The sequence below is a fragment of the Pseudomonas sp. BCRC 81390 genome (assembly GCF_030341915.1).
Lineage (GTDB): Bacteria > Pseudomonadota > Gammaproteobacteria > Pseudomonadales > Pseudomonadaceae > Aquipseudomonas.
In genome coordinates, this window is record NZ_JATAAG010000025.1 from 170689 (window position 1) to 228359 (window position 57671).

Genomic DNA, 57671 nt, shown 5'->3' on the forward strand with positions numbered 1-57671 from the left:
CGGCCTCCATAGGTTTGATCAAAAAACAGTCAGCCTCTGTCAGGGCGCTTGCTTGCCTGGCACATCAGCATCTACCTGTTTTTGCCCACAATCGCTGTGAGCCCCTCTGTGGATAATATGTTCGGTATCGGCTGCGAGCCGCGTATTCAGGGGCGTTGACAGATTTGTTCAAAAAATGATCAAACCTCACTTTCCATCCTTCCGGACTTGATAATCAGGGCCTTGCAGCGCTTATCCACAGTTCCGTTGCGAATGCCGTGCGTGGTTGCCCACAAACTCTGTTGGTGGCTCTGTGGATAAGGTGTACGAACACCGCTGCATCCGAATGTGCATGCGGGGTTGAGCGAGTTGGTCAAATACTGATCAGCCATTCGCTGTGGCGGGTGCTACGAGGGAGGGGGGTGAAACGCGTTTTCAGGTGCGGGAGGGGAGGTGGGAACAACCCCGCCACCAAACTTCGTTCAGTGGCGGGGGGTGGGCTTACTGTGCCTGCACTTCCTTCAGGTAAGGTGCCGGCTCAGCCCCCAGGTTGTTGAGCAGGCGCTGGCTGTACCAGTCGATGAAGTTGACCACGCCAAACTCGTAGGTCTTCGAGTAAGGGCCTGGCTGGTATGCGGTGGAGTTGATCCCGCGCTGGTTCTCTTCGGCCAGGCGGCGGTCCTGGTCGTTGGTGGCGTCCCACACCTTGCGCATGCGCTCCGGGTCGTAATCGACACCCTCCACGGCATCCTTGTGCACCAGCCACTTGGTGGTGACCATGGTTTCCTGGGCGCTGATCGGCCACACGGTGAACACGATCATGTGGTCGCCCATGCAGTGGTTCCACGAGTGTGGCAGGTGCAGGATGCGCATCGAGCCCAGGTCCGGGTTCTTGATGCGGCCCATCAGTTTCTGGCAGGCCTGCTTGCCGTCCATGGTCATCGACACGGTGCCCTTGAGCAGCGGCATGCGCACGATGCGGTTACGCAGGCCGTGGCTCTTGTGCAGGTACGGGATCTTCTCGGCTTCCCAGGCGGCGGCCGAGGCGGCCACGTGGTCCTTGAATTCCTGGCTGGCGCGCGGGTCGTTGGTGTCGTCCCATTCCAGCAGGGTTTGCAGCAGCTCCGGGTGCGAACCGTTGCAGTGGTAGCACTCGCGGTTGTTTTCCAGCACCAGCTTCCAGTTGGCCTTTTCCATCAAGGTGGTTTGCACCGCCACCTTGGTGTTTTCCATGTCGTACGGTTCCATGTAGTGGTCCAGGGTGGCCAGGAACTCGTCGATGGCAGGCGGGTTTTCCGCCAGGCTGATAAAGATGTAGCCGCCGGCGACTTTCACATTCACCGGCTTCAGGCCGTACTGGTTCATGTCGAAGTCGGCGCCCATTTCGGTACCGGCGAACAGCAGGCGGCCGTCCAGCTCGTAGGTCCACTGGTGGTACGGGCAGACCAGCTTGGCCACCTTGCCCTTGTCGCTGACGCACAGGCGCGAGCCGCGGTGACGGCAGACGTTGTGGAAGGCATGCACCTTGCCTTCGGCACCACGCACCACGATGATCGGGTTCTTGCCGATCTGCAGGGTGATGTAGTTGCCCTTGGCCGGGATCTCGCAGGTCATGCCGGCGATCAGCCACTCCTTGTGGAAGATCTCCTGCATGTCGATCTGGAACAGACGCTCGTCGTTGTAGAACGGCTGCGGCAGCGAGAAGGTGCGCTCGCGGGTCTGCAGCATTTCGGCGGTTGCCTTGCGTGCAGGTTCCAGTGGATCGCCCAGGCTCAGGGTTGCGGTGACGTCCATCGTGTATTCCTCGGGGCCGTGTGCGGCCGGCAAAAGGTGGCTAATCGTTGTTGTGGTGCCGCAAGGCTGCTTATCAAGAAACAGCGGTTGTTTTGCCGTGGAGTGTGCGTCCGAAGACGTCGTGAACCGTATCCATGGGCGACATGGCCGAATTGAATTACGACTCCGCAGCCCTTGTGGTGCGGGGCTGGTCGCGATAAGCACGCCGATGTCGCTGGCAGGAATGTACGTCGTGTTCAGCTTGCGCATTATCCAAGCCATAAAAAGCCAATAGTCGGCTGCTGGAGATGAACATGTCCGATACCTTCCTCAATCCGGTCACCACCCAGACCTGGGCCAACGGCCGCCACATCGTGCGCTGCGTCAAGGTCATCCAGGAGACCTGGGACGTGCGCACCTTCTGCTTCATGGCCGACCAGCCGATCATGTTCTTCTTCAAGCCCGGGCAGTTCGTCACCCTGGAGCTGGAGATCGAAGGCAAGCCGGTGATGCGCTCCTACACCATCTCCAGCTCGCCTTCGGTGCCCTACAGCTTCTCGATCACGGTCAAGCGCGTACCGGGCGGCCTGGTGTCCAACTTCCTTCACGACACCATGCACGAAGGCGCCGAACTGCCCGTGCATGGCCCGGTGGGCCTGTTCAACGCCATCGATTTCCCGGCGCCGAAGGTGCTGTACCTTTCGGGCGGTGTCGGTATCACGCCGGTGATGTCGATGGCCCGCTGGTTCTACGACACCAACGGCAATGTCGACATGGTGTTCGTGCACAGTGCCCGTTCGCCGAAGGACATCATCTACCATCGCGAGCTGGAGCAGATGGCCTCGCGCATCCCCAACTTCAGCCTGCACATCATTTGCGAAAAGCATGGCCTGGGTGAGCCGTGGGCGGGTTACCGCGGCTACCTGAACCAGCGCCTGATGGAGCTGATTGCGCCGGACTACATGGAGCGCGTGGTGTTCTGCTGCGGCCCGACACCGTACATGAGCGCGGTCAAGCGCATGCTCGAAGCGGTGGGCTTCGACATGAAGAACTACCACGAGGAGTCGTTCGGTGCCACGCCGCCGGAAGCCAAGGCGGACGCGGTGGAGCATGCCGAACAGGCTGCCGATGCGCCGGAACTGGATGCCGCCGACCTCAACCTGGTGGAGTTCATTGGCAGCGACAAGAGTATCCGCATCGCCCCGGGCGAGACCGTGCACGCAGCGGCAGCCAAAGTTGGCCTGATGATCCCGAAAGCCTGCGGCATGGGCATCTGCGGCACCTGCAAGGTGCTCAAGCTGGGTGGTGAAGTCGAGATGGAGCACAACGGCGGCATTACCGAAGAGGACGAAGCCGAGGGCTACATCCTGTCGTGCTGCAGTGTGCCGAAAGGGGATGTACGGATCGATTACTGATCTTAGGGCCTCTTCGCGGGGCAAGCCCGCTCCCACAGGTTCTGTGCTACTTCAGGCCAGCGGTGAAACCTGTAGGAGCGGGCTTGCCCCGCGAAAAGGCCATCAAATCCACACAGCATCCCAATGCGGATAATCGCCAACACGGCGAACCAACCCCGCTCTCATGGGGTTGGCAACGATATACCTGGCCACCTGCACAACACTCTCCTCACGGCGCAAGGCATGGTCGTGGAAGCCTGGCTGCCATAGCCGCCTGCGCGGCATGCCGACTTTATAAAGCGCATGAGTGCTGCGCGACTTGAACCTGCGCATCAAGCAGCACAACGTGCCACTTCGTAACTCGATCAACCAATGGACATGGTCTGGCATGACTACCCAGGCCAGGGAGCGGCAGAGTCCATCGAGCTCGGTTTGCCTCAGTTGGTGGATCACACTGCGAGCGAGCTGGAAGTCGGTGAAGATCCGTTTGCGTTCGTAAGTGACGGTGGTCAGCAGGTAGAGCCCGCCTGGCTGTGAGAAACGGCCACGGCGCAGCAGGTGGGAATGGGCACGGTCCATGTGTTGCTCCCTTTGAAGATTCAGGGAACACACTAGGTCAGCTGGGCTCAGTGCGGGGTGGGGAATGGTTGCGGGATGTTGGGTGGCAGTGCCGGCCTCTTCGCGGGGCAAGCCCGCTCCCACAAGTTGAACTGGCAACACTATTCAATTTGAACTGCCAGCCCTATTCAAGTTGAACTGCCAACACTATCCACTGTAGGAGCGGGCTTGCCCCGCGAATGGGCCGCAAAGCGGCCCCAGCAATCTCAAGTCCGGAAACGAGCCACCAGCCCATTCAAGTCCACAGCCAGTCGCGACAATTCAGCACTCGCCGCACTGGTCTGATTCGCGCCCGTAGCGCTCTGCACCGACAGGTCGTTGATATTCACCAGGTTGCGGTCCACTTCCCGCGCCACCTGCGCCTGCTCTTCCGCAGCGCTGGCAATCACCAGGTTACGCTCGTTGATCTGCGCCACCGCCCCGGCAATGGTATCCAGCGCCAAGCCTGCGCCACGGGCGATATTCAGGGTCGATTCGGCACGCTCGGTGCTGGTGCGCATCGAATTCACGGCCTCCTCGGTACCGCCCTGAATGCTGCCGATCATCCGCTCGATCTCGCTGGTCGACTGCTGGGTACGGTGGGCCAGCGCCCGTACTTCATCGGCGACCACGGCAAAACCACGGCCTGCCTCGCCGGCACGGGCCGCCTCGATCGCCGCGTTGAGCGCCAGCAGGTTGGTCTGGTCTGCCAGGCCGCGGATCACATCCAGCACCTTGCCGATATCACGCGACTGTTCGGCCAGGTGGGTGACCAGCTTGGCGGTGGCTTGCACGTCACCGCTCATGCGCTCGATGGCACCCACGGTTTCCATGACCAGGTCGCGGCCATCGCCCGCCGAACGGCTGGCTTCGCTGGAGGCTTCCGAGGTGCTGACTGCATTGCGCGCCACCTCTTCGACGGCACTGGTCATCTCGGTCACCGCCGTGGCGGCCTGTTCAATTTCGTTGTTCTGCTGCTGCAGGCCGCGGGCGCTTTCGTCGGTGACGGCGTTCAGCTCCTCGGCAGCCGAGGCCAGTTGAGTCGCCGAGCCGGCAATCAGCTGCAAGGTATCGCGCAGCTTGTCCTGCATGCGGGCCATGGCGCGCAGCAGGCGGGCAGCTTCATCGGTACCCTCGGCATGGATGACGTGGGTCAGGTCGCCGTCGGCGATCTGTTCGGCGCATCTGAGCGCCTCGTCGATCGGCTTGGTGATGCTGCGGGTCAGCAGCATGGCGCAGGCAAACGTCAGCACGGTGGCGGCGACCAGCAGGCCGATCACCAGCGAGAAAGCCGCGTCGTACTGGCTGGCGGCTTTCGCGTTGGTGTCACGGGTCTGCTCGGTATTGATGCGCACCAGGGTCTCCATGATCTTGTTGATCTGTTCGGAGGTGGCGATCACGTCACGGTTGAGAACCTCCCTCAGTTCATCGAGGCGGCCGGCCTGGCTCAGGCTACGCATGCGTGCCTCCAGCTGGCGGTACTGGTTGAGCAACTGCACGTACTGATCGTATGCGGCCTGCTCGTCGGCGGCCGTGATCAGCGGCAGGTACGTCTGGCGCGCGCGGTCGATCTCCTGGTTGCGCTGGTCCATCAGCTTGAGGATGTCCTGTTGGCCTTGCGGTTCGCGGTTCACCAGCAGGCGGTAGGCGAGGCTGCGCATCCGCAGGTTCAGGGCGTTGAGCTCATCCAGGGTCTTGATGGCGGGTACGCTGACCTGTTCGATGGCCAGGCCGGCCTGGCGGATGTTGCCCATCTGCATCAGGGAGAAAATACCGAGGCCGAGCATCAGCAGGCCGATAAGCGCAAAGCCCAGCAGTGCGCGTGGGGCAATATTGATGTTGCGTAATGACATGGAGGGCAGATCCAGGGAAGTGAAGGAGAGGCACCCAGTGCGACAGAATGTGTCTCTTTGAGTATCGGTCGTGACCGGTCAGTCTTGAGTGCGCCCCGGCAAAATTCCGAGCTGGCCCGGACGTTCCTGACCGGCGGTTGACCCAGGTCGGAACAAGGGGCTGGTTACCCTGTCAATCTGCGGGTTCGACACGTTGTGAATCCGATATTTAATGGCGACGGGCGGCACTTTTCTTTATCGTGTGCGCCCCCCGCAACAACCTGAGATAGACCCATGCTGGAAGCTTCCCTGAATCAAATCGAGCAACTGGTCAACGACCTGCTGCAGAAGAACGCCCAACTCACCGAGCAGAACAGCGCCCTCAACCAGGAACTGGCCCAGGCCAAGGAAGAAAACGAGACCTTGCAGCTGTCGCTGATGGAACAGGAAGAGAAGCACGGCAGCACCGCCGCGCGCCTGCAAGCGCTGGTCGAGCGCGCCAATGCTGGCGTTGTCGGCGCATGACACTACGGGCTCAGCCAATCAATGTCGTGTCGATCCTCGGCAACGATTATTCGATCAAGGCGCCTGAAGGCCAGGAAGCAACCCTGGCCCAGGCCGTGCAAATGCTCAACACCGCCCTGGCCCAGACCAAGCGTCAGTACCCGACCCTGATCGGTGACAAATTGCTGGTGCTGGCCGCGTTGAACCTGTGTTCGCGACAGATCGAACTGCAGGACGAGCACCGCAAGACGCTGGAGCGTACCCAGGCGCAGATAGACGCCACCGTGGACACCATCGTCCGGACTATTGCCGAGCAATGACGGGCTGATGCCGAAATCCCTGTGGGAGCTGTGCCGTTGTTCTAGATTACTGGATTAACTGAATACGCAAGTGTATACACTTTCCGCAAAACAATAATTATGCGGGGAGCAGGGGCATGCGTATCTGGCGTAAAAGCATCCAGTGGCAATTGATCACCAGCATGGGCGCTGCCCTGCTGGTGAGTATTCTGGTCGTTGTCATCATTTTCAGCGTGGCGCTCAATCGCCTTACTGAACGCTACCTGGTGGGCAGTGCCCTGCCGGCCAGCATCGAAGCCATCCGCAACGACATCGAGCGCATGCTCGGCCAGCCGCTGGTAGCGGCGGCAGACATCGCCGGCAACACGCTGCTACGCGACTGGCTTGCCGCCGGCGAAAACCCCGCGCAGGCTCCGCAATTCGTCGAATACCTCACCGCCGCCAAACAGCGCAACCAGGCGTTCACGGCTTTGTTCGTCTCCACCGAGACCGGCCATTACTACAACGAGAATGGCCTGGACCGCACGCTCAGCCGCAGCAACCCGAAGGACAAGTGGTTCTATGGCTACATCGACAGTGGTGCCGAGCGGTTCATCAATATCGACATCGATGGAGCAACGGGCGAGCTGGCCCTGTTCATCGACTACCGTGTGGAAAAGCATGGCCAGCTGGTTGGCGTGGCCGGCATGGGCCTACGCATGACCGAACTGTCGAAGTTGATCCACGACTTCAGCTTTGGCGAACACGGCAAGGTGTTTCTGGTGCGTAACGATGGCTTGATCCAGGTGCACCCGGACAACGCCTTCAGCGGCAAGCGCCAGCTGGCCGAGCAGCTAGGCGCGGACGCTGCCAAGGCGGTGATGAATGGGCCGCAGGCGCTGCGCAGCAGCCGCTTCAGCCGTGACGGCGAAAGCTACCTGGCGCTCGGCCTGCCCTTGCGCGACCTGAACTGGACCTTGGTAGCCGAAGTGCCAGAGCAGCAGATCTACGCGCAAATGCACCAGGCGGTGTGGCTGACCAGCCTGATCGGTGGCGCCGTGGCGCTGGCCTCGCTGCTGCTGGTGGTGCTGTTGGCCCGCGGCTTGGTGCGGCCGATCCGCCGCGTCACGGCTGCGCTGGTGCAGATCGGCAGTGGCGCGGGTGATCTCAGCCACCGCCTGGACGATTCACGCCTGGACGAACTGGGTGATCTGGCCCGCGGTTTCAACCGCTTCCTCGACAGCCAGCGGCGGCTGATCGGTGAAGTGCTGCAGACCTCCGAGCGTTTGCATCGGGCGGTGGAACAGGTGACCCTGGTAGTGGACAACACCGCCGAACGTTCCGGGCGCCAGCAGGAAATGACCGAAATGGTCGCTACCGCCGTACACGAGATGGGCCTGACCGTGCAGGACATCGCCCGTAATGCTGGCGATGCGGCCCAGGCCTCGCAGGCGGCGCGTGACGAAGCGGTGCAGGCGCGCGAAGTGGTACGGCGCTCGGTCCAGGGCATCGAGGGCATGTCGGGCGATATCGGCAAGGCGGCCGAGGCTGTGGGCCAGTTGGCCGGTGAAGTCGCCTCGATCGATGAGGTTTTGGCGGTAATCCGCAGCATTTCCGAGCAGACCAACCTGCTGGCGCTGAATGCTGCCATCGAGGCCGCACGGGCAGGGGAGATGGGGCGCGGGTTTGCCGTGGTGGCCGATGAAGTGCGCACCTTGGCGCGGCGTACGCAGCTGTCTACCGATGAAGTGCAGCAGATGATTCAGCGCCTGAAGCAGGGTGCGGGCGTGGCGGTGAGTTCGATGCAGGCGGGGCAGCAGGCCACCGGTAGCGGAGTCGAGTCGAGCCAGCGCACAGGCGCATCGCTGGGCGCCATTACCGACCGGGTCGAGCACATCAGCGACATGAACCATCAGGTCGCGACGGCGACCGAAGAGCAGTCGGCGGTGACCGAGGAAATCAACCGCACGGTGCAGGGGATTTCCGACCTGGCGCGGGAGACGGCGGCAGAGGTGCAGGGCTGTCGCGAGGAGTGCCGGGCATTGCGTGGGCTGGCCGATGACCTGGCGCGGCAGATGGGCGGGTTCAGGCTCTAGATCGGCGTTTGCTTCTTCACGGGCTTGCCCGCTCCCACAGGTTCGTCAGGCGCTCCCTGTGGGAGCGGGCGTGCCCGCGAATACGGCCTGTCAGGCGGTGATGATGCTACGGATATCCGCAGCCAACTCGCGCACCCGCTCTTCCTCGGTATCCCACGAGCACATGAAGCGCGCCCCACCACTGCCAATGAAGGTGTAGAACCGCCAGCCTCTGCTACGCAGCGCTTCGATCGCATGCTCCGGCATCTGCAGGAACACCCCGTTGGCCTCCACCGGGAACATCAGCTCCACCCCAGGCAGGTCGCTGACCAGCGAGGCCAGCAGCTGCGCGCAGCGGTTGGCATGTGCGCCGTGACGCAACCAGGCGCCGTCTTCCAGCAGGCCCACCCATGGCGCCGACAGGAAGCGCATCTTCGACGCCAGCTGGCCGGCCTGCTTGCAGCGGTAATCGAAGTCCTCGGCCAGCTGGCGGTTGAAGAACAGGATCGCTTCACCCACCGCCATGCCGTTCTTGGTGCCGCCAAAGCACAGCACATCGACGCCGGCCTTCCAGGTCAGCTCGGCCGGGCTGCAGCCCAGGAACGAGCAGGCGTTGGAAAAGCGCGCGCCGTCCATGTGCAGGTTCAGGCCCAGCTCCTTGCAGGTGGCACTGATCGCCCGCAGCTCGTCGGGGCGGTACACCGTGCCTACCTCGGTGGCCTGGGTAATGGTCACCACGCGTGGCTTGGGGTAGTGGATGTCCTGCCGCTTCAATGCCACGTCACGGATCGATTGCGGGGTCAGCTTGCCGTGGACGCTGGCTGCGGTCAGCAGCTTGGAGCCGTTGGAGAAGAATTCCGGGGCACCGCATTCGTCGGTCTCGACGTGGGCGGTCTCGGAGCAGATGACGCTGTGGTAGCTCTGGCACAGCGAGGCCAGGGCCAGGGAGTTGGCGGCCGTGCCGTTGAAGGCGAAGAACACTTCGCAGTCGGTTTCGAACAGGTTGCGGAAGTATTCGGCGGCGCGCTCGGTCCACTGATCGTCGCCGTAGGCGCGGTCGTGACCGTGGTTGGCCTTTTCCATCGCCGCCCAGGCTTCGGGGCAGATACCGGAATAGTTGTCGCTGGCGAATTGTTGGCTCTTATCTGTCATGACACTGTCCTGTGAACGACGCAGAACAGCACTCTAAACCATCGATTCGGCGGTTGCCTATACAAGCTGTGCATGGGCTGATGGCTGTATTGTCCGTGCCCGCGAACAAGCCAGCACCGCAACGAATGTCGTAAACGCGCCATTGCAAGGCGTGCGCAGGCATCTGAGCCGCCCCGGCCAGTCATAACATCGCCACAAAGGGCCACAGTGCCCCACGACAAAAATGATCGCCGCCGGGAGATACACGATGTTCAGCAAGCAAGACCAGATCCAGGGTTACGATGATGCACTTCTGGCGGCGATGAATGCCGAAGAACAGCGCCAGGAAGACCACATCGAGCTGATCGCCTCGGAGAACTACACCTCCAAGCGCGTGATGCAGGCCCAAGGCAGCGGCCTGACCAACAAGTACGCCGAAGGCTACCCGGGCAAGCGCTACTACGGTGGCTGCGAGCACGTGGACAAGGTCGAGGCCCTGGCCATCGAGCGCGCCAAGCAGCTGTTCGGCGCCGATTACGCCAACGTGCAGCCGCACTCCGGCTCGTCGGCCAACAGCGCGGTCTACCTGGCCCTGCTGCAGCCTGGTGACACCATTCTCGGCATGAGCCTGGCCCACGGCGGCCACCTGACCCACGGCGCCAAGGTGTCGTCCTCGGGCAAACTGTACAACGCCGTGCAGTATGGTATCGACACCAACACCGGCCTGATCGACTACGACGAAGTCGAGCGCCTGGCGGTCGAGCACAAGCCGAAAATGATCGTTGCCGGCTTCTCGGCCTACTCCAAGACCCTCGATTTCCCACGCTTCCGCGCCATCGCCGACAAGGTCGGGGCGCTGCTGTTCGTCGACATGGCCCACGTTGCCGGCCTGGTCGCTGCTGGCCTGTACCCGAACCCGATCCCGTTCGCCGATGTGGTCACTACCACCACCCACAAGACCCTGCGCGGCCCGCGTGGCGGCCTGATCCTGGCCAAGTCGAACGAAGAGATCGAGAAAAAGCTCAACGCCGCAGTATTCCCGGGCGCCCAGGGCGGCCCGCTGATGCACGTGATCGCCGCCAAGGCCGTGTGCTTCAAGGAAGCGCTGGAGGCAGAATTCAAGGCCTACCAGAAACAAGTGATCGAAAACGCCCAGGCCATGGCCCAGGTGTTCATCGACCGTGGCTATGACGTGGTCTCCGGTGGTACCGACAACCACCTGTTCCTGGTCAGCCTGATTCGCCAGGGCCTCACCGGCAAAGACGCCGACGCCGCCCTGGGCCGTGCGCACATCACCGTCAACAAGAACGCCGTGCCGAACGACCCGCAGTCGCCGTTCGTCACTTCGGGCCTGCGTATCGGCACCCCGGCCGTCACCACCCGCGGCTTCAAGGTCGCCCAGTGCGTGGCCCTGGCCGGCTGGATCTGCGACATCCTCGACAACCTCGGTGACGCTGACGTCGAAGCCGATGTGGCGAAGAACGTCGCGGCGCTGTGCGCAGATTTCCCTGTTTACCGCTGAGTGGAGCCACACACCATGCAACGTTACTCGGGCTTCGGCCTTTTCAAGCACTCCCTCAGCCACCACGAGAACTGGCAGCGCATGTGGCGCACGCCAACCCCTAAAAAGGTCTACGACGTGGTTATCGTCGGCGGTGGCGGGCATGGCCTGGCCACGGCCTACTACCTGGCCAAAGAGCACGGCATCACCAACGTTGCCGTGATCGAGAAGGGTTACCTGGGCGGCGGCAACACCGCCCGTAACACCACCATCGTGCGTTCCAACTACCTGTGGGACGAGTCGGCGCACCTGTACGAGCACGCCATGAAGCTGTGGGAGGGTCTGTCCCAGGACCTCAACTACAACGTGATGTTCTCCCAGCGTGGCGTCTACAACCTGTGCCACACCCTGCAGGACATGCGTGACTCCGAGCGCCGCGTTTCCGCCAACCGCCTGAATGGCGTGGATGGCGAGCTGCTGAACACTGCCCAGGTCGCGGCCGAGATCCCGTACCTGGACTGCTCGAAGAACACCCGTTACCCGATCCTTGGCGCCACCGTACAGCGCCGTGGCGGCGTGGCCCGTCACGACGCCGTGGCCTGGGGCTTCGCCCGTGCTGCCGACGCCTTGGGCGTGGACCTGATCCAGCAGACCGAAGTGACCGGTTTCCGCAAGGAAAACGGCGCGGTCATCGGTGTGGAAACCAACAAAGGCTTCATCGGCGCCAAGCGCGTGGGCGTGGTCACCGCCGGTAACTCCGGGCACATGGCCAAGCTCGCCGGCTTCCGCCTGCCGCTGGAATCGCACCCGCTGCAGGCGCTGGTATCCGAGCCAATCAAGCCGATCATCGACAGCGTGATCATGTCCAACGCCGTACACGGCTACATCAGCCAGTCGGACAAGGGCGACCTGGTGATCGGTGCCGGCATCGACGGCTGGGTCGGCTACGGCCAGCGCGGTTCGTACCCGGTGATCGAGCACACCCTGCAGGCCATCGTCGAAATGTTCCCCAACCTCTCGCGCGTTCGCATGAACCGCCAGTGGGGCGGCATCGTCGATACCTCGCCGGACGCCTGCCCGATCATCACCAAGACCCCGGTCAAGAACCTGTTCTTCAACTGCGGTTGGGGTACCGGCGGCTTCAAGGCGACCCCGGGTTCGGGCAACGTCTTCGCCGCGAGCCTGGCCAAGGGCGAAATGCACCCACTGGCCGCGCCGTTCTCCATGGACCGTTTCTACAGCGGCGCACTGATCGACGAACACGGCGCTGCCGCCGTCGCCCACTAACCGGAGACACCGTCATGTTGCATATTTTCTGTCCCCACTGCGGCGAGCTGCGCTCCGAAGAAGAGTTCCACGCCTCTGGCCAGGCGCACATCGCCCGCCCGCTGGACCCCAACGCCTGCTCCGACGAGGAGTGGGGTACCTACATGTTCTACCGTGACAACCCGCGCGGTATTCACCATGAACTGTGGGACCACGTTGCCGGCTGCCGCCAGTACTTCAACGTCACCCGCGACACCGTGACCTACGAAATTCTGGAAACCTACAAGATTGGCGAGAAGCCGCAAGTGACCGCCAGCGGCAAGCCAAGCAGCGCCGCGTCGACCGTCAAAGGCCAAGGGGAAAAAGTATGAGCCAGACCTATCGCCTCGCCAGCGGCGGCCGTATCGACCGCAGCAAGGTCCTTAACTTCAGCTTCAACGGCAAGACCTACCAGGGTTATGCCGGCGACACCCTTGCCGCCGCATTGTTGGCCAACGGCGTCGACATCGTTGGCCGCAGCTTCAAGTATTCGCGCCCACGCGGCATCATCGCCGCCGGTACCGAAGAGCCGAATGCCATCCTGCAGATCGGCTCCAGCGAAGCCACCCAGATCCCTAACGTGCGTGCCACCCAACAGGCACTGTACGCAGGCCTGGTCGCCACCAGCACCAACGGCTGGCCGAACGTCAACAACGACGTCATGGGCATCCTCGGCAAGGTCGGTGGCAGCATGATGCCGCCGGGCTTCTACTACAAAACCTTCATGTACCCGAAATCGTTCTGGATGACTTACGAGAAGTACATCCGCAAAGCCGCCGGCCTTGGCCGCGCGCCGCTGCAGAACGACCCGGACAGCTACGATTATATGAACCAGCACTGCGACGTGCTGATCGTCGGTGCCGGCCCTGCTGGCCTGGCTGCGGCCCTGGCTGCGGCGCGCAGCGGTGCGCGGGTGATCCTGGCTGACGAGCAGGAAGAGTTCGGCGGCAGCCTGCTCGACACCCGCGAAACCCTCGACGGCAAGCCTGCCACCGACTGGGTCAACGCCGTGGTCAAAGAGCTGGAAAGCCTGCCGGAAGTGACCCTGCTGCCACGTGCCACGGTCAATGGCTACCACGACCATAACTTCCTGACCATCCACGAGCGCCTCACCGACCACCTCGGCGACCGTGCCCCGATCGGCCAGGTGCGCCACCGCGTGCACCGCGTCCGCGCCAAGCGCGTGGTGCTGGCCACCGGCGCCCACGAGCGCCCGCTGGTGTACGGCAACAACGACGTGCCGGGCAACATGCTGGCCGGTGCCGTATCCACCTACGTGCGCCGTTACGGCGTGGCCCCGGGCCGCAAGCTGGTGCTGTCGACCAACAACGACCACGCCTACCGCGCCGCGCTGGACTGGCACGACGCCGGCCTGCAAGTGGTCGCCATCGCCGACGCCCGCCACAACCCGCGTGGTTCGCTGGTTGAAGAAGCACGTGCCAAGGGCATCCGCATTCTCACCTCCAGCGCCGTGATCGAGGCCAAGGGCAGCAAGCATGTCACCGGCGCTCGCGTGGCCGCCATCGACGTACAGGCGCACAAGGTCACCAGCCCTGGCGAAACCCTGGACTGCGACCTGATCGCCACCTCCGGCGGCTACAGCCCGGTCGTGCACCTGGCTTCGCACCTGGGCGGTCGTCCGATCTGGCGCGAAGACATCCTCGGCTTCGTACCGGGTGATGCGCCGCAGAAGCGTGAATGTGTCGGCGGTATCAACGGTGTGTACCCCCTGGGTGACGCAATTGCCGATGGTTTCGAAGGCGGCGTGCGCGCAGCCACCGAAGCCGGCTTCAAGGCCACTGTCGGCAGCCTGCCGAAAACCGTGGCGCGCAAGGAAGAGGCCACTGTGGCGCTGTTCCAGGTGCCGCACGACAAGGGCACTGCCCGTGCGCCGAAGCAGTTCGTCGACCAGCAGAACGACGTAACCGCAGCCGCCATCGAACTGGCCACCCGCGAAGGCTTCGAGTCGGTCGAGCACGTCAAACGCTACACCGCGCTGGGCTTCGGTACCGACCAGGGCAAGCTGGGCAACATCAACGGCCTGGCCATCGCCGCCCGTTCGATGGGCATCACCATCCCGGAAATGGGCACCACCATGTTCCGCCCCAACTACACGCCGGTAACCTTCGGCGCGGTAGCGGGCCGGCACTGTGGCCACCTGTTCGAGCCCGTGCGCTTCACCGCCCTGCATGCCTGGCACGTGAAGAACGGCGCCGAGTTCGAAGATGTCGGCCAGTGGAAACGCCCTTGGTACTTCCCCAAGGCCGGTGAGGACATCCATGCCGCGGTTGCCCGTGAATGCAAGGCCGTGCGCGACAGCGTGGGCCTGCTGGACGCCTCGACCCTGGGCAAGATCGACATCCAGGGCCCGGATGCGCGTGAGTTCCTCAACCGCATCTACACCAACGCCTGGACCAAGCTCGACGTGGGCAAGGCCCGCTACGGCCTGATGTGCAAGGAAGATGGCATGGTCTTCGACGACGGCGTCACCGCCTGCGTCGGCGACAACCACTTCATCATGACCACCACCACTGGCGGCGCTGCGCGCGTGCTGCAGTGGATGGAGCTGTACCACCAGACCGAATGGCCGGAGCTGAAGGTGTACTTCACCTCGGTCACCGACCACTGGGCCACCATGACCCTGTCCGGCCCCAACAGCCGCAAGCTGCTGAGCGAGCTGACCGACATCGACATGGACAAGGAAGCCTTCCCGTTCATGACCTGGAAGGAAGGCAACGTCGGCGGCGTGCCAGCCCGGGTGTTCCGTATCTCGTTCACCGGTGAGCTGTCGTACGAAGTCAACGTGCAGGCCAACTATGCCATGGGCGTGCTGGAGCAGATCATCGAGGCGGGCAAGAAGTACAACCTGACCCCGTACGGCACCGAGACCATGCACGTGCTGCGTGCCGAGAAGGGCTTCATCATCGTTGGCCAGGACACTGACGGCTCGATGACCCCGGACGACCTGAACATGAGCTGGTGCGTGGGCCGCAACAAGCCGTACTCGTGGATCGGCCTGCGTGGCATGAACCGCGAAGACTGCGTGCGCGAAAACCGCAAGCAGCTGGTAGGCCTGAAGCCGGTCGACCCGACCAAGTGGCTGCCGGAAGGTGCCCAGCTGGTCTTCGATCCAAAGCAGCCGATCCCGATGGACATGGTCGGCCACGTCACTTCCAGCTACGCAGCCAACTCCCTGGGCTATTCGTTCGCCATGGGCGTGGTCAAGGGCGGCCTCAAGCGCATGGGCGAGCGCGTGTACTCGCCACAGGCGGATGGCAGCGTGATCGAGGCAGAGATCGTGTCTTCGGTGTTCTTCGATCCGAAGGGTGAGCGGCAGAACGTCTAAGGCCCCGGTACCAGCTGGTGCCCAGTTTGGAATGAGGTCTCTGTGGGAGCGGGCGTGCCCGCGAAGAGGGCGGTGAATCCACCATCGCATTCGCGGGCATGCCCGCTCCCACAGGGTAACCGTCTCCCGCAGGCATCGTGGTCGAATCCAGAATTCAAGGCAGGTAAGAAATGAGCGCTATCAACGTCTTCCAGCAAAACCCCGGCGCCGAGGCCAAGGCCCAGTCGCCACTGCACCACGCCGACCTGGCCAGCCTGGTTGGCAAAGGCCGCAAGAACGCAGGCGTGACCCTGCGTGAACGCAAGTTCCTCGGCCACCTGACCATCCGTGGCGATGGCCACGACCCGGAGTTCGCTGCCGGCGTGCACAAGGCCCTGGGCCTGGAGCTGCCAGTCGCCCTGACCGTGGTCGCCAACAACGAAATGTCGCTGCAATGGATGGGCCCTGACGAGTGGTTGCTGATCGTCCCGGGCGGCCAGGAATTTGCCGTCGAGCAAAAGCTGCGCGCAGCCCTCGAAGGCCAGCACATCCAGGTGGTCAACGTCAGCGGCGGGCAGAGCCTGCTGGAACTGCGCGGCCCGAACGTGCGCGAAGTGCTGATGAAATCCACCAGCTATGATGTTCACCCGAACAACTTCCCGGTGGGCAAGGCGGTCGGCACCGTGTTCGCCAAGTCGCAACTGGTGATCCGCCGCACCGCCGAAGACACCTGGGAACTGGTGATTCGCCGCAGCTTCGCCGACTACTGGTGGCTGTGGCTGCAGGACGCTTCGGCCGAGTACGGCCTGAGCATCGAAGCTTAAGGAGAGCGAACATGAGTCGGGCACCGGATACCTGGATTCTCACCGCCGACTGCCCGAGCATGCTCGGTACCGTCGACGTGGTGACGCGTTACCTCTTCGAGCAGCGCTGCTACGTGACGGAGCACCACTCCTTCGATGACCGGCTGTCGGGGCGTTTCTTCATCCGCGTGGAGTTTCGCCAGCCGGACGATTTCGACGAGGCAGGCTTCCGTGCCGGCCTCGCCGAGCGCAGTGATGCCTTCGGCATGGCCTTCGAGCTGACCGCACCCAACCACCGCCCCAAGGTGGTGATCATGGTGTCGAAGGCTGACCACTGCCTCAATGACCTGCTGTATCGCCAGCGCATCGGCCAGCTGGCCATGGATGTGGTCGCGGTGGTGTCCAACCATCCTGACCTCGAACCGTTGGCGCACTGGCACAAGATCCCTTACTACCACTTCGCCCTGGACCCCAAGGACAAGCCGGCGCAAGAGCGCAAGGTGATCCAGGTGATCGAGGAAACTGGCGCCGAGCTGGTGGTGCTTGCCCGCTACATGCAGGTGCTGTCGCCGGAGCTGTGCCGGCGCCTGGACGGCTGGGCAATCAACATCCACCACTCGCTGTTGCCCGGCTTCAAGGGCGCCAAGCCCTATCACCAGGCATACAACAAGGGTGTGAAAATGGTCGGCGCCACGGCGCACTACATCAACAACGACCTGGACGAAGGGCCGATCATCGCCCAGGGCGTGGAGGTGGTGGACCACAGCCATTACCCGGAAGACCTGATTGCCAAGGGGCGCGACATCGAGTGCCTGACCCTGGCGCGGGCGGTGGGCTATCACATCGAGCGGCGAGTATTCCTCAACGCCAACCGGACGGTCGTTCTCTAACAACCTGCAGCGGCCATTCGCGGGCAAGCCCGCTCCCACAGGTTATATGCGGCCTTCACAGCTGGCATTCTTCCTGTGGGAGCGGGCTTGCCCGCGAATGGACCAACACAATTTCCCCTGCCGTTAAATGGCATCTCCCTGTCGCTTCCAGTCAGTGCAAGTCGCCCTATCAGGCCCACAATTCCCTGCATTCCAGAAACACATGCCGCCCACGGATGGCGGCGCGTTCAACCACCGCTGCATAAATACAAATCAAGCGAGGTAAGAGCATGTCTGGCAATCGTGGAGTGGTATATCTCGGCGCCGGCAAGGTCGAGGTGCAGAAGATCGACTACCCGAAAATGCAGGACCCACGCGGCAACAAGATCGAGCACGGCGTGATCCTGAAGGTGGTCTCCACCAACATCTGCGGCTCCGACCAGCACATGGTCCGCGGTCGCACCACTGCCCAGGTCGGCCTGGTCCTGGGCCATGAAATCACCGGTGAAATCGTCGAGATGGGGCGTGATGTCGAACGCCTGAAAATCGGTGACCTGGTGTCGGTACCGTTCAACGTTGCCTGCGGCCGCTGCCGCTCCTGCAAGGAAATGCACACCGGTGTCTGCCTCACCGTCAACCCGGCCCGCGCCGGTGGTGCCTACGGCTACGTCGACATGGGCGACTGGACCGGTGGCCAGGCCGAATACGTGCTGGTGCCGTATGCCGATTTCAACCTGCTGAAACTGCCGGATCGCGACAAGGCCATGGAGAAGATCCGTGACCTGACCTGCCTGTCCGACATCCTGCCAACCGGCTACCACGGTGCGGTAACTGCTGGCGTTGGCCCAGGTAGCACTGTCTACGTGGCTGGTGCTGGCCCGGTTGGCCTGGCAGCTGCTGCTTCCGCTCGCCTGCTTGGCGCGGCCTGTGTCATCGTTGGCGACCTCAACCCGGCCCGCCTGGCCCACGCCAAGTCGCAGGGCTTCGAAGTGGTCGACTTGTCCAAGGACACCCCACTGCACGAACAGATCGTCGACATTCTCGGCGAGCCGGAAGTGGACTGCGCCGTTGACGCCGTTGGCTTCGAGGCCCGTGGCCACGGCCACGAAGGGGCCAAGCATGAAGCGCCGGCCACCGTGCTGAACTCGCTGATGCAGGTAACCCGTGTTGCCGGCAACATCGGTATCCCGGGCCTGTACGTGACCGAAGACCCGGGTGCGGTGGATGCCGCTGCCAAGATCGGCGCGCTGAGCATTCGCTTCGGCCTGGGCTGGGCGAAATCGCACAGCTTCCACACCGGCCAGACCCCGACCATGAAGTACAACCGCCAGCTGATGCAGGCGATCATGTGGGACCGTATCAACATTGCCGAAGTGGTGGGCGTGCAGGTCATCAACCTCGACCAGGCGCCAGAAGGCTATGGCGAGTTCGATGCCGGCGTGCCGAAGAAATTCGTGATCGACCCGCACAAGATGTGGGGCGCAGCTTAACCTGCTGGAGCAACGCCCCCGCCCGGGGGCGTTGTGCTTCGAGTCAGCCCAAGCGGGCCGATCACCGGCCTGGAACAAACTTGTCTGGCTTCAGTCCAATGCCTCGTTTCCAGGCCATCCCGGCCGCCGAGGTCCCTCCCGATGAAAGCATTCACGCTGGCTACCCTGATGACCCTGGCTGCAAGCCCGGTGTTCGCCTACAACCTCAGCGATGCGGCCAATGCCGTGGCCGCCATGCAGCAACAGGGCCAGCAAGGCCAGGTGCAGGCACCGGCGGCGCAGGCCAACCTGCTCAACATCCTGGGCAGCCAGCTGAACATCACCCCGGAACAGGCGGTGGGTGGCGCAGGGGCCATGCTGGGGCTGGCGCGCAACAACCTCAGCAGCGACGAATACGGCCAACTGACCAAGGCCGTGCCTGGCCTCGACCTGCTGTCGGGCGCCAATCTGCTGGGTGGGCTGAGTGGGTTGGGGCAGTTGCTGGGCAATGACAAGGATAGCCAGTCTGCCTTGGACAAGGCGCTGGGCAACGATGTGCAGAACCGCACCGACCTGGACGCTGCGTTCAAGGCGTTGGGCATGGATACCGGCATGATCGGCCAGTTCGCCCCGCTGCTCCTCCAGTACCTTGGGCAACAGGGTATTGCCGGGTCGTTGCTGCAGAATCTGGGCAGCTTGTGGACCAGCCCGGCGCCATTGGCCCGACCTTCGGTCTGATGATCCTGTCGCACCCGTGCTGGTGCTAAGGCCGGCTCCCACAGGGTTTATCACGGCATTCGAGCCTGACGCTGTACTGTGAGAGCTGGCTTGCCGACGCTGCGGCCAGTGCAGGTCAGGCCATTTCGGCCCGAAGTTGCTCGATCCGCTGGTCCTTCTCTACCCACAATCGGTTCACCCAGCCCTGCACGGTCTGGCGGAATTCAGCATCGTTCTCGTAGTCGCCTGCCCACAGCGCCGGGTCCAGTTCGCGCACGCGAATGTCGATGATCACCCGGCTGATGCTGCCATTGAGCAATGCCCAGAACCCTGGTGCCTGGTTGCCGGGGTAGACGATGGTCACGTCCAGCAACGCATCCAGCTGCTCGCCCAAGGCCGCCAACACGAAGGCCACGCCGCCGGCCTTGGGCTTGAGCAGGTGGCGATACGGCGATTGCTGCTCCACGCGCTTGGCCTCGCTGAAGCGGGTGCCTTCGAGGTAGTTGACCACGGTCACCGGCTGGCGCTTGAACAGTTCGCAGGCCGCCTTGGTGATTTCCAGGTCCTTGCCCTTGAGTTCCGGGTGCTTTTCCAGAAACGCCTTGCTGTAGCGCTTCATGAACGGGTAATCCAGGCCCCACCAGGCCAGGCCCAGCAGCGGCACCCAGATCAGCTCCTTTTTCAGGAAGAACTTGAAGAACGGTGTGCGGCGGTTGAGGCTTTCGATGAGCGCCGGGATGTCGACCCAGGTCTGATGGTTGCTGACGGCCAGGTAGGACGTGTCCCTGCGCAGGTTCTCGACGCCACGTATGTCCCATTGTGTAGGGATGCACAAGGCGAAGATGGCCTTGTCGACCTCAGACCAGGTTTCGGCTACCCACATTACCGCCCACGAAGCGTAGTCACGCCCCCGGCCCGGCAGTACCAGTTTGAGCAGGGCGAAGACCAGCAGCGGGCCGATCAGCACCAGGGTGTTGAGCAGCAGCAAGGTAGTGGTGAGGATGCCGGTCAGCAGGCGACGCATAAGGAGACTCTTGTTGTGGGATGAAAACGGTTGGCAATGATAAGCAGGGCGGTGGCCTACGCCAAATTTCCAGTGCCCGACGGCTGAGACAAATGTTTCACATTATGTTGGTTAGGCTTGTGACAGCGAACCTATCCTGCCAGTGCAGTCTAAGCACTGACACTTCTCAAGGAAGCCTGCCCGTGAAATATCTGTTTGCCATGTTGTCGCTGTTGGCCCTGCCGGTGATGGCCGCCGAGCCTACCGTCTATGGCCGTTACGAGAATATTGCCCTGCCCGAGCTGGGCGAAACCCTGAAAGCCAAGATGGACACCGGTGCCTTCACCGCGTCGCTGTCGGCCAAGGACATCGAACTGTTCACCCGCGATGGCGACGAGTGGGTGCGTTTCCGCCTGGCGACCAAGGACTCGGACGGCAAGGTGTACGAGCACAAGGTTTCGCGCATCAGCAAGATCAAGGGGCGTGCTGACGAGGAAGAGGAAGGCGACGGGCCGGAAATCTCCAAGCGCCCGGTGGTGGACCTGGAGCTGTGCCTGGGTGACGTGAAGCGTACCGTGGAAGTGAACCTGGTGGACCGCAGCAGCTTCAACTACCCGCTGCTGGTGGGTTCCAAGGCACTGCGCGAGTTCAAGGCGGCGGTCAACCCGGCGAAGAAATTCACCGCCGGCAAGCCTGATTGCTGAGGCCGGTGCTGGCCTCATCGCGAGTGAATCCGCTCCTGGCAATGCGTGCAGGAGCGGATTTATCCGCGATTGGCCCGTCAGGCTGTCGGGGCTGTAGCAACCATCGACGGCCGCTTCGCCACCTCGGCATACCATGCCGCCAGGCCAGGTTGGCGCTCACGCCAACCGAACTCCGGCTGACGCAGGTCCAGATAGCCTAGCGCACAGGCCACGCCAATCGCCGCCAGATCGAAGCCGCTGGCCAACTCGGCCAGGTGCTCCTGCTCCAGGTTGGCCAGGCTGCGACGAATCTTCTCGCCTTGTGCTTCCAGCCAGCCATCCCAGCGTTTGTCCTCTGGCCGCAGGAAGCTCTCGTAGCGGCTCGAAACCGCCGCATCCATGATCGCATCCGCCTGGGAGGCCAGCGTCATGCGCCGCCAGCGTGCCGAGCCCTCGCGCGGCAGCAGCGGCAGGCCGACATGCTGCAGGTCGAGGTACTCACAGATCACCCGGCTGTCGTGCAGCACGGTGCAGTCTTCCAGGCGCAAGGCCGGGATCTTGCCAATCGGGTTGTCCTGGTTCAGCTGGGGGTCGCCACTTACCGGGCTGATGTTCACCGGCTGCAACTTGACCCGCTGCAGCTGGCCAGTTTCGTGCAACACCACCATGACCTTGCGCACGAACGGCGACAGCGGTGCGTGGAACAGCGTCATCGTGCTCACGCTCAGTTACCCTGCAGGCTGGGTGGCAGGCAGACGCCGGTACCGCCGATACCGCAGTAGCCGTCCGGGTTCTTGGCCAGGTACTGCTGGTGGTAGGCCTCGGCGAAGTAGACGGTCGGCGCCTGGGCGATCTCGGTGGTGATTTCGCCAAAACCGGCTTTGCTCAGCTCGGCCTGGTAGGCGTCGCGGCTGGCCTGGGCCTGTTCCAGCTGTTCCGGGCTGGTGCAGTAGATGGCCGAGCGGTACTGGGTGCCGATGTCGTTGCCCTGGCGCATGCCCTGGGTCGGGTTGTGCAGCTCCCAGAACATCGCCAGCAGTTCGCGGTAGCTGACCTTGTCCTTGTCGAACACCACCAGCACCACTTCGGTGTGGCCGGTCAGGCCCGAGCAGACTTCTTCGTAGGTGGGGTTCGGGGTGAAGCCGCCGGCGTAGCCGACCACGGTGCTGACCACACCTTCACGCTGCCAGAAGCGGCGTTCGGCGCCCCAGAAGCAGCCCAGGCCGAAGATGGCGAAGTCGACGTTCTGGAAGAACGGGCCGAGCAGCGGCGTGTCTTTGAACACGTAGTGGAACTCGGGCAGGCTCATTGGCGTTTCGCGGCCAGGCAGGGCCTGCTCCGCAGTGGGCATGACGTTTTTGTTCACCAGGATTTCCGAACGCAGGACCATGGCCGTTCCTCTGTATGTCTGTTGAATAGGTGTTGGGGCCTTCGCGGGCATGCCCGCTCCCACAGGATCACCACAGGGCCTGAATGTTGTGGGGTACCTGTGGGAGCGGGCGTGCCCGCGAAAGGGCCCGAATGGTTTCTATAGTGCCCGAGGTTTACGCCGCTGTCAGGCCAGCGGACCACGCGGATAACGCTTCAGCCGTTCGGCCAGCTCGCGCCCCGGGATCGGCCGGTCGAACAGGTAGCCCTGGCCGACGTCGCAGCGGTGGCGGCGCAGGAACGCCAGTTGCTCTGGTGTCTCGATGCCCTCGGCCACCACCTTCAGCTTGAGGTTGTGCGCCATGGCCACCACCGCCGAGGTAATCTCCATGTCGTCCTGGTTGTCCGGTATCTCATTGATGAAGCTGCGGTCGATCTTGAGGATGTCAATCGGAAACTTCTTCAGGTAGCTCAGCGACGAATAACCAGTACCGAAATCGTCCATGGCCAGGGTCAGGCCCAGGGCCTTCAGCTCGTCCAGCTGACGGTGGGTGTTTTCGCTGGCCTCCAGCAGTAGGCCTTCGGTCAGCTCCAGCTCCAACAGGTGCGGGGGTAGGGCTTCTTCCTTGAGGATGCTACTGATCGACGCCACCAGGTCGGGGTCGGAGAACTGCTTGGGCGACAGGTTGATGGCCACATGCAGGTTGCCCATGCCGGCTTCGCGCAGCTGCTGGCTCATGCGGCACGACTGGCGCACCACCCATTTGCCGATGGGAATGATCAAGCCGGTCTCTTCCGCCACGCTGATGAACTGGTCCGGGCGGATCATGCCGCGTTCGGGGTGGTTCCAGCGCAGCAGCGCTTCCAGCCCCAGCAGGCGACCACTGCGCAGGCACAGCTTGGGCTGGTAGAACACCTCCAGCTCGTTCTGGGTCAGGGCGCGGCGCAGGTTGTTCTCGACGAACAGCTTGTAGCTGGCTTCGGCATTCAGTACCTCGGTAAACACCTGCACCTGGTGCTTGCCGTTGGCCTTGGCCTTGTGCAGGGCCAGGCCGGCGTTCTTCATCAGGCTGGCAGGGTCGGTACCGTGCAGTGGCGCGTAGGCCAGGCCCACCGATGCGGTGACGTTGATCAGCTGGTTGTCGACGAACATCGGTTTGTCGAGGGTCCGCAGCAATTGCATGGCAACGCCCTGGCCTTCTTCGAGACGGGTGTCGTCGAGCAGCACGGCGAACTCGTTACTGGCAAAGCGCGCCAGGATGCCGCCGGTGTGCAGGCTGTTGCGCAGGCGCCGGGCGAGGCTGATCAACAGCTTGTCGCCGGTCTGGTGGCCCAGGCTGTCGTTGATGCGCTTGAAGTTGTCGATGTCCACCAGCAGCAGGCACATGGCGTTCTCGCCGTCACGGGCGAAGCACTCGTCCAGGCTGCGGATGAACGCCGGGCGGTTGCCGAGGTTGGTCAGGTTGTCGGTGTAGGCCAGGCGCTCGATGCGTTGCTGGGCCAGCTTGGTCTGGGTGACGTCTTCGTAGATGCCGATGTAGTGGGTCAGCTCACGGTTGTCGCCATACACCTTGGAGATCGACAATTGGCCCCAGTAGGGCTCCAGGTTCTTGCGCCGGCTTTTGAACTCGCCTTGCCAGCTGTTGCCCATGGCCAGGCTCGAGGGTGAGTCGAACAGCAATTCGCTCAAATTTTCCAAGGCCGGCAGCTCACCCAGGTGGCGGCCCTGGACTTCCTCGGTGCTGTACTGGGTGATGGCGGTGAAACTTGGGTTGACGTACTCCACCACGCCGTCGCGGTTGACCAGCAGGAAGGCGCTGGCGCTTTGCTCCACGGCGCGCTGGAACAGGTGCAGGGCGCTGGCCGCGGTGCGCCGGTTGTGGTTGGTGATGACCTGGGCGAACTGGTCGGCCAGCTCGCCGGCAAAGGCAATTTCGTCCGACTGCCAGGCCCGCGTCTGGCCGGTCTGCTCCAGGCACAGCACGCCTACTACCTGGCCATCGACGCGGATACTGGCATCGAGCATGGCCTTGTTCGCGGTGAACAGGCTTTGCGCCAGCGCGCGGGTGCGCGGGTCGTGGCCGGCATTGTGAGCATCGATGGCGCGGCTGGCATGCAGCGCGTCAAGGTAGTCGGGGAAGCGGCTGGCATCGATGGCTTCGGGCTGGCGATGCGCTTGCACATCGCGGTACCAGGCAGTGATAGGCTCCAGTTGCTGGCCGTCCAGGTGCCAGATACTGGCGCAGTCGACCTTGTAGATTTCACAGGCGCTGCGGGTGATCAGCTGGGCAGCCTCCAGCAGTGAATTTCCGCCGCTGTAGCGCTGGCGGGCCAGGCGCAGGATCAGGTCCTGCTGGCCGCGTACCCGCTCCAGGTGCTCGAGTTGTTCCTGTTGTGCGCGCTGGTTCAGTTGCAGGGCCAGCTGCAGGCGATTGTTGCGCGATTCCAGGTCACTGGCCCCGGCCTCGCCGGTCTCTTCGGCGTGGTCATCGAGCACGCTGAGGTAGCCACGCACCAGCTGACGGTTGTGCTGCTTGTAGGTTTCCCCCACCTCGAGCAGGCGTAGCGATGCTGTCGGCGTGTGCAAGGTGTAGCGCACACGGTAGTAGCCACGCTGGGCCAGTTGCAGCTGGATCTCGTCGTGCAGCCGGTAGCGGGCTTCCGGCTCCATCAGGCTGGCGTAGGGAGCATCGACCAGGGCGCACAGGTCGCTGGCGTGCAAGCCGAACTGGCGTTCGCAGGCCGGGTCCAGGTAGAGCATGGCCCAGGTGGCTTCGTTGAGCCTTTCGAAACGCAGCATGCCGAGCCGCGAGGGCACGGGTAACTGCGTGACGACCTCGGCCGCCACACGGCTGGCGGCATCGGGTTGGCTTTTCATCGAAGACTCGCTTGAAGAGGGGACGCGGCCTATGGGCAGCGGCAGATCTGGCAAGGTTGCATCATGTCCAGGGGGCTGGCAAGCCGCCATATGTGATGCTGTGTACGGGTTATCGGCTTGTGGGCTGGAATCTGTAGTTCGCCGTGTTTATTCGGCGGACAAAAAAAGCCCCGCCAATCGACGGGGTTGAGGTACGAGCGTGGCAGCTCGAAAAGGGTACTGCCCCTCGTCGCGAGGGGCAGTGTGCAGCGTTACAGCAGCATGGTGCGGATATCGCCCAGCACGTCGCCCAGGCGCTTGGTGAAGCGCGCGGCGGCAGCGCCGTTGATCACACGGTGATCGTAGGACAGCGACAGCGGCAGCATCAGCTTCGGCTGGAAGGCCTTGCCGTCCCAGACCGGCTGCATGGTCGCCTTGGAGACGCCCAGGATAGCCACTTCCGGCGCGTTGACGATCGGCGTGAAGCCGGTGCCGCCAATGTGGCCGAGGCTGGAGATGGTGAAGCAGGCGCCTTGCATCTCGTCGGCCGACAGCTTCTTGGTGCGGGCCTTTTCCGCCAGCGCAGCGGCTTCGGCAGCCAGTTGCAGCAGGCTCTTCTGGTCGACGTTCTTGATCACTGGGACCAGCAGGCCGTCCGGGGTGTCCACGGCGAAGCCGATGTGCACGTACTTCTTGCGGATGATGGCCTTGCCGCCTGGCGCCAGCGAGCTGTTGAAGTCCGGCAGTTCCTTGAGCAGGAAGGCGCAGGCCTTGAGCAGCAGTGGCAGCACGGTCAGCTTCACGCCAGCCTTTTCGGCCACGGCTTTCTGCGCGACGCGGAAGGCTTCCAGCTCGGTGATGTCGGCGGAGTCGAACTGGGTGACGTGCGGCACGTTCAGCCAGCTGCGGTGCAGGTTGGCGGCACCGACCTGCATCAGGCGGGTCAGGGCCACTTCTTCCACTTCACCGAACTTGCTGAAGTCCACGGCCGGGATCGGCGGGATGCCGGCACCACCGGTTGCGCCGGCTGCCGGGGCTTCCTTGGCCTTCTGCATCATCGCCTTGACGTAGACCTGCACGTCTTCCTTCAGGATGCGGCCGTGCGGACCGGTGGCAGCAACGGCACCCAGGTCGACACCGAATTCACGGGCCAGCTGGCGAACTGCCGGGCCGGCGTGAACCTTGGCGTTGCTGCCGGCAGCCGGTGCGCTGGCAACCGGTGCAGCAGCAGCAGGGGCAGCAGCAGCAGGGGCAGCCGCGGCAGCCGCAGGTGCGGCAGCCGGAGCCGCCTCAGCCTTGGCCGGGGCAGCAGCGGCAGGTGCCGGGGCGGCAGCCGGGGCAGCGCCGGCAACTTCCAGCTTGAGGATCAGGTCACCGGTGCCGACTTCGTCGTCCAGCTTGGCGATCACTTCCTTTACCACGCCAGTGGCTGGCGACGGGATCTCCATGGAGGCCTTGTCGGACTCCAGGGTGATCAGCGACTGGTCGGCTTCGACAGTGTCGCCGACCTTGACCAGCACTTCGATGATCTTGGCCTTGCCCGACGAGCCGATGTCCGGCACGTGGATGTCCTGCACGCTGGCGGCAGCCGGGGCCGCGGCCGGAGCAGGGGCCGGGGCGGGTTCAGCGGCCGGCGCTGGCGCAGCAGCCTGCGCCGGAGCGGCGGCAGGTGCCTCGGGGGCCGCAGCAGCGGCGCCCTCGGCTTCCAGAACCAGCAGCTCGTCGCCTTCTTTCAGGCGGTCGCCCAGCTTGACCTTCAGCTCCTTGATGACGCCGGCTTTCGGCGCCGGGATTTCCATGGAGGCCTTGTCGGACTCCAGGGTCAGCAGGCTCTGGTCAGCCTCGATACGGTCACCGACCTTGACGAACAGCTCGATGATTTCACCTTCACCGCTGCCGATGTCAGGTACGCGAATGAGTTCGCTCACTTAAAAATACTCCTCAGCAGTCCAGTGGGTTGCGCTTGTCCGGGTCGATGCCGAACTTGACGATGGCGTCAGCCACAACCTTGGGTTCGATCTCGCCACGGTCAGCCAGGGCTTCCAGCGCAGCCAGTACCACGAAGTGGCGGTCGACTTCGAAGAAGTGACGCAGCTTCTTGCGGCTGTCGCTGCGACCGTAACCGTCGGTACCCAGGACCTTGAACTCTTTGCTCGGCACCCACTGGCGGATCTGCTCGGCGAACAGCTTCATGTAGTCGGTAGAGGCGATGACCGGGCCCTTGCGGCCGCTCAGGCACTGCTCGACGTAGGTCTGCTGTGGCTTCTGGCCAGGCTTCAGGCGGTTGGCGCGTTCCACTGCCAGGCCGTCGCGACGCAGTTCGTTGAAGCTGGTCACGCTCCACACGTCGGCACCGATGTTGAACTCGTCACGCAGGATCTTCGCCGCTTCGCGAACTTCGCGCAGGATGGTGCCGGAGCCCATCAGCTGTACGTGGTGCGCGGCCTCGCGGGTGTCTTCCTCGAGCAGGTACATGCCCTTGATGATGCCTTCCTCGACACCGGCCGGCATGGCTGGCTGCTGGTAGGACTCGTTCATCACGGTGATGTAGTAGAAGATGTCCTGTTGCTCTTCGGTCATCTTCTTCATGCCGTCCTGGATGATCACCGCCAGCTCGTAGCCGTAGGTCGGATCATAGGTGCGGCAGTTCGGGATGGTGCCCGCCATCATGTGGCTGTGACCGTCTTCGTGCTGCAGGCCTTCACCGTTGAGGGTGGTACGGCCAGCGGTACCGCCGATCAGGAAGCCACGGGTACGGCTGTCGCCAGCGGCCCAGGCCAGGTCGCCAATGCGCTGGAAGCCGAACATCGAGTAGAAGATGTAGAACGGCAGCATCGGCTGGTTGTGGCAGCTGTACGAGGTACCGGCAGCGATGAACGACGACATGGCGCCGGCTTCGTTGATGCCTTCCTCGAGGATCTGGCCCTTCTTGTCTTCGCGGTAGAACATCACCTGGTCTTTATCGACCGGCTCGTAGAGCTGGCCGACCGACGAGTAGATGCCCAGCTGGCGGAACATGCCTTCCATACCGAAGGTACGGGCTTCGTCCGGGATGATCGGGACGATGCGCTGGCCGATTTCCTTGTCCTTGACCAACTGCGCCAGAATACGCACGAAGGCCATGGTGGTGGAGATTTCGCGGTCGCCCGAGCCGTCCAGGATCGCTTTCAGCGTTTCCAGTGGCGGGGTCGGCACGCTGAAGCTCTTGGCACGGCGCTGTGGCACGAAACCGCCCAGGGCAGCGCGGCGCTCGGCCAGGTACTTGGCTTCGGCAGAACCTTCTTCCGGCTTGAAGAACGGCAGGTTCTCCAGGTCGGCATCCTTGACCGGGATGTCGAAGCGGTCACGGAAGTGGCGCAGGCTGTCGACGTCGACCTTCTTGGTGTTGTGCGCGGTGTTCTTGGCTTCGCCGGCACCGGTACCGTAACCCTTGATGGTCTTGGCCAGGATGACGGTAGGCTGGTCCTTGTGGTTGACCGCCTGGTGGTACGCCGCATAGACCTTGTACGGGTCGTGGCCGCCACGGTTGAGCTTCCAGATCTCGTCGTCGGACAGGTCTTCGACCATCGCCTTGAGCTCTGGGGTGTTGAAGAAGTGCTCACGGACGTACGCACCGTCCTTGGCCTTGTAGTTCTGGTACTCGCCGTCGATGACTTCGTCCATGCGGCGCTGCAGGGCACCGTTGGTGTCCTTGGCGAACAGTGGGTCCCAGAAGCGGCCCCAGACGACCTTGTTGACGTTCCAGCCACCGCCACGGAACACGCCTTCGAGTTCCTGGATGATCTTGCCGTTGCCGCGGACCGGGCCGTCGAGGCGCTGCAGGTTGCAGTTGATGACGAAGATCAGGTTGTCCAACTTCTCGCGGCCGGCCAGGGCGATCGCGCCCAAGGACTCCGGCTCGTCGCACTCGCCGTCGCCCATGAAGCACCAGACCTTCTGCTTGCCGGCCGGGATGAAGCCGCGCGCTTCCAGGTACTTCATGAAACGTGCCTGGTAGATGGCCTGGATCGGGCCCAGACCCATCGATACGGTCGGGAACTGCCAGAAGTCAGGCATCAGCCAGGGGTGCGGGTACGAAGACAGGCCGTTGCCGTCCACTTCCTGACGGAAGTTGTTCATCTGCTCTTCGCTGATGCGGCCTTCCATGAAGGCGCGGGCGTAGACGCCTGGCGAAGCGTGGCCCTGGAAGAAGATCAGGTCGCCGCCGTGTTCTTCGGTCGGGGCCTGGAAGAAGTAGTTGAAGCCGATGTCGTACAGGGTGGCGCTGGAGGCGAAGCTGGAGATGTGTCCGCCCAGGTCCGAGTCTTTCAGGTTGGTACGCATGACCATGGCCAGGGCGTTCCAACGCACCATCGAGCGAATGCGGCGTTCCATGAACAGGTCGCCAGGCATGCGTGCTTCGTGGGTGACAGGGATGGTGTTGCGGTATGGCGTGGTGATCGCGTATGGCAGCTGGGAACCACTACGGGTGGCCAGCTCGCCCATACGGGTCATCAGGTAATGAGCGCGGTCTTCGCCTTCTTTGTCGAGGACCGACTCCAGGGCATCCAGCCATTCCTGGGTTTCGATTGGATCGAGGTCTTGCATGGCTTGCTCCAGGGCGGAAAGGCAACCAGAATCGATTGCCTGAGTTTGCGACTGGCCTTATGGGCAGACGTCGTGAATTCTTGGATTACCGGGGTGTCCTCCGGCGCCGTGTAGTTTTACTACATTTGCTTTCGCATTTCATGCTTTTACACGACAGGGGTAGTAGTAAAACTACATCTATGCGACGTTTCGTCGCATGCTGGCTTGTGAGGAAAAACGTTCATGTTGGTTGGCATTGTGTCGCGAACGGGTAATTCTTGATGGTTGTTGCCAATTTTAAGGCTGTTTCAGCTATTTCCAACTTTTGTACGACAGTCCAACCGTGGTCCGGCTTCCCCTTGGCCGCTTTTTCCCCTCTATTTCACGCCGATCAAGGATAGACCATGCGCCTGCCTTTGCCGTCCGATCTGCCTGCCACCCTGCAACCGCTGGTCGCTCGCAACCAACAATTCCTTCGCGATGCCGTGGCTTTTCACCCGGAACTCGACCTGCAGGCCTGGAGCCCGGCGCACCGCCAACAGTTCGACCAGGTAGCCGCTGCCAGCGACTTCGTGCTTGGCCTGGCCCGGCGCGAGCCGGCCATGGTGTTCGGCCTGCTGGCCAGTGGCGAGATGGACCGGCCGTACGCCATGGGCGAGCTGCGTGGGCACATCGCCGCCGCCGCCCAGGCGGCGCAGAGCGAGGACGAGCTGGCGCGCAACCTGCGTCGCGAGCGCAACCGCCAGCAGTTGCGCATCATCTGGCGCGACATCACCCGCCAGGCGGCGCTGGGTGAAACCTGCCGCGACCTGTCCGACCTGGCCGATGCCGCCATCGATGAGGCCTACCAATGGCTGTACCCGCGCCATTGCCAGCAGTTCGGCACGCCGATCGGCAACCGCAGTGGCCAACCGCAGCAGATGGTGGTGCTGGGCATGGGCAAGCTGGGTGCGGTGGAGCTGAACCTGTCGTCGGACATCGACCTGATCTTCGCCTTCCCCGAAGGCGGCGAAACCGAAGGGGTGAAACGCTCACTGGATAACCAGGAGTTCTTCACCCGCCTGGGCCAGCGCCTGATCAAGGCCCTGGACCCGGTCACCGTGGACGGTTTCGTGTTCCGCGTCGACATGCGCCTGCGCCCGTACGGCTCGGCTGGCGCACTGGTGCTCAGCTTCAATGCGCTGGAGCAGTATTACCAGGATCAGGGTCGCGACTGGGAACGCTACGCGATGATCAAGGCGCGTGTGGTGGCTGGTGACCAGGCCGCCGGCGCACAGTTGCAGGAGATGCTGCGGCCTTTCGTGTATCGCCGTTACCTGGACTTTTCCGCGATCGAAGCGCTGCGCACCATGAAGCAGCTGATCCAGCAGGAGGTGCGGCGCAAGGGCATGGCCGACAACATCAAGCTGGGCGCCGGCGGCATACGCGAGGTGGAGTTCATCGCCCAGGCTTTCCAGCTGATCCACGGTGGCCGCGACCTCAGCCTGCAGCAACGGCCATTGCTGAAAGTGCTGGCCACCCTCGAAGGCCAGGGCTACCTGCCATCTGCCGTGGTGACCGAGCTGCGCGAGGGCTATGAGTTCCTGCGTTATACCGAGCACGCCATCCAGGCCATCGCCGACCGCCAGACGCAGATGCTGCCGGACAGCGAGCTTGACCAGGCACGGGTAGCCTACATGCTAGGTTTTGCCGACTGGCAGAGCTTCCAGGACCAGCTGGTGTACTGGCGCGGCCGTATCGACTGGCACTTCCGCCAGGTGATTGCCGACCCGGATGACGAAGACGGCGAAGGCGAGCTGGTGGTAGGCGGCGAATGGTCGCCGCTATGGGAGCAGGCGCAGGATGAAGAGGCTGCGGGTCGTCAACTGGAAGAGGCCGGTTTCAAGCAGCCCGCCGACGCCCTGCGGCGCCTGGCTGCGCTGCGCTCGAGCCCGCAACTGCGCTCGATGCAGCGCATTGGCCGTGAGCGCCTGGATGCCTTTATCCCCCGCTTGCTGGCCCAGACCGTCGAACATGCCGACCCCGACCTGGTGCTGGAGCGCGTGCTGCCACTGGTCGAAGCCGTGGCGCGGCGTTCTGCCTACCTGGTGCTGCTGACCGAAAACCCCGGCGCCCTGGGCCGCCTGTTGACCCTCTGCGCCGCCAGCCCGTGGATCGCCGAGCAGATTGCCCGTTACCCGCTGCTGCTTGACGAACTGCTCAACGAAGGCCGCCTGTACAGCCCGCCGCTGGCGCCGGAACTCGCCAGCGAGCTGCGCGAGCGATTGACGCGCATCCCCGAGGACGACCTTGAGCAGCAAATGGAGGCGCTGCGCCATTTCAAGCTGGCCCACAGCCTGCGCGTTGCCGCCTCGGAAATCAGCGGCAACCTGCCCTTGATGAAAGTCAGCGACTACCTGACCTGGCTGGCCGAAGCCATCCTCGACCAGGTGCTGGCCCTGGCCTGGCGCCAGACCGTGGCCCGTCATGGCCAGCCCAGGCGCAGCGACGGCAGCCTGTGCGACCCGGGTTTCATCATCATTGGCTACGGCAAGGTCGGTGGCCTGGAACTCGGCCACGGCTCGGACCTTGACCTGGTGTTCATCCACGACGGCGACCCGCAGGCGGAAACCGACGGCGCCAAGCCGATCGACGGGGCGCAGTTCTTCACCCGCCTGGGCCAGCGCATCATCCACCTGCTGGCCACCCAGACCAACTCCGGCCAGCTGTATGACGTCGACATGCGCCTGCGCCCGTCCGGGGCCGCCGGGCTGCTGGTCAGCTCACTGGGCGCGTTCGAGCGCTACCAGCAGAACGAAGCCTGGACCTGGGAGCACCAGGCCCTGGTGCGGGCCCGGGTGCTGGTGGGCTGCAAGCAGGTGGGGGCAGCGTTCGAAGGCGTGCGCGCCAAGGTGCTGGGCCAGCCGCGCGACCTGCAGAAACTGCGCAGCGAAGTGAGTGAAATGCGCGCCAAGATGCGCGACAACCTGGGTACCAAGGCCACTGCTGCCGGCACCGCGGCCAATGCGTTCGAGCCGGGTGTGCCGTTCGATATCAAGCAGGATGCCGGCGGTATCGTCGATATCGAATTTATGGTGCAATACGCCGCCTTGGCCTGGTCGCATGACCATCCGGCCTTGCTTCGATGGACCGATAACATCCGCATTCTGGAAGAGCTGGAGCAGGCAGGTTTGATGCCGGCCAGTGACGCGGTGCTGTTGCGTGAAGTGTACAAGGCGTTCCGCTCTGCCTCGCACCGCCAGGCCCTGCAGAAGCAGGCCGGGGTGATAGACGCCGCGCAGTTTGCCGATGAACGCCGTGAGGTGCGGCGGATCTGGGGTGAGCTGGGTTTGAGCTGATACCGCGTTGGCTTCTTCGCGGGCAAGCCCGCTCCCACAGGTACTGCACTGCTCTCAAGGCTTGTGCTGACCCTGTGGGAGCGGGCTTGCCCGCGAATGGGCCATGTGAGTGGTACACTGTCGGCCACATAGCCTGAATATAAAGAGGGGAGGCCAGGCTGTACTGCAGCCTGTTGCCTCCCCGAGTGTTTCTGGACCAAGCATGAGAATACTGATCATTGGCCCCAGCTGGGTCGGCGACATGGTGATGGCGCAGACCCTGTTCCAGTGCCTGAAACAGCAGCACCCCGACTGCGTGATCGATGTGCTCGCCCCCGAGTGGAGCCGGCCGATCCTTGAACGCATGCCCGAGGTCCGTCAGGCCCTGAGTTTCCCGCTCGGCCACGGTGCGCTGGAACTGGCGACGCGGCGGCGCATCGGCAAGTCCCTGGCCGGCCAGTACGACCAGGCCATCCTGCTGCCCAACTCGCTGAAGTCGGCATTGGTGCCGTTTTTCGCTGGCATCCCGAAACGCACCGGCTGGCGTGGCGAAATGCGCTTCGGCCTGCTGAACGACGTGCGCAAGCTGGACAAGGCCCGCTACCCGCTGATGATCGAGCGCTTCATGGCCCTGGCCTACGCGCCTGGCGCCGAGTTACCGCAGCCGTATCCGCGCCCCAGCCTGCAGATCGAAGCGCAGAGCCGCGACGCCGCCCTGGCCAAGTTCGGCCTGGAGCTGGACCGCCCGGTGCTGGCGCTGTGCCCCGGTGCCGAGTTCGGCGAGGCCAAGCGCTGGCCGGTCGAGCACTATGCCAGCGTGGCCGATGCAATGATCCGTCAAGGCTGGCAGGTATGGCTGTTCGGCTCGAAGAACGATCACCCGGTCGGTGAGCAGATCCGCGACCGGCTGATCCCGGGCCTGCGTGAAGAATCGGCCAACCTGGCCGGGGAAACCTCGCTGGCCGAGGCCATCGACCTGATGTCCTGCGCCGACGCCGTGGTGTCCAACGACTCTGGCCTGATGCACGTGGCAGCAGCGCTGAACCGCCCGCTGGTGGCAGTGTACGGTTCGACATCGCCGGGCTTTACCCCGCCACTGGCCGAGCACGTGGAGGTGGTGCGCACCGGCATCGAGTGCAGCCCGTGCTTCGACCGTACCTGCCGCTTCGGCCATTACAACTGCCTGCGCCTGCTGGAACCGGGCAACGTCATTAGCGCCCTGCACCGCCTGAGCGGGCCGGAGCTGATCGATACCGTGGCCGAGGTCGACTAAGTGCGGGTACTGATCATCAAGACCTCGTCGCTGGGTGATGTGATCCACACCCTTCCGGCGCTTACCGATGCCGCCCACGCCATTCCGGGGATCCGCTTCGACTGGGTGGTGGAAGAAGGCTTCGCCGAAATCCCCAGCTGGCACCCGGCGGTCGACCAGGTCATCCCGGTTGCCATTCGCCGCTGGCGCAAGAACCTTTGGCAAACCATCAAGAGTGGCGAGTGGAAAGCGTTCAAGCAGCGCGTGCGCGAGCGCCAGTACGACCTGGTGATCGACGCCCAGGGCCTGGTCAAGTCGGCCTGGCTGACCCGCTACGTGAAGGCGCCGGTCGCCGGCCTGGATCGCTATTCGGCCCGCGAAGGCTGGGCCAGCCGGTTTTATGATCGACGCCTGTCGGTTGCCGTCGGCCAGCATGCGGTGGAGCGGGTACGCCAGCTGTTCGCCATGGCCCTGGCTTATGACCTGCCGGAGGGCATTGGCAACTACGGCCTCGACCTCGACCGCCTGCAGCTACCGCCGGCGGCCCCGTACGTGGTGTTCCTGCATGGCACCACCTGGGCGACCAAGCACTGGCCCGAAGCCTACTGGCGCGAACTGGCCGAACGCATGGGCCGGCGCAAGCTGGAAGTGCGCCTGCCGTGGGGCAACCCGGCCGAGAAGGCGCGGGCCGAGCGCATTGCCCAGGGCTTGAACAATTGCCAGGTGCTCCCCAAATTGAACCTGGCCGGTGTTGCCCGCGTACTGGCGGCGGCCAAGGCCTGCGTAGCCGTCGATACCGGCCTGGGCCACCTGGCAGCGGCCCTCGATGTACCCACCATTTCGCTGTTCGGCCCAACCAACCCGGGGCTGACCGGCGCCTACGGACGGACCCAGATTCACCAGGCCAGTGACTGGCCATGTGCTCCCTGCCTGCAGAAGAAGTGCACCTACAAACCGAGCGCCGACGACCTGCGCCGGTACGATCTGAAACGCGAGTGGCCGCTGTGCTTCACTCGCCTGAATCCCGAGCATGTGGCGAGCCGCTTGAGCGCGCTGCTGCTGGCTGAGGATGTCCGTTGATGCAACTGGCTTTCGTGCTGTACAAATATTTCCCCTTCGGCGGGCTGCAGCGCGATTTCATGCGCATTGCCCTGGAGTGCCAGAAGCGGGGCCACCAGATCCGCGTGTACACGCTGATCTGGGAGGGTGACATTCCGCCGGGCTTCGAAGTGCTGGTGGCGCCGGTGAAGGCGATTTTCAACCACCGCCGCAACGAGAAGCTCAGCGCCTGGATGGCTGCCGACCTGGCCAAGCGCCCGGTCGACCGCCTGATCGGCTTCAACAAGATGCCGGGGCTGGACGTGTACTACGCCGCCGACGGCTGCTTCGAGGACAAGGCGCAGACCCTGCGTGGCGGCCTGTACCGCCGTTGGGGCCGTTACCGGCACTTTGCCGAGTACGAACGTGCGGTGTTCGCCAAGGACGCGCATACCGAAGTGCTGATGATTTCCGAAGTGCAGCAGCCGCTGTTCATCAAGCACTACGGCACCCCGGTGGAGCGCTTCCACCTGCTGCCGCCAGGCATTTCCCAGGACCGCCGCGCGCCGGCCAACGCTGCCGAGATCCGCGCCGAATTCCGCAAGGAGTTCGACCTCGGCGAGGACGACCTGTTGCTGGTGCAGATCGGCTCCGGCTTCAAGACCAAGGGCGTGGACCGCAGCCTCAAGGCCCTGGCGGCACTGCCGTCGGCCCTGCGCAAGCGGACCAGGCTGATGGTGATCGGCCAGGACGACCCCAAGGTGTTCCAGCTGCAAAGCGCCACCCTGGGCCTGGGCGAGCAGGTGCAGTTCCTCAAGGGCCGCAGCGACATTCCGCGCTTCCTGCTGGGCGCCGACTTGCTGATTCACCCGGCGTACAACGAGAACACCGGCACGGTGCTGCTCGAAGCGCTGGTGGCCGGCCTGCCGGTGCTGGTGTCCAAGGTGTGTGGCTACGCCCACTACATTGCCGAGGCCGACAGCGGCCTGGTGTTGGACGAGCCGTTCGAGCAGGAACAGCTCAATGGCTATCTGCAGCGCATGCTCGAAGACCAGCCGGCCCGTGCCAGCTGGGCGCGCAACGGCCTGGCGTTCGCTGACACGGCCGATCTGTACAGCATGCCGCAGCATGCCGCCGACGTGATCCTGGGGCAGGAGTCTGCATGAAGCTGATACTGGCCGAGCCGTTCAAGCGCCTGTGGGCCGGGCGCGATGCCTTCGATGCGGTGGAAGCGCTGCAAGGCGAGGTCTACCGCGAGCTGGAAGGGCGCCGTACGCTGCGCACCGAGGTCGCCGGGGAGGGGTTCTTCGTCAAGATTCACCGCGGCATTGGCTGGGGCGAGATCTTCAAGAACCTGTTTACCGCCAAGCTGCCGGTGCTCGGTGCCGGCCAGGAATGGCAGGCCATCCAGCGCTTGCACGAGGTTGGCGTGCCGACCATGACGGCAGTTGCCTATGGCGAACGTGGCAGCAACCCGGCTGCGCAACATTCGTTCATCATCACCGAAGAACTGGCGCCGACCATCAGCCTGGAGGACTTCAGCATCGACTGGGTCCGGCAACCACCCGAGCCACGCCTGAAACGCGCACTCATCGCCGAGGTGGCCAGGATGACCGGCGGCATGCACCGCGCCGGGGTCAACCACCGCGACTGCTACATCTGCCACTTCCTGCTGCATACCGACCGCCCGGTGACGGCGGATGACTTCAAATTGTCGGTTATCGACCTGCACCGCGCGCAGACCCGAGCGAAAATCAGCCGCCGCTGGCGCGACAAGGACCTGGCCGCGCTGTACTTTTCGGCGCTGGACATCGGCCTCACCCAGCGCGACAAGCTGCGCTTCCTGCAGGGTTATTTCCAACGCCCGCTGCGGCAGGTCCTCAAGGACGAGGCCGCGCTGCTCGCCTGGCTGGAGCGCAAGGCGCAGAAACTCTACGACCGCAAGCAACGCTATGGGGATGCACTCTGATGTCGGGTTGGACACTGGCGCCGGGCTATGAACACCTGGCGGCGGACTTCGGCAGCCTCGAGGCGGTATTCGCCCTGCAAGGCGAACGCCTGACCCGCGACCCGCTCAGCGAAGTGGTGCGCATCACGCGTGACGGGGTCAATTATTACGTCAAGCGCTACACCGGGGCCGGCAAGCACATGCGCCGCTACCTGGGCCGGCCGCGGATCAAGGCGGAATGGCAGAACCTGAAGCAGTTCGCCAAGTGGGGCATCCCCACCGCCGAAGTGGTGGCCTGGGGCCTGGAGCGCAATGGCCTGGCCTTCGCGCGGGGGGCGATGATCACCCGTGAACTGCCACGTACCGAAGACCTGTCGGCGCTGGCCGAGCGCAACGATGCGCGCCTGGCCGACCGCGCCTGGGTCGGGCATGTCAGCAGCCAGCTGGCGCGGCATACCCGGGTCATGCACGAGCACCACTTCGCCCATAACGACCTGAAATGGCGCAACCTGCTGGTCGATGACCAGGGCACGCTATTCTTCATCGACTGCCCCACCGGCGACTTCTGGCGCGGCTTCATGTGGCGGCACCGGATGATCAAGGACCTGGCGTGCCTGGACAAAGTGGCCAAGTACCACCTGTCGGCGACCCAACGCCTGCGTTTCTACCTGCAATACCGTGGCCGCGACCGGCTGAATGTGCGCGACAAGAAGCGTATTCGCCAGGTAGTGGGCTTTTTCGAGGGAAGGGAATGACCGATTACCTGGCCAGCGCGGACCACGCGCTGCTCAAACGCCACGGCCTGGACGACTTCGAGGCATTGTGGGCGCTACAACTGGATGCCGTGGATGAGCCGAACACCGGTCGTGGCGGCTGGAGCAGCGTGTTCCGCCTGGAACTCGAAGGCAAGGGTTATTACCTCAAGCGCCAGTGCGACTACCTGACCCGGACCTTGCACCGGCCATTCGGCGAGCCAACCTTCGCCCGTGAATTCCGCAATATCAGCCGCTACCAGAAGCTGCACATTCCTGCCTTGCAGGCGGTGTTCTATGGCGAGCGCAAGCAAGGCGGCCAGCACCGGGCCATCCTGATGACGCGCGCCCTGGACGAATGGGCCGACCTCGACAGCCTGCTGGCGCGCTGGGCACAACTGGGCGATGCCGAACGCAATGGTATCCTGCAGGCCTGCGGCCAGCTGGCGCGCACCCTGCACAGCGCCGGGCAGGTGCATGGCTGCTTCTACCCCAAGCACATTTTCCTGCGCCAGCGCCGCGATGGCTGGGACGCGCAACTGATCGACCTGGAGAAGACCCGTCCCCTGCTGTTCGGCATGCGTGACCGCCTCAAGGACCTGGAGCCGCTGTTGCGCCGCGCCCAGGCCTGGAGCGAGGACGAGGTACGTAACCTCCTGGCCACATACCTGGCGCAGCCAGCCGATGGCTCGCTGGTCGATACCTGGCTGCAACGCCTGACGCAACGCCGTCGTGAAAAAGAGGCCCGCTGATGCGTTTGTCCGAACTGAAAGCAGCCGGGCGCAACCCGTCGCTGCCCCTGAACATTACCCTGGCCGACGCCGCCGGCAGCGCCGACTTGCAACTGCTCAGCCTGGTGCGCGTACTGCCGGGCCAACGCTATGTGGGCGCCGGGGTATGGCGCGGCACCCCGGTGCTGGCCAAACTGCTGGTCGGTAGTAACGCTGCGCGGCATTTCCAGCGCGAACTGCAGGGCGTGAAGCTGCTCGCCGAGCAGGGCCTGACCACGCCGAAGCTGCTGGCCGATGGCCTCAAGGAAGGCGAGGGCGGCTGGTTGCTGTTCGAGTTTCTCGACGGCGCCGAAAGCCTGGCTGATGCCTGGGCGGCCGTGCAAGACCTGCCGATGCTGGCCGACGAGCAGCACCTGGTGCTGGGCGAGGCGCTTACTGCGGTGGCGCACATGCATGCCCAGGGCCTCTGGCAGGAGGACCTGCACCTGGACAACCTGTTGCGCCACGGCGGCAAGCTGTACCTGATCGACGGCGCCGGCATAAAGGCCGAAACGCCTGGCCAGCAACTGTCGCGCCCACGTGTGCTGGAAAACCTCGGGGTGTTCTTCGCCCAGCTGCCCAAGCGCCTGGAACCTTTTATCGAAGAGCTGCTGGTGCACTACCTGTTGGCCAACGCCGAGCATGCGCTGCCGCTGGAGGCCTTGCAGAAGCAAGTGGACAAGGTGCGCAGCTGGCGGCAGAAGGATTACCTGGAAAAGGCCGGTCGCGAATGCAGCCTGTTCAGCGTCCAGCGCAGCCTTTCAGGCCTGCGCGCGATCCGCCGTGACGAGGTCGAGGCCATGTTGCCGGTACTGGAGCAGGCCGACCAGTTGCTCGACCAGGGCCACCTGTACAAGACCGGCGGTGCCGCCAGCGTGGCACGCATCGAGGTGAAGGGGCGCCAGCTGGTGCTCAAGCGCTACAACATCAAGAACACTGCGCACTGGTTCAAGCGCTTCTGGCGCCCGAGCCGGGCCTGGCATTCATGGATCGAAGGGCACCGCCTGGAGTTCCTTGATATCGCCACGCCGCGCCCGCTTGCGGTGCTGGAGCAACGCGTATTTGGCCTGCGCAGCCGCGCCTACCTGGTCACCGAGTACATCGATGGCCCAGACCTGGCCGCGTGCTTCGCACCCTATGTAGAAGATGGCGACGCCCCTGAAGAACAGGTAGATGCCCTGGTCCATGTCATGCAGCAGCTGATTCGGGAGCGCATCAGCCATGGCGATTTCAAGGGCCACAACCTGTTCTGGGACAACGGCCGTTGGTCGCTGATCGACCTCGATGCGATGTGCCAGCATGCCACCCAGCTGAGCTTCGCTCCGGCCTACGCCCGCGACCGGGCGCGGCTGTTGCGCAACTGGCCGAGCGGCAGTGCCTTGCATCAGCGGCTCGACCGGCTGCTGCCGCGTCTGACCGAGTAGGCGTCGGGCAGCGCCATCCAGCCACTGCTACGCCCGGCCTGGCGCACCCGGATACGCCACTGCCGGTCGTGCCAGCGCAGGATGGCCCATGGCACCACACCTGCTGTATCGGCGTGCGGGATGGGCAGGTGGAAGCGGTCCTCCAGCAGATGCCTGCGCAGTGCAACCTGCCCGCCTCGGGTTTGCAGGTACAACTGTTCACCTGCCTGATGCAGGCCGTCGATGGTGTCGATGGGTTCGCCTTCGATGACGCTGGGCAACAGGCACTCCGTGAGCAGCCCGACCAGGTCGGGCACGCCGTCGTACCACAGTACCGGGGAGTCGATGACCCAGTTGCCATTGGCCAGGCGTTTGACCGGTTGTTTCAGGTAGGCATCCGGCTGCACCGGGTCTACCACCCGCCAGCGCAGGCCATCGAAGGCTATCTTGTAGTAGCGCTGCTGCGCGTCCTGGATGTAGTACTGGCTGAGCCCTTCGAACTCGGATGCCTTTTCATACACCCCCTCGGCGTAGATGCCGTCGATCCGGTAACGCAGGTTTTCTATCGGCGCAACCACGCTGTAGCGAGGCGGCAAGGGTAATGGTGGTTGCGCCGGCACGCCGCGCAGCACCCTGCGCATCAGGCCGGTGGCAGCCATGCTGGTGCCGGCATCGTTGGCATGGCTGAGGGCGTTGTAGGCATGTTGCAGTACGCTGTTCATGTCTTCCTCACGATAGGCCTGCATGCCATCCCAGATGCTCATTACCATCCGGCCGAGCGAAAGCGGGATGAGTGCCCGGGCAGGCAATGCCAGGCTGATCAGGTCCACCAGCCGCCAACCCAGGGTAATGCCCTGTTCCACATCGGCTTCCAAGGTACTGCGGCTGTTGGCGTCGGCGATGGCGATCATGCCTCTGACGGCGGCCATGTAGTAGGCATGGAAAAGGTCATCATCGATGGCTGGCATGCGCAGGGCGGCACCGAGGCCCCCGCTGAGAAACAGCTGTCGAGCCTCGTCCCTGGGTAGCAACGGCAGGCGGTCGAGGGTATAGGCCAGCAAGGCAGGGTCATCCCGCAGCAGGCGCAGCAGTGCGCGGCGATTGGCCAGGCTGCGCCAGGCGCGCCGGTCGGGGGCGTCGGGGGTGTACAGGACGAAAGAGCCTACCCCAGTGGCTTGGCTGTCGATCAGCAACACTCCCTGCAGCGTGTGATTACGGATCGTCAGCTGGCGTACGGTGATGTGTTGGCCATCGATAGGTGGGCGTAAGGCATTGTGAGGGTAGTCCAGCACTTGCCTCACCCAGCGGTAGTCGCGTTCTGACTCACCACTGGCCAGATGCCTGGCGTAGCGAGCCTTGGCCAGCTCGGCGCGCATGCGGGCACGGTTGACCTTGGCATGGGCATTCAGCCGCCAGGCGCCGAGCGGAGCGTCGATCAGCTGTTTCTGCAAGAATTCGCTGTAGCTGCCACCGACACTGAGGCTTCTGACCAGGCTCTTCACATAACCCGCTGAAAGCGCTGCTGGCAGTGGTTTGGAATGACGATGCCCGACCCGTGCGGTCAGCCAGTAGTCATAATCGAACCAGCTCACGTTGCGCAGCGCCAGCTCGTCCAGTGGGTAGCTTTCCTTGATGGTCTCGATCAGCGTGCCCCCCACCTTCTGCACGCCACGCCAGGTAATGTAGCCGGAGGGATGGAATGGGTTGATGTGGGGGCCGACCTGCACGGTGTGGACCACATGCACGAGGATGTCGCTGGCCGGATAGCTAAGCCCCAGGTCATTGCGCAAGCGTTCCTCGATCCTGTTGGTGGCCCATTGGTGCAAGGTGTGCTCCTGCTGGAACTGGGCGAAGGTCAGTATGCCGGCAGTAGCGACACTTTCACTGGCTGCCACCAACCGCTGCATGGTTTGCATGATATGGGCTTGCCCGTGCTCGCCGGCCGAGCGCAGCCAGTTGGGCAGGTTCTTTTCCAGCAACAGCGAGTAGCGTGTGTTGAGCGATGCCCGTTTGCCGGCTTCGTCGGTCAAGGCCATGCTTTGACGCAACGATTCAGCCGTGCTTGTGCCCGCCAGGGCCAGCTGAACACGTTGGCGCTGGGCGTCGAGCAGGCTGTCGACCTGCATCAGCAGGGGGTCGTCGGCATACCACTCGTAGCGCAGACGGTCAGCCTGGCCGGCGCTGTGGATACGTTGCGGATCGACCAGCAGGTTCAATAGCGGGACGCTCTGGATAGGGTCATCCAGCCGCTCGCAGAGTTCGCGGTGCAAGTCGGCCAGTGAGGGGTAGGCTTCGACGCCTTGCGCCGGGCCGCAGAGCAGCGTCGGCCCGGTTGCTTGCAGGCCGTCCAGGTGCTCGCCCTCGGCTGTGCCAACCGTGATCACGAACATACCCGGTAGTGCTGCCCGCCAGTTGGGTCGGCTGCGCCTGAGGACGGGGCGGTACACCTGCGCTCGTCGGCCTTGTGGTTGGTGGTGGCGTTGCCAGGAGGCGGGCAGGTCCAGGCAATTGCGCAACATGTCGGCCTGGTCGACAGACAAAGTCTGGTCGGCCAGACGCAGGTCCAGTTCGGCGTGCATCAACGCCCGGCGCAGGTCGGCAAGGCGGGTCCGTCTGGAAAGGCCTTGGCTGTCTGTCTCGGCCCAGAACTACGCCAGCTCGGCATGCAATTGCTGACGGCTTGGCATGGGCGGGGCGGGTGTCGGCAGGCCCGCCAACATGCCGACGATCTGCTGGTCGAGAAATTCGATGCGTTCCAGTGGCAGCATGGTGTGCTCCTTGAGTTAGGAGTGCACAGGCTGGGCGCTGGTACCGTGCCGCGGGTGGTAACCGGTTATCGACCGTGCAGCGCCCGCAAGCTGAGCACCGCCGGGATGCCCAGGCCCAGCCAGGCCAAGGCATCCCATGGGCCGTCGCCGAACAGCGCGGCAAACAGGCCGGCGGCGCCGAGCACGGCAATGGTGGCCGGCCAGGTGAAGATGCGCAGGGTAGTTTGCGACTTGTGACTCATGGCCGTGCCCCGCGGGTTCTACCGTTCTTGCCCCACCACAGGTACAGGCCGCTGCCGAGCACAATGATGGTCAGCACATCGAGCACCGCCCACAGGATTTGCATCGGCCGGCCACCGTAATCACCGAAATGCAGCGGTTGCGAAAGGCCCATGGCGTCCATGTACCAGGGGCGCTCGCCAACTGCGGTCGGCTCAAGGGTACGGGCATCGATCAGCACGGGAGTGAACAGGTGTGAGGTCAGGTGCGTGGTGCCCTTCATGAACACGGCGTAGTGATGCTCGCTGGAGAAGCGCGTGCCAGGGAAAGCGATGAAGTTCGGCTGCATGCCAGGCGTGGCCTGCCCGGCAATTTCCAGCAGGCGTGTGGCCGGGGCGCGCTCGGTGAGTGGTGGTGCGTTGCGGTACGGCGCAACCATGGCGGCCAGGCTGTCGTTGCGCCAGGCGGCGATGACCAGGTCGGACAGGGCACTGATCACCCCGGTTACAGCTACCGTCAACGCCCAGGTCAGGGTGACCACGCCGATCAGGTTGTGCAGGTCGAGCCAGCGTAGGCGCCGGGACTTGTCGTTGCGTACCGTGGCGAATGCCAGGCGGCGCATGAAGGGCGCGTACAGCACGGTGCCGGAAACGATCGCAACGACGAACAGTATTCCCATGAACGCCAGCAACAGTTTGCCCGGCAGCCCGGCGAACATGTCCACATGCAGACGCAGCATGAGCATCATGAACCCGCCGTTGGCCGCCGGCATGGCTACTGCTTCGCCAGTGCGGGCATCGAGCATGAAGGTATGCGACGTGTTGGGTTCGCTACCGGCAGTGGCGGCGGTGATGGCTATCACGCCGTTGGGTTCGTCGTCGTCGTAGCCGAAGTACTGCACGACCTCGCCGGGGCGGTGCTGTTCGGCCCTGAGCACCAGTTGCTGCAAGTCGAGGTGCGGGGTATCGGCTGGCAGTTCGCGCAGTTTCGGCGCGTCGCCGAGTAGCTGTTCGAGTTCGTGGTGAAAGATCAGCGGCAGGCCGGTGAGCGCCAGCAACAGCAGGAACAGGGTGCAGACCAGGCTGCTCCAGGTGTGGATCGTGGACCAGCGGCGGATGGTGGGGCTTTTCATCACGGTACCGATATCTGCTGGATGGGCATGGGGCTGCAAAGCAGCCCCGGCTCACTCAGAACTTGTAGGTGGCACTGGCCACGACGCTACGCTCGTCGCCGTAGTAGCAGTAGTAGGAATCACAGGTCGACAGGTAGTCCTTGTTCAGCAGGTTGGTAGCGTTGAGCGCCACCGACGCGCCCTGAAGGCTGCTGTCCAGGCGCCCCAGGTCGTAATGCACCGCTGCATCGAATACCGTGTAGGCGTTGGCCTTGCCCAGGTAGGTATTGGCCTGGTCGCCATAGGTATTGCCGGTATAGCGCGCACCGAGGCCAATGCCGAAGCCGTCGAGTACGCCCGCATGCCAGGTGTAGTCGCCCCACACCGACGCCTGCTGGTTGGGCATCAGTTGCAGGCGGTTGCCTTTGAAATCGCCGTCCTGCACTTGCGACTTGGCCAGGGTGTAGGCGGCAATTACCTTGAGGTTTTCGCTCACATCGGAAACCGCTTCAAGTTCCAGGCCACGCACTTTCACTTCGCCGGTCTGGCTGGTGATGGTCACGCCACCGACGCTGTCGGTCACCGAGACGTTTTTCTGGGTCAGGTCATACACGGCTGCCGACAACAGGGTGCTGGAGCCCGGTGGCTGGTATTTCACGCCCAATTCCCACTGCTTGCCTTCGGTGGGTTTGAACGAGTCGGTTGCCGAGGCACTGGCATTGCTGGATGGCTGGAACGACTCGGCATACGACAGGTAGGGGACGAAGCCTGAGTCGAACACGTAGCTGATGGCTGCGTTGCCGCTGAACTGTTTATCGCGCTGGGTATTGGTGGCATCGCCCTTGTTGAAGAACTTGGTGCCGGTATGCACCCAGTCTTCGCGCCCGCCCAAGGTCAGGCGCCAGTTGCCGAGCGCCATCTGGTCCTGGACATACACGCCGGTCTGGCGGGTTTTCTGGTTGTAGTCATAGAACGCAGTGGAGCGGTCCGGACGGGTGATCGGCAGCCCGTAGACCGGGTTGTTGACGTTGCTGTCCGGCACGTTGAAGCCGAATATCGACAGGTAGTTGGTATTGATGCGCTGGTGGTCCAGGCCGAGCAGCAAGGTGTGGCTGATGTCACCGGTGGCAAAATCGGCCTGGAAGTTGTTGTCCACCGCGAACTGGCTGATGTCTTCGTCGGTGTTGGTGGACATGCGGCTGACCGTGCCGTCGTCCTTCACTGGAGGGTTGTCCTTGTTGTAGCTGCCCGGGGTGATGGTCTGGAAGGCCAGGTCCGACTTGGTATAGCGAAGATTCTGACGGAACTGCCACACATCGTTGATACGGTGCTCGAAGGCGTAGCCCAGCGCGTAGTAGGTACGGTCGTAGAACTCGTAGTCAGGGTCACCCAGGTTCTTGTGGTGGGAGATCTTGCCGAACGGCATGTCGATCTTGGTGCCCTGGATCGGCCGGAACTGGCTGGTTGCACCGGTATCGTCGCGGGTGAACTGGGTAAGCAAGGTCAGCGAGGTGTCTTCGTCGATGTTCCAGGTCAGGCTCGGGGCGATGTTGTAGCGCTTGTCGTCGATATGGTCGATCTGCGTGCCACCGTCGCGGATGACCCCGCTGACGCCATACAGAAAGCGGCCTTCGTCATCGATCCTGCCGGTGCTGGCGAAGTTGATCTGGCGATGGTTGTCACTGCCGTATTGCAGCTCGATTTCATGCGCGCTTTCCGCCTGCGGGCGGCGGCTGACCATGTCCAGCAGGCCGCCGGGCGGGGTCTGGCCATAGACCGACGAAGCCGGCCCGCGTAGCAGGGCAAGGCGATCGAGGTTCCAGGTTTCGGCTTTGGGGTTGGCGTATACGCCGCGTGGCAGCGGCAGGCCATCGAGAAACTGGGTCGGCTCGAAGCCCCGCACGCGCATCCAGTCATAGCGTGTGTCATTGCCGAAGCTGGCCGAGACGATACCCGGCATGTAGCGCACGGCATCGTCGAGGCTGTGTACGCCGCGGTCTTTCATTTGTTCGCGGGTGGCGATGGAAACCGAACGCGGCAACTCGACCAATGCGGTATCGGTCTTGGTGCCGGCGGCGCTGCGCTTGGCCACGTAGCCTTCGACCGGGCCCCACGCGCTTTCGCCCAGGCTGGCTGCATCCACGGTGGTTGCCGGCAGCGCCAGGGTACCTTCCGCGACTGCCACCAGGCTGTAGCTGCCTGCATTGCTCTGTTGCAGTTGCAAACCTGTGCCGCGCAGGGCCGCCTGCAGCGCGCCCAGGCCGTCATACTGCCCGTGCACCGGCGCCGAGCTGCGGCCGCTGACCAACGCCGGGTCGATAGCCAGGGTGATACCGGCCTGGCTGGCGATCTGGTTGAGGGTGGAGGCCAGCGGGGCGCTCGGCAGGTCGTAGCCGCGCGCGGCGGATGGCTCGGCGGCGTACACCACGGGGCTGGCCAATGGCGCGGCTACCGCGATGGCCAGGGCGATCAGGCTGGGGCGCAGGATACGTTCAACAGCACGGGACATGCAGCGGCTCCTCGACGGGTAAGTGCTTACTGCTTCCTTGCCGAGCGAGATTGGAAAAGTGACAGAGCGAATCTGAAAAATATCGAGAATTGTTTGAATTGGCGGGCGTGAACCCGCTTCTACACGGGCCGCCCGGCTATCTGGGCTTGACGGTCACCCACCACTGGGTATGCCGCTCGATCTTCACCGGCAATACTGGCACCAACGACGCCAGGGCCAGGTCGGTGTCGGTCAGCGGGAAGCTGCCAGTCACCCGCAGGTCGGCGACCTTTTCATCCACACCGAGGTAACCGCTGCGGTACTGGCCCAGTGCGGCCAGCAGGTCAGCCAGGCGCACGTTGTCCACCACCAGCATGCCGCGGGTCCAGGCGTCGACACCGGCGGCTACCGCGCCGACCCGGCCAAGCCCGTTGGCGTACATCAGCACTTGCTGGCCTTCGTGCAGCACCTGTTCATCAGCGCTATTCAGCGGCATGGCAGCGACCGAGGCTTGCAACACTTCCAGGCGCGTACCCTTGGCTTCACGGCGCACCAGGAAGCGCGTGCCCAATGGACGCAGGCGCCCATCGTCGGTACGGACCAGCAATGGGCGCGGGTCCTGATGGCCGGTCTGAACCGAGATTTCGCCCTGGTGCAGGACGATGGTCCGTTGTTCGCCTGCGTAGTCGATATCCACGGCGGTATGGCTGTTCAGGCTCAGCAAGGTGCCGTCTTCCAGGCGCAGGGTACGCAACTCGCCGGTGGCGGTGCGCTGGTCGGCCAGCCAGTAACTCGGCGCGAGCGACGGTGCGCCGACCCAGGCCAGCAGCGAGCCGAGCAGGAACATGCCGGCCAGCCCACTGCCAACCTTACCGATACGCCGGCGCAGGCCGACGCGCGACTGCACCAGGGCCTGGCGTGCCGGGCCGGCTGCCGCGCCGACGCGCTGGTCCATCGCGCCCAGTTGGCGCCAGGCGCGGGCATGCTCTTCATTGGCAGCATGCCAGCGCATGAATTCACTGCGCTCATCGGCCGTACTGCTGCCACCGTCGAGGCTGAGTTTCCAGGCAATCGCGGCTTCCAGCACGCGGGACGAAACCGGGGCACTGCTCACGTCGGCTCTCCGTACAGGGCCGTGTAGCACTGGCGCAGGCCTTGGGCGATGTACTGGCGTACCCGCGACACCGAAACGCCCAGGCGCTCGGCAATTTCGGCATGGCCCATGCCGTCCAGGCGGTTGTACAGGAACGCCGCGCGTGCCTTGCTCGACAGCTTGCCCAGCAGGCGGTCGATGGCCTTGAGGTCTTCGAGAACCAGGTGTTGCACTTCCGGGGAAGGTTGCTCGGCTTCCGGCAACAGGGCCAGCTCGGCCAGGTAGGCCTGTTCCAGCGCGGCGCGGCGGAAGTGGTCGAACAACAGGCCCTTGGCCACGGCAGCGAGGAATGCCCGGGGTTCGCGGGGGGTGTCCAGTTGCGCACGGCCGAGCAGGCGCACGAAGGTGTCCTGACTGAGGTCCTCGGCACGTTGGCGGCAGGCCATGCTGCGTTGCAGCCAGGCGAGCAGCCAGCTGCGATGGTCGCGGTACAGCGTACCGACCAGATCGGCATGTGGACTCTGTGCAGAAGACAAGCAGCGTCCCCCCCCGGAACGTATGCATTAACTAACGATAATTATTCGCGATTGTTGCAGAGGCGGGGGGCAGGGCGCAATGGGCGCTTATCGGATGGCCATCATGGAAAGGCCTGAGCTGCAAAAGCGATTACAGGCCGTGGCTCTGGATCTTGCGCCGTCGCCACCCGCGCAGCCGCTGCTCCAGCTGCAATGGGCTGTCCAGTTGCTGGCGTCGGGCCTGGCTGAACAGGATCAACGCCAACTCGGCGGTCACCAGGGCGTCGGCACTGGCATGGTGGCGTTCTTCCACCTGCAGGCCGAACCGCGCCACCCAGTCATCGAGACCGGCCTCGCGCAGTACCGTGTCGGGGTTGAGCATCGGTGCCAGTTCGGCGATGTCGAGGAACGGCGACAGCAGGCGATAGCCCAGGCTTTCCTTCAACGCGCGGGCCAGCATGCGCTGGTCGAAGGAGGCATGGAACGCCAGCACCGGGCTGCTACCGATGAAGTCGAGCAAATCGAGCAAGGCTTCGGCCGGATCGCAACCGGCAGCCAGGGCACTTGGGCCCAGGCCGTGGATCAGCACGCTGGCGTTGGTCTTCTGCGTTGGCCGGTGCAAGGTGCGTTCGAACTGCTGGGCGAAGTCGATGGCGCCGTCTTCGATGGCCACGGCGCCGATCGACAGCACCTGGTCACGGTTTAGGTTCAGGCCGCTGGTCTCCAGGTCCAGCACTACCCAACGCTGTTCGCGCAGGGTGCACACCCCCAGGGGGGCGGGCTTGGCCAGCCGGGCCAGGCGCTGGCGCGTGGTAACGTCCAGCTCGGGCGCGCTGGGGCGCAACCAGGTGAACAGGTTCATAACTGGTACCGCAGGGCGAGGCTGCTTTGCAGGCGCTGAGCCTGGCGCAGGGATTCGCGCAGGATGCGCCGGTCAAGGTGGTTGAGGCTGTCCGGATCGAGCCGGTTGGAGTACGGCAGGTTGTCGCGCGTCTGGCGCTGGTGCTGCTGCATGCGGGTTTGCTGAATGAAGTGGTAGGCCTCCTCATACGCCGCGCCGTCCTGCGCCTCGATGATGCCCTTGGCCACCAACTGACGCAGGCGTTCCAGGGTATTGCAGGCACCGATGCCGTTGGCCAGGGCCAGCAGCCGGGCGCCATCGACGAAGGGCGTCAGGCCTTGGACCTTGAGGTCGAGGGTGGCTGCCTTGTCGTTGCCCTGGCGGGTCAGCACGAACTCACGCAGGCGGCCAACCGGCGGGCGCTGGCGCAAGGCGTTGTCAGCCATCAAGCGCTGGAACAGGCGGTTGTCGGCCACTTGTTCGAGCAAGTCCTGGCGCAGTTGCTCGCAACCCTGCTCGTCGCCCCACACCACACGCAGGTCGAAGTAGATGCTCGAGCCCAGCAGGTTTTCCGGGCTGGCTTCGCGAACAAAGCCGGCAAAGCGCCGCGCCCATTCGCTGCGCGACAGGCACAGCTCCGGGTTGCCGGCCATGACGTTGCCCTTGCACAAGGTAAAGCCGCATTGGGCCAGGCATTGATTGATGTATTGCGCCAACGGCAGCAGGCGGGTGCGGATGGCGTCGGCTTCGGCGCTGTCGGCTGCCTCGAAGAGGATGCCGTTGTCCTGGTCGGTGTGCAGGGTTTGCTCGCGGCGTCCTTCACTGCCAAAGCACAGCCAGCTGAACGGCACGCCGGGGTCGCCGCGCTCGGCCAATGCCAGCTCGATCACCCGGCACACGGTGTGGTCATTGAGCAGGGTGATGATCTGGGTTATCTGCGTGGACGACGCACCATGGGCCAGCATGCGCTCGACCAGCTGGCTGATTTCGCCGCGCAGCGAGACCAGGGTCTCCAGCCGGGGGGCATGGCGGATGGTCCGCGCCAGGTGCACCAGGTCGACCCGTTGCAGGGAGAACAGGTCGCGCTCCGAAACCACTCCGCACAGGCGGCGGTTTTCCACCAGGCATACGTGGGCAATGTGTCGCTCGGTCATGGCCATGGCCGCGTCGAAGGCGCTGGCCTGGGGGCTGAGGTAGAAGGGCCGGGCAGTCATATGTCGCTCGATCGGCGCGCCCAGCTCGGCATCGGCTGCGGCCACCACCTGGCGCAGGTCGCGCAGGGTGAAGATCCCGGTGGGGTAGCGCTGTGCATCGACCACCACGATGCTACCTACCTGCTGCTCGTGCATCAGCCGCACGGCATCGCGCAGCGGGGTGTCGGCGCTGCACACCACCGGGTGGCGCATGGCCAGTTCACCCAGGGGGGTGTTGAGTGAATACTGGGTGCCGAGGGTTTCCACGGCGCGCTGGCGCACCTGCTGGTTCACCTGGTCGAGCAGGCTGCTGACGCCGCGCAGGGCAAAATCGCGAAACACCTCGGACATCGAGAACACGCGGATGAACGCTGCCTTGTTCAACTGCAGGCAGAAGGTGTCTTCACCGGCCAGGTGCTCGGTACGGGTCGCCCGCTCGCCGAGCAGGGCAGCCAGCGGGAAGCATTCGCCGCTGGTGATCTCGAACGTTGTCTCGACACCAGGTTTGACCAGGTGCTGGCGCTCGCCGACCACGCGGCCCTGCTTGACGATGTAGAAGTGCTCCACCGGCCCGTCGGCAGGTTTGACAATGCTCTCGCCGCAGGCATAGAAGCGCAGCTGGCACTGCTCGACCAGGTAGGCCAGGTGGCTGTGTTCCATCTGGTTGAACGGCGGAAAGCGCTGCAGGAACTGCAGGGTACCCTGGATATTCTGCAGCACTGCTGTCCTGCCCGCCTGGCTGTAGGCGTCCTTTTTGCTCATGAAACTGACCGTATCGCTATGCCGAACTATATATATCTATATATAGGTGCCGACCATGTTGTTCTCTGCCTCCATGGTCGGCTTGCGGCGGGGTGGTGCCCATTGGACGTAAGTCTATGAGCGGCCCGTCAAAGACCCGACGAAAGGCGGGACGGGTTACGCAAGTTCTGTGGTCCTAATGCTGAAGCGGAGTTTTTTTGACGAGATGACCATGCCTGAGCCCCACGACATCCTGAGCGACGCCGAGCGCGAGGCGTTGGCCCTGGCCAACGCGCCGGCGGCCGCCAAGCCACTGGTGTTGGTAGTGGATGACAACGCGGCCAACCGCGATGCGCTGATCTATTACCTGAAAAGCCGGGGTATCGACTGCGTGGGGGCGGACGGCGCCGAGGAAGCCAGGCTGTATCTGCATTATCAACCGCGCATAGGCCTGATGATCACCGATTTACGCATGCAACCCGAGGATGGCCTGGAGCTGATCCGGCAGATTCGCGAGTCGGAGCGGGCAGCGTTATCGATCATCGTGGTGTCCGGCGACACCGATGTTGAAGAGGCGGTGGACGTGATGCACCTGGGGGTGGTGGATTTTCTTTTGAAACCGGTGGACCTGGAGAGGCTGCTGGAGCTGGTGAGGAAAGAGTTGCAGATCCGCTGAAGCAGTTTGGGGCCGCAAAGCGGCCCCGTCTACAGATGCTGCCTACAACCCGTTACGCGCCTTGAACTCGCGGCGACGACGGTGCAGTACCGGCTCGGTGTAACCGTTCGGCTGCTTGCCACCTTCCAGCACCAGTTCCACAGCTGCCTGGAATGCGATGTTGTCGTCGAAGTTCGGCGCCATCGGCCGGTACAAGGCGTCGCCTGCGTTCTGCTGGTCGACCACCACGGCCATGCGCTTGAGGCTCTCGACCACCTGCTCCTGGCTGACCACGCCGTGACGCAGCCAGTTGGCCAGCAGCTGGGCCGAGATGCGCAGGGTGGCGCGGTCTTCCATCAGGCCGACGTTGTTGATGTCCGGCACCTTCGAGCAACCCACGCCCTGGTCGATCCAGCGCACCACATAGCCGAGGATGCCCTGGGCATTGTTGTCCAGCTCGTTGCGGATCTCTTCGGCCGACCAGTTGGTGTCGGCCGCCAGCGGGATGGTCAGGATATCGTCCACCGATGCCGGGGTACGCGAGGCCAGTTCACGCTGGCGCGCCTGCACGTCAACCTTGTGGTAATGCAGGGCATGCAAGGTGGCGGCGGTCGGCGATGGCACCCAGGCGGTGTTGGCACCAGCCAGCGGGTGGGCGATCTTTTGCTCGAGCATGGCCGCCATCAGGTCCGGCATGGCCCACATGCCTTTGCCGATCTGGGCTCGGCCTTGCAGGCCGGTGGCCAGGCCAACGTCGACGTTGTTGTTCTCGTAGGCACCGATCCACTTCTCGTTCTTCATGGCACCCTTGCGCACCACGGCGCCGGCTTCCATCGAGGTGTGGATCTCGTCGCCAGTGCGGTCGAGGAAGCCGGTGTTGATGAACACCACGCGCTCGGCGGCGGCCTTGATGCAGGCCTTGAGGTTGACCGTGGTGCGGCGCTCCTCGTCCATGATGCCGACCTTGACGGTGTTGCGCTTCATGCCCAGCAGGTCTTCGACGCGGCTGAAGATCTCGGCGGCGAAGGCAACTTCTTCCGGCCCGTGCATCTTCGGCTTGACGATGTACACGCTGCCGGTGCGGGTGTTCTTGCGGCTGGTGTTGCCGTTGAGGTTGTGCAGGGCGATGAGGTTGGTGAACAGGCCGTCCTGGATGCCTTCGGGAATTTCGTTGCCCTGGGCGTCGAGGATCGCCGGGTTGGTCATCAGGTGGCCTACGTTGCGCACGAACAACAGCGAACGGCCGTGCAGGGTCACGCTGCCGCCATTGGGCGCGGCGTATTCGCGGTCCGGGTTCATGGTGCGGGTGAAGGTCTTGCCAGCCTTGCTGACGTTTTCCGCCAGGTCGCCTTTCATCAGGCCCAGCCAGTTGCGATAGACCACCACCTTGTCGTCGGCATCGACCGCGGCGACCGAGTCTTCGCAGTCCATGATGGTGGTGAGTGCCGATTCCATCAGGATGTCCTTCACGCCGGCGGCGTCGGTGCTACCGACCGGGGTGCTGGCATCGATCTGGATTTCGAAGTGCAGGCCGTTGTGCTTGAGCAGCACGGCAGTCGGCGCGCCGGCATCGCCGTGGAAGCCGATCAGCTGGGCGTCGTCCCGCAGGCCGCTGTTGCTGCCGCCCTTGAGGGCGACGATCAGTTTGCCACCTTCGATGCGGTAGCCGGTGGAATCGACATGCGAGCCGGCTGCCAATGGTGCGGCTTCATCGAGGAAGGCGCGGGCGAAGGCGATGACCTTGTCACCGCGTACCTTGTTGTAGCCCTGGCCTTTCTCGGCACCGCCTTCTTCGCTGATGGCATCGGTGCCGTACAGCGCGTCATACAGCGAGCCCCAGCGGGCATTGGCAGCGTTCAAGGCGAAGCGGGCGTTCATTACCGGTACGACCAGCTGCGGGCCGGCCATGTGGGCAATTTCTTCGTCCACGTTCTGCGTGGTGGCCTGGAAATCGTCAGCTTGTGGCAGCAGGTAGCCGATTTCCTGGAGGAATGCTTTGTAGGCTGCGGCGTCGTGGGCCTGGCCTTTGCGTGCCTGGTGCCAGGCGTCGATCTTGGCTTGCAGCTCGTCGCGCTTGGCGAGCAGGGCTTTGTTCTTTGGAGCGAGGTCATTGATGATCTTTTCTGCACCGGCCCAGAACTGCTCGGCGACGATGCCGGTCCCCGGGATGGCTTCGTTGTTCACGAAGTCGTACAGGACCTTGGCGACCTGAAGGCCACCGACTTGAACGTATCCAGTCATTGCTTGCCTCACTCTGCTCAGCTATTTCGCTCTTCTGTATTAAGCCTGTAGCGCTTCTCTAAACACGGCACCAGTGCATGCACCCGGGGAAGCCCGAGCGCGGCTGGGTGCGGCCTGCCAGACCGGCTGGCAGACAGTGTGCGTATTTTCACAGGCGCCTTGGCAGACATCCAAACGACGTTTTGTAGTCCGCGCCACGGGATACTACATGAAGCAGTAGGCGGGGCAAAATCAGACTAAAAGCGCCGTTATGCGACCCGTTGGTCGCGTATGGTCACGCTGGGAGTGGGTATGTTCGCAAAAAACAGGTGGATTGTTCCAGATAAATCTTGAAACAGTACACGATTGGTTATGCAGATTGCCCTGCGGCAGGTTGCCGCGCCTTGCCTATACTGAGTCGATCGCCTGATTTCCCGCCGCCCGGCGCGGTCCGACACACGAGGAAGGGCTTGTGGATCATCTTGTACTGACTGTGATTGCCCCAGACAAGGCCGGCCAGGTCGAGCGTATTGCCCAGTGCATCGCCGACCACAGTGGCAACTGGCTGGAAAGCCGTATGTCGCGCATGGCCGGGCAGTTTGCCGGCATCCTGCGGGTGGCGGTGCCAGCAGAAAACTACGACGCGCTGGTGGCCTCGCTGCAAGAGCTGGTGCGGTATGACATTCGCGTGTTGATCGCCGAGAGCGGTATCGAGCCGTCATGTACCTGGAAACCGATTGCCATGGAGCTGGTGGGCAATGACCGGCCGGGTATCGTACGCGACATCACCCGGTTGCTGGCGGACCTGGGGGTGAACCTCGAACGCTTCACCACTGAAGTGAGCCCGGCGCCGATGAGCAGCGAGCCGCTATTCCATGCCGATGCGTTGCTGGCCATGCCATTGACCCTTTCGCTGGATGAGTTGCAGCAGCAGCTGGAGAGCCTGGCGGATGATTTGATGGTGGAATTGAAGCTGCGGCCGCAGGACTGATGCAGCCCCTGCGGTTATCCCGATAACACGGGGAAGGCCCTGTGGATAACCTGGGGGTGTAGCTCTTCAGCCCTTACGATCCGGGGCTTGCACAGCTTTGCTCAAAAAACACCCAAAAATCAGCAGCTTGTGCACAAAGCACGGGGACGAGGGTGTGGATAACCTTTGGAGATGTCGCTGCAGGCCCCGAACCGCGAGGCCTGCAGGATAATGGTCATTTTTTGTTCAGCTACGCTTGCGCAAACTCAACCACGCATCGACGCTATACACCGCCAGCCCGGCCCAGATGAACATGAATGCCACCAGTGTGCTCGACGACAGATGCTCGTCGAACAGCAGCACCGCCTGCAGCAGCACCAGGGTCGGCGCCAGGTACTGCAGGAAGCCCAGCGTGGTATACGGCAGGTGCCGCGCGGCAGCGTTGAAGCACACCAGCGGTATCAGCGTTACCGGCCCTGCGGCCATCAGCCACAACGCTTCGCTGCTGGTGTAGAACGCGCTCTGGGTACTCATTGCCGCCGGGTGCAGCAGCAACCAGCCAAGGGCCAGGGGTACCAGCATCCAGGTTTCCACCACCAGGCCGGGCAGCGCCGCTACCGGCGCCTGTTTGCGGATCAACCCGTAAAAGCCGAAGCTCAGTGCCAGCGCCAGCGACACCCATGGCAGGCTGCCCACCTGCCATACCTGCTGGGCCACGCCCACGGTGGCCATGGCCACGGCCAGCCATTGCAGGCGGCGCAGGCGCTCGCCAAGAATCAGCATGCCCAGCAGCACATTGACCAGCGGGTTGATGTAGTAACCCAGGCTGGCCTCGAGCATGCGGCCATTGTTTACCGACCATACATAGGTCAGCCAGTTGCCGGCAATCAGTGCCCCGCTGAGGGCGAGGATGCCCAGCCGGCGCGGGTTGTCGCGCAGTTCGCGCCACCAGCCAGGGTGTTTCCACACCAATAGCAGAAGCGAGCCGAACAGCGCCGACCACAGCACCCGATGAACGATGATTTCCACCGCCGGGACGCTCTGGATCGCCTTGAAGTACAGGGGAAACAGCCCCCAGATGATGTAGGCGCTCAGGCCCAGTAGGTACCCGCGACGCGGGTTTGCGGCGTGCATGCAGAATCCTTGCTTAGGTAGCTAAATGAAGCGACGCCTATTGTAGACAGAGGCGGGCGTGCTTCTAGAACAATTTCAACGCCGGTTCATCCAGCGCCGCCAACTGTTCGCGTAATGCCAGGATCTGGTCGCCCCAGTAGCGTGGCTGGCCGAACCAGGGGAAGCTGGGCGGGAAGGCCGGGTCGTCCCAGCGCCGCGCCAGCCAAGCGCTGTAGTGCAACTGACGCAGGGCACGTAGCGCTTCGATCAGGGCCAGTTCGCGCGGGTCGAAGTCGTGGAACTCGTTGTAGCCATCGATCAGTTCGGCCAGTTGCCCCAGGCGCTCTTCCCGGCTGCCGGCCAGCATCATCCACAGGTCTTGCACGGCCGGGCCCATGCGGCAGTCGTCAAGGTCGACCACGTGGTACACCTCGTCGCGATGCATCAGGTTGCCGGGGTGCAGGTCGCCGTGCAGGCGGATAAGGCGGTGCGGCGTACGGGCATAAATGTCTTCCACACGCTTGAGCAGGTCGCGGGCCACCGACTCGAAGGCTGGCAGCAAGTCACGGGGCACAAAGCCGCCTTCCAGCAAGGTATTCAGCGAGGCGTGGCCGAAGTTTTCCACAGCCAGCGCTTCGCGGTGCTCGAACGGCTTGCTGGCGCCTACGGCATGCAGGCGGCCCAGCAACTGGCCAAGGCGGTAGAGCTGATCGAGATTGCCCGGCTCGGGGGCGTGGCCGCCACGGCGGGGGAACAGGGCGAAGCGGAAACCCTGGTGTTCGAACAAGGTGCGGCCCTCGCGCTGCATCGGGGCAACCACCGGGACCTCGCAGTCGGCCAGCTCAGCGGTGAAGCTGTGCTCTTCAAGGATGGCCGCATCGCTCCAGCGGCCTGGGCGGTAGAACTTGGCCACCAACGGCTGCGCCCCTTCGATACCTACCTGGTAGACGCGGTTCTCGTAGCTGTTCAGCGCCAGCACCCGGGCGTCGCTGAGAAAGCCCAGGCTCTCCACGGCGTCGAGGACCAGGTCGGGGGTAAGGGTGTCGAAGGGGTGGGACATGAGAGCTCCGGGAATAAGCGGCACAAAGCCCATGGTACCGCGTTATCCCTGTGCCGGCCTCTTCGCGGGCGCGCCCGCTAACCGCGCAACAACAGCCGGCCTACGCGGGAACCCCGATCAACACGTAAGAGGGATGAAACTGCACCCGTACCGTACTGCCATTCGCCACCCGGTG

General features: G+C 63.7%; 45 protein-coding genes and 2 pseudogenes (1 of these 47 running past the window's edge). 24 read left to right on the forward strand and 23 right to left on the reverse strand.

Annotation, left to right across the window (positions count from 1 at the left end):
- Nucleotides 1–480: 480 nt before the first annotated feature.
- Entirely contained in the window at nt 481–1773 is a 1293-nt protein-coding gene (gene gbca, locus QSV36_RS11610; RefSeq protein ID WP_170027871.1) for a glycine betaine monooxygenase oxygenase subunit, read from the reverse strand.
- A gap of 293 nt (nt 1774–2066) precedes the next feature.
- Here gbca and gbcB point away from each other — a divergent pair, with 293 nt between their 5' ends.
- The gene (gbcB, locus tag QSV36_RS11615) at nt 2067–3167 is read left to right on the forward strand and encodes a glycine betaine monooxygenase reductase subunit (RefSeq protein ID WP_289131701.1); all 1101 of its coding nucleotides are present in this window, start codon (nt 2067–2069) and stop codon (nt 3165–3167) included.
- 102 nt (nt 3168–3269) lie between these two features.
- Here gbcB and QSV36_RS11620 read toward each other — a convergent pair whose 3' ends face one another.
- The 3 genes and pseudogenes from QSV36_RS11620 to QSV36_RS26060 form a co-directional block, all read right to left on the reverse strand.
- Nucleotides 3270–3725: an REP-associated tyrosine transposase gene (locus QSV36_RS11620; RefSeq protein WP_289131702.1), complete on the reverse strand. Its 456-nt coding sequence runs from the start codon at nt 3723–3725 to the stop codon at nt 3270–3272.
- A 245-nt stretch (nt 3726–3970) separates the two neighbouring features.
- Nucleotides 3971–4843, reverse strand: a complete 873-nt coding sequence (locus tag QSV36_RS26055) for a methyl-accepting chemotaxis protein (RefSeq protein ID WP_406822187.1) — start codon at nt 4841–4843, stop codon at nt 3971–3973.
- Nucleotides 4826–5596, reverse strand: a pseudogene (locus QSV36_RS26060) (MCP four helix bundle domain-containing protein); the annotation flags it as partial. The pseudogene QSV36_RS26060 and the gene QSV36_RS26055, both read right to left, overlap by 18 nt.
- Before the next feature lie 273 nt (nt 5597–5869).
- Between QSV36_RS26060 and QSV36_RS11630 the strand changes: the two are divergent.
- From QSV36_RS11630 to QSV36_RS26070, 4 genes and pseudogenes are all read left to right on the forward strand, one after another.
- Entirely contained in the window at nt 5870–6100 is a 231-nt protein-coding gene (locus QSV36_RS11630) for a hypothetical protein (protein ID WP_289131704.1), read from the forward strand.
- Nucleotides 6097–6399 carry a cell division protein ZapA gene (locus QSV36_RS11635; protein WP_170027875.1) on the forward strand — a complete coding sequence of 101 codons (303 nt, stop codon included), beginning with the start codon at nt 6097–6099 and terminating at the stop codon, nt 6397–6399. Before QSV36_RS11630 ends, QSV36_RS11635 begins: the two co-directional genes overlap by 4 nt.
- Before the next feature lie 161 nt (nt 6400–6560).
- Nucleotides 6561–7589, forward strand: a pseudogene (locus tag QSV36_RS26065) (HAMP domain-containing protein); the annotation flags it as partial.
- A 159-nt stretch (nt 7590–7748) separates the two neighbouring features.
- Nucleotides 7749–8453, forward strand: coding sequence for a methyl-accepting chemotaxis protein (locus tag QSV36_RS26070; RefSeq protein WP_502945669.1), 705 nt, complete (start codon nt 7749–7751; stop codon nt 8451–8453).
- Between the two features lie 90 nt (nt 8454–8543).
- On the opposite strand, the gene QSV36_RS11645 is transcribed toward QSV36_RS26070, so the two are convergent.
- Nucleotides 8544–9584 (reverse strand): threonine aldolase family protein, encoded by a 1041-nt coding sequence (locus QSV36_RS11645; RefSeq protein WP_289131706.1) that lies wholly within the window; start codon nt 9582–9584, stop codon nt 8544–8546.
- Nucleotides 9585–9831: 247 nt separating this feature from the next.
- Here QSV36_RS11645 and QSV36_RS11650 point away from each other — a divergent pair, with 247 nt between their 5' ends.
- From QSV36_RS11650 to QSV36_RS11685, 8 genes are all read left to right on the forward strand, one after another.
- Entirely contained in the window at nt 9832–11085 is a 1254-nt protein-coding gene (locus tag QSV36_RS11650) for a serine hydroxymethyltransferase (protein WP_289131707.1), read from the forward strand.
- A gap of 15 nt (nt 11086–11100) precedes the next feature.
- Nucleotides 11101–12351, forward strand: a complete 1251-nt coding sequence (locus tag QSV36_RS11655) for a sarcosine oxidase subunit beta family protein (protein WP_289131708.1) — start codon at nt 11101–11103, stop codon at nt 12349–12351.
- Between the two features lie 14 nt (nt 12352–12365).
- The gene (locus QSV36_RS11660) at nt 12366–12701 is read left to right on the forward strand and encodes a sarcosine oxidase subunit delta (protein ID WP_289131709.1); all 336 of its coding nucleotides are present in this window, start codon (nt 12366–12368) and stop codon (nt 12699–12701) included.
- Nucleotides 12698–15715, forward strand: a complete 3018-nt coding sequence (locus QSV36_RS11665; protein ID WP_170027882.1) for a sarcosine oxidase subunit alpha — start codon at nt 12698–12700, stop codon at nt 15713–15715. Before QSV36_RS11660 ends, QSV36_RS11665 begins: the two co-directional genes overlap by 4 nt.
- 170 nt (nt 15716–15885) lie before the next feature.
- Nucleotides 15886–16518: a sarcosine oxidase subunit gamma gene (locus QSV36_RS11670; protein WP_013970521.1), complete on the forward strand. Its 633-nt coding sequence runs from the start codon at nt 15886–15888 to the stop codon at nt 16516–16518.
- A gap of 11 nt (nt 16519–16529) precedes the next feature.
- The gene (gene purU / locus QSV36_RS11675) at nt 16530–17387 is read left to right on the forward strand and encodes a formyltetrahydrofolate deformylase (RefSeq protein ID WP_198757337.1); all 858 of its coding nucleotides are present in this window, start codon (nt 16530–16532) and stop codon (nt 17385–17387) included.
- A gap of 269 nt (nt 17388–17656) precedes the next feature.
- Entirely contained in the window at nt 17657–18856 is a 1200-nt protein-coding gene (gene fdhA / locus QSV36_RS11680; RefSeq protein WP_051095434.1) for a formaldehyde dehydrogenase, glutathione-independent, read from the forward strand.
- Between the two features lie 141 nt (nt 18857–18997).
- Nucleotides 18998–19573, forward strand: a complete 576-nt coding sequence (locus tag QSV36_RS11685) for a DUF2780 domain-containing protein (protein WP_289131710.1) — start codon at nt 18998–19000, stop codon at nt 19571–19573.
- A 115-nt stretch (nt 19574–19688) separates the two neighbouring features.
- Here QSV36_RS11685 and yihG read toward each other — a convergent pair whose 3' ends face one another.
- Nucleotides 19689–20576, reverse strand: coding sequence for a 1-acylglycerol-3-phosphate O-acyltransferase, YihG family (gene yihG, locus QSV36_RS11690; RefSeq protein ID WP_289131711.1), 888 nt, complete (start codon nt 20574–20576; stop codon nt 19689–19691).
- A gap of 182 nt (nt 20577–20758) precedes the next feature.
- Between yihG and rloA2 the strand changes: the two genes are divergently transcribed.
- A complete protein-coding gene (gene rloA2, locus QSV36_RS11695) occupies nt 20759–21259 on the forward strand; it encodes a retropepsin-like aspartic peptidase RloA2 (protein WP_289131712.1) in 501 nt (166 codons plus the stop codon).
- 77 nt (nt 21260–21336) lie between these two features.
- On the opposite strand, the gene QSV36_RS11700 is transcribed toward rloA2, so the two are convergent.
- The 5 genes from QSV36_RS11700 to aceE all read right to left on the reverse strand — a co-directional run bounded on the left by QSV36_RS11700 (nt 21337) and on the right by aceE (nt 30050).
- Nucleotides 21337–21960, reverse strand: coding sequence for a glutathione S-transferase (locus QSV36_RS11700; protein WP_289131713.1), 624 nt, complete (start codon nt 21958–21960; stop codon nt 21337–21339).
- Between the two features lie 2 nt (nt 21961–21962).
- Nucleotides 21963–22628 (reverse strand): peptide-methionine (S)-S-oxide reductase MsrA, encoded by a 666-nt coding sequence (msrA, locus tag QSV36_RS11705; protein ID WP_289131714.1) that lies wholly within the window; start codon nt 22626–22628, stop codon nt 21963–21965.
- A gap of 165 nt (nt 22629–22793) precedes the next feature.
- A complete protein-coding gene (locus QSV36_RS11710; protein ID WP_289131715.1) occupies nt 22794–25484 on the reverse strand; it encodes a putative bifunctional diguanylate cyclase/phosphodiesterase in 2691 nt (896 codons plus the stop codon).
- 251 nt (nt 25485–25735) lie between these two features.
- Complete coding sequence (gene aceF / locus QSV36_RS11715; protein ID WP_289131716.1) at nt 25736–27391, reverse strand: dihydrolipoyllysine-residue acetyltransferase; 1656 nt, start codon at nt 27389–27391, stop codon at nt 25736–25738.
- A gap of 13 nt (nt 27392–27404) precedes the next feature.
- A complete protein-coding gene (gene aceE / locus QSV36_RS11720; protein ID WP_170027891.1) occupies nt 27405–30050 on the reverse strand; it encodes a pyruvate dehydrogenase (acetyl-transferring), homodimeric type in 2646 nt (881 codons plus the stop codon).
- 383 nt (nt 30051–30433) lie between these two features.
- On the opposite strand from aceE, the gene glnE reads away from it, so the two are divergent.
- From glnE to QSV36_RS11760, 8 genes are all read left to right on the forward strand, one after another.
- Nucleotides 30434–33367, forward strand: a complete 2934-nt coding sequence (glnE, locus tag QSV36_RS11725) for a bifunctional [glutamate--ammonia ligase]-adenylyl-L-tyrosine phosphorylase/[glutamate--ammonia-ligase] adenylyltransferase (RefSeq protein ID WP_289131717.1) — start codon at nt 30434–30436, stop codon at nt 33365–33367.
- 202 nt (nt 33368–33569) lie between these two features.
- Nucleotides 33570–34619, forward strand: coding sequence for a lipopolysaccharide heptosyltransferase II (gene waaF / locus QSV36_RS11730; RefSeq protein ID WP_289131718.1), 1050 nt, complete (start codon nt 33570–33572; stop codon nt 34617–34619).
- The gene (gene waaC, locus QSV36_RS11735) at nt 34620–35678 is read left to right on the forward strand and encodes a lipopolysaccharide heptosyltransferase I (protein WP_170027894.1); all 1059 of its coding nucleotides are present in this window, start codon (nt 34620–34622) and stop codon (nt 35676–35678) included.
- The gene (locus tag QSV36_RS11740; protein WP_289131719.1) at nt 35678–36802 is read left to right on the forward strand and encodes a glycosyltransferase family 4 protein; all 1125 of its coding nucleotides are present in this window, start codon (nt 35678–35680) and stop codon (nt 36800–36802) included. Before waaC ends, QSV36_RS11740 begins: the two co-directional genes overlap by 1 nt.
- Complete coding sequence (gene rfaP, locus QSV36_RS11745; RefSeq protein ID WP_289131720.1) at nt 36799–37605, forward strand: lipopolysaccharide core heptose(I) kinase RfaP; 807 nt, start codon at nt 36799–36801, stop codon at nt 37603–37605. Before QSV36_RS11740 ends, rfaP begins: the two co-directional genes overlap by 4 nt.
- Entirely contained in the window at nt 37605–38339 is a 735-nt protein-coding gene (locus QSV36_RS11750; RefSeq protein ID WP_289131721.1) for a lipopolysaccharide kinase InaA family protein, read from the forward strand. Before rfaP ends, QSV36_RS11750 begins: the two co-directional genes overlap by 1 nt.
- Nucleotides 38336–39088 carry a lipopolysaccharide kinase InaA family protein gene (locus QSV36_RS11755; protein ID WP_289131722.1) on the forward strand — a complete coding sequence of 251 codons (753 nt, stop codon included), beginning with the start codon at nt 38336–38338 and terminating at the stop codon, nt 39086–39088. The genes QSV36_RS11750 and QSV36_RS11755 overlap by 4 nt, the downstream gene beginning before the upstream one ends.
- Nucleotides 39088–40530 (forward strand): lipopolysaccharide kinase InaA family protein, encoded by a 1443-nt coding sequence (locus tag QSV36_RS11760; protein ID WP_289131723.1) that lies wholly within the window; start codon nt 39088–39090, stop codon nt 40528–40530. The genes QSV36_RS11755 and QSV36_RS11760 overlap by 1 nt, the downstream gene beginning before the upstream one ends.
- On the opposite strand, the gene QSV36_RS11765 is transcribed toward QSV36_RS11760, so the two are convergent.
- The 8 genes from QSV36_RS11765 to QSV36_RS11800 all read right to left on the reverse strand — a co-directional run bounded on the left by QSV36_RS11765 (nt 40491) and on the right by QSV36_RS11800 (nt 51499).
- A complete protein-coding gene (locus tag QSV36_RS11765) occupies nt 40491–43088 on the reverse strand; it encodes a dermonecrotic toxin domain-containing protein (protein WP_289131724.1) in 2598 nt (865 codons plus the stop codon). The two genes, QSV36_RS11760 and QSV36_RS11765, sit on opposite strands and share 40 nt — an antisense overlap.
- Before the next feature lie 254 nt (nt 43089–43342).
- Nucleotides 43343–43519: a hypothetical protein gene (locus tag QSV36_RS11770; RefSeq protein ID WP_289131725.1), complete on the reverse strand. Its 177-nt coding sequence runs from the start codon at nt 43517–43519 to the stop codon at nt 43343–43345.
- Nucleotides 43516–44628 (reverse strand): PepSY-associated TM helix domain-containing protein, encoded by a 1113-nt coding sequence (locus QSV36_RS11775; protein WP_289131726.1) that lies wholly within the window; start codon nt 44626–44628, stop codon nt 43516–43518. The genes QSV36_RS11770 and QSV36_RS11775 overlap by 4 nt, the downstream gene beginning before the upstream one ends.
- A gap of 55 nt (nt 44629–44683) precedes the next feature.
- Nucleotides 44684–47116 (reverse strand): TonB-dependent siderophore receptor, encoded by a 2433-nt coding sequence (locus QSV36_RS11780; RefSeq protein ID WP_289131728.1) that lies wholly within the window; start codon nt 47114–47116, stop codon nt 44684–44686.
- A 136-nt stretch (nt 47117–47252) separates the two neighbouring features.
- Nucleotides 47253–48209: a FecR domain-containing protein gene (locus QSV36_RS11785; RefSeq protein WP_289131729.1), complete on the reverse strand. Its 957-nt coding sequence runs from the start codon at nt 48207–48209 to the stop codon at nt 47253–47255.
- On the reverse strand, nt 48206–48724 hold the full coding sequence (locus QSV36_RS11790) for an RNA polymerase sigma factor (protein WP_289131730.1): 519 nt from the start codon (nt 48722–48724) through the stop codon (nt 48206–48208). Before QSV36_RS11790 ends, QSV36_RS11785 begins: the two co-directional genes overlap by 4 nt.
- 130 nt (nt 48725–48854) lie before the next feature.
- Complete coding sequence (locus QSV36_RS11795; RefSeq protein WP_289131731.1) at nt 48855–49565, reverse strand: 3'-5' exonuclease; 711 nt, start codon at nt 49563–49565, stop codon at nt 48855–48857.
- Nucleotides 49562–51499, reverse strand: a complete 1938-nt coding sequence (locus QSV36_RS11800) for a DUF294 nucleotidyltransferase-like domain-containing protein (protein ID WP_289131732.1) — start codon at nt 51497–51499, stop codon at nt 49562–49564. Before QSV36_RS11800 ends, QSV36_RS11795 begins: the two co-directional genes overlap by 4 nt.
- Nucleotides 51500–51677: 178 nt before the next feature.
- Between QSV36_RS11800 and QSV36_RS11805 the strand changes: the two genes are divergently transcribed.
- Entirely contained in the window at nt 51678–52154 is a 477-nt protein-coding gene (locus QSV36_RS11805) for a response regulator (RefSeq protein WP_289131733.1), read from the forward strand.
- A gap of 42 nt (nt 52155–52196) precedes the next feature.
- Here QSV36_RS11805 and QSV36_RS11810 read toward each other — a convergent pair whose 3' ends face one another.
- The gene (locus QSV36_RS11810; RefSeq protein WP_289131734.1) at nt 52197–54374 is read right to left on the reverse strand and encodes a malate synthase G; all 2178 of its coding nucleotides are present in this window, start codon (nt 54372–54374) and stop codon (nt 52197–52199) included.
- Nucleotides 54375–54825: 451 nt separating this feature from the next.
- Here QSV36_RS11810 and QSV36_RS11815 point away from each other — a divergent pair, with 451 nt between their 5' ends.
- On the forward strand, nt 54826–55344 hold the full coding sequence (locus QSV36_RS11815; RefSeq protein WP_289131735.1) for a glycine cleavage system transcriptional repressor: 519 nt from the start codon (nt 54826–54828) through the stop codon (nt 55342–55344).
- A gap of 225 nt (nt 55345–55569) precedes the next feature.
- Here QSV36_RS11815 and rarD read toward each other — a convergent pair whose 3' ends face one another.
- The 3 genes from rarD to QSV36_RS11830 all read right to left on the reverse strand — a co-directional run.
- A complete protein-coding gene (gene rarD / locus QSV36_RS11820) occupies nt 55570–56457 on the reverse strand; it encodes an EamA family transporter RarD (RefSeq protein WP_289131736.1) in 888 nt (295 codons plus the stop codon).
- A 64-nt stretch (nt 56458–56521) separates the two neighbouring features.
- Nucleotides 56522–57496 (reverse strand): serine/threonine protein kinase, encoded by a 975-nt coding sequence (locus QSV36_RS11825; RefSeq protein ID WP_289131737.1) that lies wholly within the window; start codon nt 57494–57496, stop codon nt 56522–56524.
- A gap of 100 nt (nt 57497–57596) precedes the next feature.
- A protein-coding gene (locus tag QSV36_RS11830) for a TOBE domain-containing protein (RefSeq protein WP_289131738.1) crosses the window boundary here: on the reverse strand, nt 57597–57671 show its 3' end. The gene runs 690 nt beyond the window's last position; 75 of the gene's 765 nt are visible here — the last part of the coding sequence; its start codon lies off the right edge, out of view; the stop codon is at nt 57597–57599.

Coding starts and splice junctions, on each gene's coding strand:
- QSV36_RS11670 (WP_013970521.1), top strand. CDS start 15,886: ATGAGCGCTATCAACGTCTTCCAGCAAAACCCCGGCGCCGAGGCCAAG.
- waaF (WP_289131718.1), top strand. CDS start 33,570: ATGAGAATACTGATCATTGGCCCCAGCTGGGTCGGCGACATGGTGATG.
- QSV36_RS11825 (WP_289131737.1), bottom strand. CDS start 57,496: ATGTCCCACCCCTTCGACACCCTTACCCCCGACCTGGTCCTCGACGCC.
- yihG (WP_289131711.1), bottom strand. CDS start 20,576: ATGCGTCGCCTGCTGACCGGCATCCTCACCACTACCTTGCTGCTGCTC.
- aceE (WP_170027891.1), bottom strand. CDS start 30,050: ATGCAAGACCTCGATCCAATCGAAACCCAGGAATGGCTGGATGCCCTG.
- rfaP (WP_289131720.1), top strand. CDS start 36,799: ATGAAGCTGATACTGGCCGAGCCGTTCAAGCGCCTGTGGGCCGGGCGC.
- purU (WP_198757337.1), top strand. CDS start 16,530: ATGAGTCGGGCACCGGATACCTGGATTCTCACCGCCGACTGCCCGAGC.
- QSV36_RS11650 (WP_289131707.1), top strand. CDS start 9,832: ATGTTCAGCAAGCAAGACCAGATCCAGGGTTACGATGATGCACTTCTG.
- QSV36_RS11780 (WP_289131728.1), bottom strand. CDS start 47,116: ATGTCCCGTGCTGTTGAACGTATCCTGCGCCCCAGCCTGATCGCCCTG.
- msrA (WP_289131714.1), bottom strand. CDS start 22,628: ATGGTCCTGCGTTCGGAAATCCTGGTGAACAAAAACGTCATGCCCACT.
- gbca (WP_170027871.1), bottom strand. CDS start 1,773: ATGGACGTCACCGCAACCCTGAGCCTGGGCGATCCACTGGAACCTGCA.
- QSV36_RS11800 (WP_289131732.1), bottom strand. CDS start 51,499: ATGAGCAAAAAGGACGCCTACAGCCAGGCGGGCAGGACAGCAGTGCTG.
- QSV36_RS26055 (WP_406822187.1), bottom strand. CDS start 4,843: ATGGCCCGCATGCAGGACAAGCTGCGCGATACCTTGCAGCTGATTGCC.
- QSV36_RS11740 (WP_289131719.1), top strand. CDS start 35,678: ATGCAACTGGCTTTCGTGCTGTACAAATATTTCCCCTTCGGCGGGCTG.
- QSV36_RS11620 (WP_289131702.1), bottom strand. CDS start 3,725: ATGGACCGTGCCCATTCCCACCTGCTGCGCCGTGGCCGTTTCTCACAG.
- QSV36_RS11810 (WP_289131734.1), bottom strand. CDS start 54,374: ATGACTGGATACGTTCAAGTCGGTGGCCTTCAGGTCGCCAAGGTCCTG.
- gbcB (WP_289131701.1), top strand. CDS start 2,067: ATGTCCGATACCTTCCTCAATCCGGTCACCACCCAGACCTGGGCCAAC.
- QSV36_RS11755 (WP_289131722.1), top strand. CDS start 38,336: ATGACCGATTACCTGGCCAGCGCGGACCACGCGCTGCTCAAACGCCAC.
- QSV36_RS11685 (WP_289131710.1), top strand. CDS start 18,998: ATGAAAGCATTCACGCTGGCTACCCTGATGACCCTGGCTGCAAGCCCG.
- QSV36_RS26070 (WP_502945669.1), top strand. CDS start 7,749: ATGGGCCTGACCGTGCAGGACATCGCCCGTAATGCTGGCGATGCGGCC.
- QSV36_RS11775 (WP_289131726.1), bottom strand. CDS start 44,628: ATGAAAAGCCCCACCATCCGCCGCTGGTCCACGATCCACACCTGGAGC.
- QSV36_RS11750 (WP_289131721.1), top strand. CDS start 37,605: ATGTCGGGTTGGACACTGGCGCCGGGCTATGAACACCTGGCGGCGGAC.
- QSV36_RS11805 (WP_289131733.1), top strand. CDS start 51,678: ATGCTGAAGCGGAGTTTTTTTGACGAGATGACCATGCCTGAGCCCCAC.
- QSV36_RS11655 (WP_289131708.1), top strand. CDS start 11,101: ATGCAACGTTACTCGGGCTTCGGCCTTTTCAAGCACTCCCTCAGCCAC.
- QSV36_RS11665 (WP_170027882.1), top strand. CDS start 12,698: ATGAGCCAGACCTATCGCCTCGCCAGCGGCGGCCGTATCGACCGCAGC.
- QSV36_RS11770 (WP_289131725.1), bottom strand. CDS start 43,519: ATGAGTCACAAGTCGCAAACTACCCTGCGCATCTTCACCTGGCCGGCC.
- QSV36_RS11760 (WP_289131723.1), top strand. CDS start 39,088: ATGCGTTTGTCCGAACTGAAAGCAGCCGGGCGCAACCCGTCGCTGCCC.
- QSV36_RS11635 (WP_170027875.1), top strand. CDS start 6,097: ATGACACTACGGGCTCAGCCAATCAATGTCGTGTCGATCCTCGGCAAC.
- QSV36_RS11660 (WP_289131709.1), top strand. CDS start 12,366: ATGTTGCATATTTTCTGTCCCCACTGCGGCGAGCTGCGCTCCGAAGAA.
- QSV36_RS11765 (WP_289131724.1), bottom strand. CDS start 43,088: ATGCACGCCGAACTGGACCTGCGTCTGGCCGACCAGACTTTGTCTGTC.
- fdhA (WP_051095434.1), top strand. CDS start 17,657: ATGTCTGGCAATCGTGGAGTGGTATATCTCGGCGCCGGCAAGGTCGAG.
- QSV36_RS11710 (WP_289131715.1), bottom strand. CDS start 25,484: ATGAAAAGCCAACCCGATGCCGCCAGCCGTGTGGCGGCCGAGGTCGTC.
- rarD (WP_289131736.1), bottom strand. CDS start 56,457: ATGCACGCCGCAAACCCGCGTCGCGGGTACCTACTGGGCCTGAGCGCC.
- QSV36_RS11645 (WP_289131706.1), bottom strand. CDS start 9,584: ATGACAGATAAGAGCCAACAATTCGCCAGCGACAACTATTCCGGTATC.
- glnE (WP_289131717.1), top strand. CDS start 30,434: ATGCGCCTGCCTTTGCCGTCCGATCTGCCTGCCACCCTGCAACCGCTG.
- QSV36_RS11630 (WP_289131704.1), top strand. CDS start 5,870: ATGCTGGAAGCTTCCCTGAATCAAATCGAGCAACTGGTCAACGACCTG.
- QSV36_RS11795 (WP_289131731.1), bottom strand. CDS start 49,565: ATGAACCTGTTCACCTGGTTGCGCCCCAGCGCGCCCGAGCTGGACGTT.